The sequence below is a fragment of the Saccharothrix tamanrassetensis genome (assembly GCF_014203665.1).
In the GTDB taxonomy this organism is placed as follows: Bacteria; Actinomycetota; Actinomycetes; order Mycobacteriales; family Pseudonocardiaceae; genus Actinosynnema; species Actinosynnema tamanrassetense.
This window is the reverse complement of sequence record NZ_JACHJN010000004.1, coordinates 1-57,671: the sequence shown is the minus strand read 5'-3', so window position 1 is coordinate 57,671 and position 57,671 is coordinate 1. Positions and strand designations below refer to the sequence as shown.

Genomic DNA, 57,671 nt, shown 5'->3' with positions numbered 1-57,671 from the left:
CGCCGAAGATCACCGAAGAAAACCTGCGGAATCAAATCGACGTGGTGAAGGAGGAAATCCGACTCAACGTGCTCAACCGGCCGTACGGCGGGTTCCCCTGGATCCTGCTGCCGCCGGTCCTGTTCCAGACCTTCCCGAACGCTCACAACGGCTACGGCGACTTCACCGACCTGGAGAACGCGACGGTCGACGACTGCGCGGCGTTCTTCGACACGTACTACGCGCCGGGGAACGCGGTGCTGACCGTCGCGGGCGACTTCCAGCCAGAGGCCGCCAAGGCGTTGGTGGAGAAGCACTTCGGCGACGTGCCCGCGCGACCCGTGCCCGTGCGGCCGTCGTTCGCCGAAGCGGCGCCGAAGGGTGAGCTGCGCGCCGAGCACTCGGACAAGCACGCTCCGATGCCCGCCATCGCGATGGGATACCGCATCCCGGACCCGGTGAACGAGGTGGAGGGCTACCTGTCGTACCTGGTGCTCGCGGGCGTGCTGACCGACGGCGACGGGTCGCGGCTCCAGCAGCGGCTGGTGCACCGGGACGCGATCGTGGTCGACGTCGGTGCCGGGTGCGGGCTCTTCGGTCCGCTGGAGGCGCGCGACCCGGACACGTTCAGCGTCACCGCGATCCACCCGCCGGACATCACGGCCGAGCAGGTGATCGCGGCGGTGGACGAGGAGCTGCTGCGGTTGGCCGAGGAAGGTCCCACGGAGCAGGAACTGGCGAAGGTCACCGCTCGCTGGGTGTCGACCATGCACCGCGAGCACGACCGCCTGACCAGCCGCACGCTCGGCCTGGGTTCGGCGGAGCTGCTGTTCGGGCGTGCCGAGCTGCTGTACGAACTGCCGGACAAGCTGGCTGCGATCACCACCGACTCGGTCGCCGCGGCCGCCAAGGCGCTGCGGCCGGACTCGCGGGCCGTGCTGGTCCTCAAACCCGCCGGCGCGGCCGGCGCCGCTTCTGACAACGGAGGTACCGAGTGAGCGCCCCGACGACGCACCGCAGCGCCGAGGAGATCGGCCGCACGGAGCTGGGGCCCCGTCCGCTCCCGGAGCTGGGCGAGCAGCGGTCCGCCGCGGACCTGTCCACGGTGGACACGGTGCTGGCGAACGGGCTGCGGGTGATCGCGGTGCGCCGGTCGTCGGTGCCGCTGGTGGAGGTGCGGCTGCGGATCCCGTTCGGGGATCCGGCGGCCTCCAGCGTCGGCTCGACGCACGCGGCGCGGGCCGAGGTGCTGGCCAACACCGTGCTCACCGGCACCGCCACGCGCAGCCGGGTGGACGTCGACACCGAGCTCGCGCTGGTCGGTGGCGAGCTGGACGCGGTGGTGGACCCGGAGCGGCTGGCGTTCTCCGGCAACGCGCTGGTGTCCGGCCTGGACACGGTGCTGGACGTGCTGCGGGACGTGCTGACCGGTGCGACCTACCCGGTCGAGGAGGTCGAGCGGGAGCGGGTGCGGCTGGTCGAGCGGATCCGGCTGGCGCGGTCGCAGCCGAACGTGATCGCGCGGGAGGCGTTGCAGAAGCACCTCTACGGCGACCACCCGTTCGCCAAGGAGATGCCGGAGGCCGAAGAGGTCGCGGCGGTCTCCCGGGACGACGTGCTCGCGCTGCACGCTTCGGCGGTGCTGCCGCGCGGCTCGGTGCTGGTCGTCGTCGGTGACGTCGAGCCGGACGCCGCCGTGCGGGCCGTGGAGGGCGCGCTCGGCGGGTGGACCGGTGAGGGCACCGCCGTGTCGCTCTCGCCGCTGCCGGTGGTGCAGGGCGGCGACGTGCTGCTGGTGCACCGTCCGGGCGCGGTCCAGTCGCAGATCCGGCTGGCCGGGCGCGGGCTGGTGCGCACCGATCCGCGCTACCCGGCGCTGCAGATCGCGAACCTGGTGTTCGGCGGGTTCTTCTCCTCCCGGCTGGTGGAGAACATCCGGGAGGACAAGGGCTACACCTACAGCGCGCGGTCGCACCCGGAGTTCACGCCGGGGGGCGCGACGCTGCTGGTGGACGCCGACACCGCCAGCGAGGTCACCGCGGCCGCGCTGCTGGAGACCCGGTACGAGCTGGCGCGGCTCGGCTTGGTGCCGCCGTCGGAGTCCGAGGTGGGCACCGCGCGCCGGTACGCCATCGGGTCGCTGCTGACGGCGACGTCGTCGCAGGGCGGTCTGGCGTCGTTCCTGGTGAACCTCGCCGGCTTGGGGCTGGGCATCGAGTGGTTCACCGGGCACCCCGAGCGGTTGGCGGCGGTCACCGTGGAGCAGGTCGCCGAGGCGGCGCTGGAGTTCTTCGCGCCCAGCGCGTTCACCGGGGTCCTGGTCGGTGACGCGGAGCTGCTCGCGCCGCAGCTGCGGGCGTTGGGCGGGGTCAGCCTGCCGTGAGCTTCGAGTTGCTGGAGCTGCCCGCCCTGTCGCGGTTCACGGTGGACCGGCGGGAGCCGTTGCGCGGTGACGCGGAGCGGGTCGCGCAGCTGTGGCCGAAGGCGCGCGTCATCACGGTCGACGCGCACGGGCGGACGTTGGTGGCCGACCAGGCTTCGCGCCTGGTCGACCGGCCCGCCACCGAGTTCGGCGACGGGCCTCCGGACGACGCGGTGCTGCTCGGCGAGCAGGACGGCGTCGCGTACTGGGCGATGCCGCCGGCGGACGAGACGGACGTGGCCGCGCCGTCCGGCCGGGCGTGGTCCCGGCCGGAGCTGACCGACGAGCCGCAGTGGCTCGACCTGAGGTCGTGCGGCGCGTTGCTGGACGACACCGGTGCGGGTCTGTTCACCTCGGCGGTGGCGTTGTTCCACTGGCACCGGTCGGCGAAGTTCTGCGCGGTGTGCGGTGGTGGCACGGAGTCCGCCAAGTCCGGGTGGGCGCGGGTGTGCTCGCAGTGCGGGCGCGAGGAGTACCCGCGCACCGACGCGGCCGTGATCTGCCTGGTGCACGACGGCGCGGACCGGGTGCTGCTCGCCCGCGGCGAAGGGTGGCCGGCCGGGCGGTACTCGGTGCTGGCCGGGTTCGTCGAAGCGGGCGAGTCGCTGGAGGCGTGCGTCGCCCGGGAGATCTCGGAAGAGGTCGGCGTGGAGGTGGGCGACATCCGCTACCTCGGCAGCCAGCCTTGGCCGTTCCCCCGGTCGTTGATGATCGGCTTCCAGGCGGTCGCCGACCCGGACGAGCCGCTGCGGCTCGCGGATGGGGAGATCGCCCAGGCGAAGTGGGTCAGCCGGGCTGATGTGCGGCAGGCGCTGGAGGTGCCGGGCAGTGTGCCGGACCTGCTGCTCGCGCCGGGCGCGTCGATCGCGTACCGGATGATCCAGTCCTGGGCGGCCGTGAACTAGTCGAACAGGTTGCGGACCGGAGCAGGGCCGTGGACCGGAGCAGGGCCGTGGACTGGCGCGAGCCGCGGGCCGGAGCGGGCCGTGGACTAGAGCGGGCCGCGGGCTTGAACGGGCCGTGAGCCTGAGCGGGCTGCGGACTGGAGCGCGCCGTGAACTAGGGCGGGCCGTGGCCGGAGCGTGCTGCGGGATGGACTGGCGGCGGGCTAGAGCACCTCGTTCCACGGCACGGTGCGCGCGATGTCGGCGTAGCCGTGCCAGGTGATCTCCGGCAGCGCCGCCCGCAGTGCGGGCAGGTCGATGTCGGTGCCCACCTCGGTGAAGTAGCGGAACATCGCGGCCAGGTCGGTTGAGTGCCGTTCCACCACCTCCAGCGGCGTTCGGTGGTGGTGGATCGGCCGTCCGATGGCCGTGGTGAGCGCGTCGGCCATCTGTGCCGGGGTCAGGGCTTCGCCGGCGAGGTCCAGGCGTGTGCGGGCGAAGCGGTCCGGTTGTTCGAGCGCGAGCGCGGCGACGGCGGCGATGTCCGTGACGGCGACCAGGTGCAGTGCGCGGTCCGACGGCACCGGCAGGCCGAGGATGCCCCGGCGCAGGCCGCTGAGGGTCCATTCGCCGAACTTGTCGTCGATGAACGCGGCCGGGCCGAGGACGGTCCAGCGGACGTGGCCGCTGATCAGGTGTTCCTCGATGCGTCGTTTGCTGTCGAAGTGCGGGATGCCGGTGTTCCGGTCGGCGTTGCAGGCCGAGGTGAACACGATGTGGTCGACCTCGTGTGCCGCGTCGACCAGCGCGATCCCTTGACGCACCTCGGTTTCCGGGTCGGTGCCGAACGGCGTGGTGACCGCGAAGACGGAGCGGACGCCGTGCAGGGCTGCCTTCAGCGTCGCCGGGTGGTCGAAGTCGCCTTCGACGACCTCGGCTCCGGCGGCGTGAAGTCGTTGTGCGGCAGGGCTTTCCGGGTTGCGGGTGAGTGCGCGGACGGGGTGGCCCCGGTCCAGCAGGAGTCGGGCGACCGCACCGCCCTGGGCTCCGGTCGCGCCGGTCACCAGTGTGAGTTCCATGCTCAAAGGTTGACACTGAAAATGTTCTGAAGTCAAGCGACTTGCTAGGGTGTGGTCGTGGACCGGTACGAGGCGAGTGATGCGCTGCTGGCGTGGCTCTACGCACAGCAGGGGGTGGATGCGGTGCGTGTCGCGATGAGCGAGCGGGTGGAGGCGGCGGCCGGGTGTTCGCTGTCGGAACACGAGGCGCTGTACCGGATCGACATGAACGGGCGGCTGCCCATGTCCGAGCTGTCCGAACTGCTCGCGGTGAGCCCGAGCGGGGTGACGCGGCTGGTCGAACGGCTGGTGCGGCGGGGCTGGGTGGAGCGGTCGCAACTGCCGGACAACCGGCGGGTGGTGTACGCGGCGCTCACCGACGAGGGGCGTCGGGTGCTCAAGGCGACGACCGGGCCGACGTACCGGGCGGCGGTGGCCGAGGAGTTCGCCGGGGCGTTGAACGACCGGGACGTCGCCGACCTCAAGCGGATCGGGCGGAAGTTGCTGGAGGCGCACGGGAAGTGGGACTCACAGCGGTTCGCGCCGGGCTGAGACCCGTGCGCGTGCCGCTGCGGCTCGCTCGCGTCAAGGGTCGATGCGGTCCAGGGCTGCGCCGTCCCACGTCGTCTGCGTGCACGCGACACCCCGGCCGTTCTTGGGCCGCAGCACGTCGTAGATGTGCATCCGGGGGATCTTGTCGGACACGCCCCAACCGCTCGGCCACGTGATGACCCAGTCCATGTCCAGATCCACCAGCAGCCCGAGCATCCGCGCGATCGTCGGGTCGTCCAGCCGCTCGAACGCCTCGTCCAGCAACACCAGCCGCAACGGCGAGAACTCGCCGCTCACCGCGTCGTAGAACGACGCCGCCGCCGCGAACAGGGTCACGTACGAGATCAACCGCGTCTCACCGGACGACAGCTGCCGCAGCCGCCGCTCGCGCGGGTTGCCGTCGGGGCCGGTGTCGGCGACGGTCACCGTGAACTGGTGCCACGTCCGGTAGTCCAACGCGCGCGACAGGATTTCCGCGTAGCTGCCCGAGTACGAGTCGCGTTCCGCCTCGATGCGCTCGGTGAACACCCGGCGCAGCACGGCGTCCTGCTCCGGATCGCGGTCGGCGTACGGCAGGCGCACCAGCGCCAGCGCGTCGCGGGTCTCCTCCTCCAGCGCGGCCGACGGCTTCCACGCCAGCTTCACGTGCACGCCCTGGCTGGACCGCGCCCGCCCGAGCACCTCGTTCATCCGCTTGCACAGGTCCTCGGCCACCGCGATCTGCCCGCGCAGCCACTCGGCGAGGTCCCGGATCAGGTAGTCGGCGAAGATGTTCTGGTACCGCTCGTCCAGGAATCCGCGCTGCTCGGCCAGCTTCTCCGTCACCTGACGGGCCGCGACCGCCACCGGACGCGCGCCCTCCTCGCCTGTCACGGTCACCGTCAGCAGGCCTTCGTGCTGCTCGGCGGCGATGTCGTGGCTGCCCGCCAACGACGTCTGGAGCGCCTGGAGCTTGGTGATCACCGTCGCCTCGCCCGCGCCGCGCCGGTCGGCCATCGCGAGGGCCGCGCGCACCGACTCCACGTCGTCCGGCACGTCCGGCAGCGCCGCGACCAGCACGCCGGGTGCCCGGATGGTGGCCTTGAACTGCTCGGCGGCCCGGACCCGCGCGTCCTGCGCCGACGCCAGCTGCTCGGCGGCGGTGTCCAGTTGGGCGGACAGCTTCGCGGCCTGCTCCCGGGCCGAGGCGACGCGTTCGCGCACGCCCTTCAGCTCGCCGCGCATCTCCCGCCGGGAACGTTCGGCGGCGGACAGCTGGTCCGCGATCTCCCGCGCCTCGCCGCCGATCGCCTCGGTCAGCTCGGCCAACGTGCCCGCCTGCGTCGCGTAGTCCACGCACCGCGCCTCGGCGTCGGCTTCGGCGGCCACCCGGTCGGCCACCGCCGAGTGGTAGCGGTGGGCGGCGTCGGTCAGGTCGGTGACCGTCGACTGGCACTGGCGGCGCAGCACGTCACCCAGCCGGTCGGCGGTGCGCTGGGCCTCGGCGGCGGCGCCCTGGGCTTGGCGGAGGCCCTCGGTGGTCGCGGGCAGCCCGGCGTCGCCCGCCTGGCGCACCACCTCGGCCTGCGCCGCTGCACCACGGGACTGCGCCGACTCCAGTTCGGCGCGCAGTTCCTCGGCCCGGCGCGCCGCGCGGTCGGCGGACTCCTGCGCGGCTTGCAGACGGCCGTGCCTGGCGACGAGTTCGCGGTCGGCGGGGAACCGGTCGAGGTGGGATTCCCACCGCTCGACCAGGCCGTGGGCGGCGGCGAGTTCGGCTTCGGCCCGGCCGAGTTCGGCGCGCAGGGCGGCGAGCTCGTCTTCGAGTTCGGTGATCCGGCGGCGGCGGGCGGCTTCGCGGGCCCCGGCTCCGATGAACTCGGCCGCGTCCTTGTGCCACGCGCCGGTCAGCACGCCTGCCTGCCAGCGGCCGTCGGGGGAGACGGCGAAGGCGCCCTCGTCCAGCGCGACCGACGCCAGCAGGGCCGCCACGACCTCGGCGGACACGGGGGACGCCGGGTCGACGGCCGGGATCAGCACGGACGCGAGGGACGCGCCGGCGACCGGCTCGCGCGGCACCGCGAGCACATCGTGCCCCGCGCCGCCGGCAGCACCACCCGAACCACTCGCGGGATCGCCGGCCGCGCTGACCGCGCCGGACGCGGTGACCCAGGCGTCGAGCAGGCCGGACGCCTCCAGCGCCGCTTCCAGCCCAGCTCGCCGCGTCTCGTCCACGCCGGCCTGGAAGTCCACCAGCCGGTAGAACGGCGACCCCGCAGCGGGATCCCGCTCGGCCACCCCGAACCGCCCGCGTTCCGGCACCCGGGCAGTACCCGACCGCAACGCCGCGAGTTCCGCGTCCAACGCGTCGATCGCCCCGTGCAGCTCACCTCGCCGCTGGGCAACGCCGTGCGCGGCCTCACGAGCCGAAGCCACCAAAGGCCCGACCCACTCACGCGCCGCCGAAGTCAGCTCCCGCGCCACCGCCGGATCGACCGACGCGGGCAGCGACAGCGCCGCCTCGGGCCGACCCGGACCGGAGTCCTGCCACGACCGCACCTCGTCCAGCCACGTCAGCGCGACCTCGGCCAGCTCCTGCGCCTCCTGGTTGCGCAGCGCCGCCGACTCGGTCGCGGCGTGCTGCGCGTCCCGCGCGGTCTGCCGGAGCGCGTCGACCTTGCGTTGCGCGGTCTCCAGCTCACCCGCCTGCCGGTGCAACGCCAGCGCCAACGCCCCACGTTGACGTGCCAGCGAAGCGATCTCCGACGTCCGGGCCGCAACCGGCGCCAAATCGAGGTCCGCCAACGCGGGCGGCACCCGGCGTTCGATGGGCAGCGGCTCCGCCTCGGGGTCGGGCTTGGCCCGCACGGACTCCGTGCGCACCTCGGCGTCCACCACCGCCACCCGCGGCACCTCGGGCACCTGCGCGGCGTCGAGACCGGCGGTCCGGAGGTGGTGGCGCAGCGGCTCGACCAGTTCCTCCGCCGCGCCCAGGTCCTCGGCCAGCCGGCGCAGCAGCCGCAGCACGCCGTCGACCGCGCCGTCCTCCTGCAACCGCTGCTTGTTCGCCATGTCCAGCGCCGCGATCGCCGACGAGCGCTTCTCCTCCACCAGCTTCTCGCGCGTCTGCAAGTCCTGGAGGTCGCGGAACGCCGGGAGCTCCTTCAACGCGCCGATGGTCTCCTCGGCCTGCTGCTCGCCCGCCTCCAGCGACGCCAGCGTGTGTTCCGCCGACGCTCGTTCGGCCAACGTCTCCGACAGCGCCACGGACAGCTTCGCCGACGAACGCTCCAGCTTCCGCACCGCGTCCTCGGCCGCGCCCAACCGTTCCGACGACGACCGCAGCCCACCGAACGCGTAGTCCGCGTACGTCTTCAGGAACGTCCCCAGAGCGGCGTCCGCCGAGGACAGCCGGATGATGTTCTCCCGGATCGACTCCAGGTCGTCGAACGAGGTCGCCAGCTGCTCCACCATGGCCTGGTCCAGCGGCGGCAGGGCGTCGGACAGGATCTGCTCCAGCTGCCCTTCCAGCACCTTCAGCCCGACGTCCGGGTTGCGCAGGGTCCGTTGCAGGTGCAGCAGGTCGCCGTAGCGCGCCCCCGGCACGCCGTACACGGTCTCCGCGATCTTCGCCCGGAACGCGGCCTCCTCCAGCACGCAGTCCGCGCCGATCAGGTCACGCAGCTGCGCCGGCCCGAGCGGTGTGCGTTCGGCGCCGACCAACGCCAGGTCGTGACCCACCCGCCGGGACGTGACGAAGCGCCACGAGTCGGTGATCGCCTGCGAGGTCTTGGACGCCTTCACGCCCAACCCGCAGGTCAGGTACTCGCCGTCACGGACCAGCTCGACCCACGCGTACCCGATGCGGTTCGGGCCGCCGTCGTAGTCGTCCAGCATCAGGCGGCGCAGGCTGACCGTGTCGAAGCCCTTCGACCCGACTTGGCGCAGGTCGCCGTCCAGGCACAGCGGCAGCAGCAGTTCCAGCGTGCGCGACTTGCCGGACCCGTTGGTGCCCTGGAAGATCGCGCGGCCACCGGAGAAGTCGAACGCCTGCTCGGTGTACTGCCAGATGTTGACGATGCCGCCTCGGTGCAGCCGCCACCTGTTCACGCGTTCTCCTTGTCGTGCGGGACATCCGCACCCGTGCCGTGCGGGACACCCGCATCTGTGCCGTGCGGGACACCCGCACCCGGCCGGCCGTGGCGTGCGGAAGAAGCGTCGGGCGCCCCGTCCAACAGCTCGTCGAACAGCGACCAGCCGGGCACTTCGGGCACCACCACCGGTTGCTCCACTTCACGTTCCGGGTCGCCGTCGGGCTCCGGTACCCAGCGGTGCGCGGCCGCGTTGAGCAGCCGGCCGTCTTCGGACAGCACCGCCAACCCCATGCGCCGCAACAGCTCCAACACCTCGTCGGCCAGTCGTTCCAGGTCGTCGGTGAACTGCTTGGACCAGGCCGTCGGGTAGTCCTCCACCAGCCGCCCGCACACCGAGACCAGAGTCTCGCGCACGACCCGGTGCCGCCCCGCGACCGGCTCGTCCGCCAACAGCTCCGGCAACGCCAGCAGCGCGATCCGCGCCACCGTGGACGTGCCGGGGAAGTACAGGTCGGTCAGGTAGTCCTCGGGGTCGGCCGCCAGCACGCCCTCCGCGCGCGACTCCGTGTACAGCCCGAACGACGTCTCCAGCAGCGCGGACTCCTTGCGCTGGTTGCGCCGCAGCCACTCCGCCTGCTCGGCGGGCAGGTCCGCGTACAGCACCACGGGGTTCTCCACCAGCTTGCGCCGTACCGCGTGCTCCACGCCGCGCGGACCGGGCCGGGCGGCCAGCTCGACCAGCCGTTCCCGGGACGGCGCCTCCGCCACCGGACCGGTCAGCAGCTGGCCCAGCAGATCGGTGTCCACGGTGATCAGCGCCTCGGTCTGCATGTCGACGGTGCCCTCGGTCTCGTGCAGCACGCCCAGCGACACCAGGTGCCGCAGCGCCGCCGTCAACGCCCGTCGGTCAGCCACGTCGTCCACGACCTCGATGCCCGCCTCCACCGCCGCCGCGCGGATGTCGGACACCAGGCGGGACAACAGGGTCTGCCGCCCGATGCCGGTCAGCACCGCCATGGTCAGCGCCACGTACGCGTAGCCGCGCGGCGACATGCCCAGCACGCCCCGCGAGTCGTCCGCGCCGGGACCGGCCTTGTAGAGGCGCGCGAACCGGCGTTCGACCACGAGCCGGTAGCCGAGTTGGCGTGCGAAGAGGTCCTGCAGCGCGAACCGGTGGCGGTAGACCAGGGTCAGCAGCTCACCGTCCGGGCCGTCGGCACGCAGCAACGGTCGCCGCAGCAGGGTCCGGGCGCAGCGCACCACGTTGGCGGCGTCGATCTCGGAGAGGTCGTCGAACATCAGTCGAGCACCAGCGTGGAGTCGTGCAGCGTCAACGTGCCCGCGTGCGAGTGGATCCGGGTGGACTGGCCGGGGGCGTTCGCCACGGTCACCCGCAGGCCGCGCACGGGGTCGGTCGCCGAGCCGGAGTCGGCCGCCGTGTCCCGCTGCGCCATGGCGAGCGTGAGCAGCTCGCACAGCACGCCGAGGGCCTCGCCGGACAGCTCGGTCGTCGCCAGCCGGGGTGCCGCGGCGGCCAGCTCGGCGACCGAGGCGGCCCGGCGTTCGTCCGCCTCGCGGGCCTCGGCCAGCAGGGACTGCTCGGTCATCGGGTCGTCCAGGATCTTGGACGTCCGGCCGCGCGCGCCCCGGTCACCTCGGCTGCGGACGCTGACCGTCACGTCGTGCACCGGGCCGTCGCGCCACGACGTGCGCTCGTTGTCGCTGTCGTGCTCGGGGGCCGGCGAGAGGTGCCGCGCCGAGTACAGGCCGAACGCCGCCGCGTACAGCTCGTGCGCCTCGGACCGGGTGCCGCCGTCGAACCAGGCCGCGAGCTTCAGCAGTTCCGCCCGGCGACTGGGGAGCAGGCCGCCGCCGGACGTGGCGCGCTTCACCGACGCCAGCAGCGAGCCGATGGCCCGCGCGGTGGCGTCGCGCAGCGCGGTGACCTGGCTGGGGCGGCCGGGCCGGTCCACGAACCAGTCGGTCAGCTCCTGCCAGTCCTCGGCCGACCGCCCGCGCGCCCGCTCCACCCGTTCGCCCAGGTCGGCGCGCCCCAGCAGGCGCAGCAGCTCCGACCGGGCGGCGTTGAGCCGGGCCAGGGCGTCGGCGATCGCCGGCGTGTGCCGCAGCACGTCCTCCACGACCATCTGGATGTACTCGACCAGGAGGTTGCGGAAGCCGGAGATCTCCTCGGGCGCCAGGTGGTGCCGGGTGACGACCTGGCCCAGGTAGGCGTAGAAGTCGCGGACCGTGGCGGCCAGCTCGGCGTGCTGGAGGAACAGCGTGGTGACCTGTTCGGCGAGCACCTCGCGCGGTCGGCGCGCCTCGCTGAGCAGCGCCTCGGACAGCGACCGGCCCAGCGCGCCAAGGCCGCGCTCCACGGCGGGCAGCAGCTCCCGGGAGACCTCCCGCGCGCCCTCGGGCACGCGCAGCAGCTCGTCCACGTCGCGCTGCACGCGGACCGCCAGCTTGGACACCTGGTAGCGCACGCTGCCGTGCTGGAACTCGGCGATGCTGGACGCCACCACCTCGCGCCGGCCCTGCACCAGGTTGCCCCACTCGACCAGCTGCCTGAGCCGGTTGATCACGTTCTCGATGCGCGACTCGCCCGGCTCGACCCGGCCCTCCCGCTCGGCCCCGGCCAGCGCGCCCGCCACCTCGCCCGCCGACAGGTCGGCCAGCAGGGTGGACGTGAACAGCCGCATGATCGCCAGGTACGTGCGCTGGTGGTCGCGCGCGTCCAGGTACGCGTAGAGCTTCAAGCGGGCCGGTTCCACGGGAGGCACCCTAATGCGGGCTACCGACGGTCGCGGGATACCGTGCCGGTGTGAGCGTGGGACGCGCGGTCGGGTTGGTGCTGGGCGTGGCCGCGGACGCGGTGTTCGGCGACCCGAGGAAGTATCACCCGGTAGCGGGATTCGGGCGGGTGGCCGCCGCGGTGGAGCGGAAGCTGTACCGGGACCACCGGGCGGCGGGTGCGGTGCACGCCGCGACCCTGGTGGGCGGCACCGTGCTGGCCGGGATCGCCGCGGAACGGCTGGGCAGGCGCGGTCCGGTGCTGCAGGCGCTGACCACGGCCGCCGCGACGTGGGTGGTGCTCGGCGGGTCGTCGCTGGCCGACGAGGGCACCGCCATGGGGCGCGAGCTCAACGGCGGGGACCTGGACGCGGCACGTCGCCGGCTGCCCCACCTGTGCGGGCGCGAACCCACCCGGCTGGACACCATGGGACTGGCCAAGGCGACCGTGGAGTCCGTGGCGGAGAACACCTCCGACGCGGTCGTCGCGCCGCTGTTCTGGGGCGCGGTCGCCGGGGTGCCCGGGCTGCTCGGGTACCGGGCGGCGAACACGCTGGACGCCATGGTCGGGCACCGCAACGAGCGCTACCGCCGGTTCGGCTGGGCCGCCGCACGGCTGGACGACGTGGCGAACCTGCTGCCGGCCCGGTTGGCGGCGCTGCTGACGGCGGCGGGCGCACCGGTCGTCGGCGGGTCGTCCGGTGAGGCCTGGAAGGCCTGGCGGCGGGATGCCGCGGCCCACCCCAGCCCGAACGCCGGGCAGGTGGAGGCGGCCTTCGCGGGCGCGCTGGAGATCCGGCTGGGCGGTCGCACGGTGTACTCGCACGGTGCGGAGGACCGGCCGGTGCTCGGGCACGGGCGCAACCCGGACGCCGGGCACGTGACCAGGGCGGTCGAGTTGTCGCGGGTGGTCGGCGCGTCGGCGGCGGTGGCTACCGCGGTGCTGGCGCTGCTTCGTCCTCGGCGAGCATCTCGGCGACGGACTTCCGCTTGACCTTCGGTTCGCCCAGCGCGCCGCCGGGGCGGGCTTCGCGGACCGTGAAGTACAGCCAGCCGCCCAGGGCCATCGCGCCGAACGCGATCCACTGGAGCGCGTAGGAGAAGAACGGGCCGGCGTCCAGCTTGGGCAGCGGCACCTCCTGCTCCACGCCCGGCTGGCCTTCGACGAGCTGGAAGTAGCCGGGGCGGATGTCCATGCCCGCGGCGCGGCCCACCACGGCGGAGTTGATCGCGTAGACCTCGCGGTGACCGTCGCGTTCGATCGCGTCGCGGTCGTCGGACTCGCCGTTGCGGACCAGGGCGGTGACCGTGACGGTGCCCTCGGGGACCGGTTCGAGGTCGGGGACCTTCAGGCCGTCGACCGGCCGGACGTAACCCCGGTCGACCAGCACGATCGGGCCGCCGTCCAGCGCGAACGGGGTGAGCACCTCGGAGGCCGCCTCGCCCTGCACGGTGCGCAGGCGGGCGATGGCCTGGCCCTCGGGCAGGTAGCGGCCGGTCATCGTGACCCGTCGCCACTCGTTGTCGGCGTTGGGCCGGTCCAGGACCGCGCTCACCGGGACGGGGTCCGTGCGGACCGACGTGGTGACGGCGTTGTTCTGCGCCTCGCGTTCCCGGTCACGGCTGAACTGCCACGGGGCGAGCAGCGTGAAGCACGCGCCCGCGAACACCCAGACCGCCAACGTCAACGCCAGCCAGCCGGGACGCAACAGAAACCTCAACCGCACCCTTCCACGGTAAGCCCTAGGCCGTTGTGACCTGCACCCGGTCGAATCTGGCCGGGAAGCCGGGTCCGGTGGGCGCCGCCGCCATCACGCCCGCCAGCGCGGCGACCTCCGGCGGGAAGTAGCCCAGCCGCAGCATGGTGGTCGGCGCCGCGTCCCCCAGCCCGTACCGGACGGTCACCGTGTCGCCTTCGCGGGCCGCGGAGACGGTGACCCGGGTGATGTGGCCGGCCGGGACCACCGACCAGTCCGAGAAGTCGCGGGTGACGACCGTGCTCACCTGGAACTCGTCGTCCACCAGCTCCACCCCGGCCTTGATCCAGTTCCGGCTGTCCACGCGCAGCGCGATGCCCGCCTGGTCGTACTGGGCGGCGTAGTCCGCGGTGAACGAGGCCACGAGGGTGAAGTCGCCGGTCAGCGGCACGCCCAGGACGTGGCCGGTGTCCCGGTCGAAGCCGTAGTGCGTGGTGCGCCAGAAGTCGGTGTCCGGGTCGGTGGTGAGGCTCAGGCCGCCGCCCTCGTCGGACCAGGAGCGCGGTTCGTTGAGCCACTGCCAGTCGTCGCGGTCGAACGCCTTGATCCCCATCGGCTCATCATGGCAGCGCTCGTGCGGCGGACAAGGCCTGCTGCGCGTAGCCGCGGCCGAACAGCACGGCGTGCACCAGGAGCGGGAAGAGCTGGTGCAGCGGGATCCGGTCCCGCCAGCCGTCCGCCAACGGGGCGGCCTCGTGGTAGGCCGACAGCACGCGGTCCAGGTGCGGGCAGCCGAACAGGGCCAGCATCGCCAGGTCGGACTCGCGGTGGCCGCCGTGCGCGGCCGGGTCGATCAGCCACGCCCGGCCGTCCGCCGCCCAGTGGACGTTGCCGTTCCACAGGTCGCCGTGCAGGCGTGCCGGTGGTTCCCCGGGGGCCTCCACCCGGACGTTCTCGATGGTGCGGGCCTCGGCGGGCGTCAGCACCCCCGCGTCCACGGCCAGGCGGACGTAGCACGCGATCCGGTCCCGGGCGAACCAGTCCGACCAGGTGACCGACGGGGCGTTGCGCAGGGGAGCCGACCCGATGACGGCGTTCTCCGGGCCGCCCGGCGGAGGCGCGCCGAACGCCGGGGCTCCGGTGGCGTGCAGGGCCGCCAGCCGACGACCGAACTCCTCGGCGGCCCGCGGGGTGGGGGAGCCCGGCTCGACCTGGTCCAGCACCAGCCAGTGGTCGTCGTGGCCACGCACCCCCGGGACGGCCGGGCCCTCGGGCTCGGCCAGCCATTCCAGCGAGGCGGCTTCGGCCAGTGCGGCGCCGGGGGCGTCGTGCCTCTTGGCCACGACCAGGTCACCGTCGGCCAGGTCGACCTCGTAGACGGCGTTGCCGATCCGCCGGACGTCGACCGCTGCCACGCCGGTCAGCTCGGCGGCGGCTTCCCCGGGCGTCACAGCTGCTCGCGCACCCAGGACAGCAGGCCGGGCACGGCGGCTTCCACCTGCGAGATGACGAGGTCGAAGCCGGCGCGGTCGCCGTAGTAGGGATCGGGGACGTCGGTGCCGTCGGCGTCCGGGTCGAACGAGCGCAGCAAGCGGATCCGGTCCGGGTCGGCGATGCGCTCCAGCGCTCGCGCGTGGCCCGAGTCCAGGGCCACCAGCAGGTCCGCGCCCAGGTGTTCGGCGCCGACCTGGGCGGCGACGTGGGTGGTCGGGTAGCCGTTGTCCGCCAACGACTTGATCGCGCGGTGGTCGGCCGGGTCGCCGACGTGCCAGCCGCCGGTCCCCGCGCTGGTGACCTCCACGAGGTCACCCAGCCCGGCACGGTCCAGGTGCTCGCGGAATATGATCGCGGCCACGGGGGAACGGCAGATGTTGCCGGTGCAGATGAAGGTCACGTGGAGCGTCACGGCAGGGGAGTCTGCCAGGTCGCGCGCTCCGGGTGAGGGTGCCGGACGTCGCGTCCGGGACGCTCGACCATCGGATCCACCGGCTCGTTGGGGGATCGATGTCAGGCGTTGTCGGCGTGCTGTTGCTGCTCGTCGCGGGGTTCGCGGCGTTCGCGGCCGTCTCGCTGTGGCGGCGCTCGTGGCCGGAGACGCCCGCGTTCGCCCGGCCGCGCCCGTCGGTGCCCAGCGGTGAGCTGCGGGTCGACCCGAACGCCGGGTTCTTCGTCGACCGGGGGTTCCTGTTCCGCGAACGGCATTTCTTCGTGGCCACCGGTTGTCCGCCGGTGCGTATCGCGGATTACCCGTCACTGGACGTGCGCAGACGGGGACAGCCGGTGCGTATTGCGCGCGTCGGACTGCGTTCGTGGTGGTGGTTCGAGGAGTCTTTCTACCGCGAATCGGCGGGCCTGCGGGATGTCGACGTACTGCACCTGGTACGTGACCGGGAACGACGTGACCAGGCGAAACAGGAACGCGCACGATTGCTGTCCGAAGTGGACGCGAACCTCCGCAAGCGCGACCCGGAGTAAGTTGCCGGAGTTTAGTAACGATCCGGCCGTTACCCGCGACGGTATTCCTGTAGTGGAAACCCCTGGGGAGAGAAACATGAGCGACCCCCTGATGCGGGACTTCGCGGCCGATGACTCGCGGCCACCGGTGCGGTGGCACTGGATGCTTTGCGTCGCGCTCGTGCTGATCGCGATCGCGGCGTCCGTGCTCTGATCTCAGCTCGCTCTCAGCCGGCGCGCGCGACCATCGTGGCGTGCCCACCACGACCATGCCGACCATGCCGGCGCTCGCCGACGCGCTGCCCAGGGTCGAAGACGAGATCCGGCAGCTGGCCACGTCCTCGACGCTGCCGATCGTCAACACGTTCTCCGGCCGGATCACCGCCGCGGGCGGCAAGCGCCTGCGGTCCGTGGTGATGCTGGCCGGTTCGCTGGCCCTGTCCGGGGAGGTGACCGGGAAGGCCGTCACGGCGGCGGCGTGCGTCGAGCTGCTGCACGCCGGGTCGCTCGTGCACGACGACCTGATGGACAACGCGGTGGAGCGCCGGGGCGTGCGGACGGTCAACGCCGAGTGGGGCACCGGGCCGGCCGTGCTGGTCGGCGACTTCATGCTGGCCCGCGCCAGCCAGGCCGCGCTGGACTCGATCTCGCCGTTCGCTGCGGGCAAGCTGGCGGCGGCGGTCACGGACCTGGTCGAGGGCCAGGTGCTGGAGGTGCTCGACCTCTACGACGTGCACCGGTCGCCGGACAGCGCGTTGCGGTCGATCGCGCTGAAGACCGGGGCGCTGTTCCGGGTCGGGTGCGTGCTGGCGGCCCACTGCGCGGAGGCCTCCGAGGAGGTGACCACCCGGTTGTCCGAGTACGGGGCGCACTTCGGGCTGCTGTTCCAGATCCTGGACGACCTGCTGGACCTGGCCTCCACCTCGGACCGGTTGGGCAAGCCCGCCGGGAACGACATCCGGCAGGGCGTCTACACGTTCCCGCTGCTCCGGGCGTTGACCGAGCAGCAGCGGGAGCTGTTGGCGGCGCGCGGTCGGGAGCTGGCGGACGCCGAGCTGGAGGGTCTGCTGCGGGAGCTGAGGGGTGGCCGGTTGGTGGCCGAGACGCTGGCCTACTGCCGTGGGCTGGCGGCGCAGACGGTGCGGGCGCTGCCCGAGCTGCCCGAGTCTGAGGCGTTGGGCATCCTGCGGGAGCTGCCGATGGCGTACCTGGAGTGGGCCGGATCCCAGATCGGGTGACGGGTGGCCCGGCGTCCTGGTCGGAGGGCCGGCGCCGGCCCGCGGCTGGTGCCGGCGCGCCGCGGCGGTCGCCTAGACTTCCCGCGATGACCAGCCATGATTCGGGCCGGGCGCTGCTGCGTCACCACGGGGACGTCGATGCCGCTCCCGGCCTCGTCGACTTCGCCGTGAACGTCCGGATGCCCGCGCCGCCCCCGTGGTTGCGGGACCGGTTGGTGGGCGTGGTGGACGGGCTGGGCGGCTACCCGAGCCAGGCCGCCGACCTCCGGGCGCGTTCCGCGGTCGCCGAGCGGCACGGGCGTCGGCCCGACGAGGTGCTGGTCCTGGCCGGTGCGGCCGAGGGGTTCGCGTTGCTGCCCTCGTTGCGCCCTTCGCTGGCCGCGGTGGTGCACCCGTCGTTCACCGAACCCGAGGTCGCCCTGCGCGACGCCGGCGTGCCGGTGGTCCGGGTGCAGCTGTCCGCCGAGGACGGGTACCGCCTCCGGCCCTCGCTGGTGCCGGACGAGGCAGACCTGGTGGTGCTGGGCAACCCGACCAACCCGACGTCGGTGGTGCACCCGGCGGAGGTCGTCGCCTCGTTGAGCCGGCCCGGACGGGTGCTGGTGGTCGACGAGGCGTTCGCCGACACGATCCCCGGCGAGCCCGAGTCGTTGGCCGGGCGGGACGTGCCCGGCCTGCTGGTGTTGCGCAGCCTGACCAAGACGTGGGGGCTGGCGGGGCTGCGCGCCGGGTACGCCCTGGGTGCGCCCGAGCTGTTGGCCGCGTTGTCGCTGCACCGCCCGCAGTGGCCGGTGAGCAGCTTCGTCCTGGAAGCCGTGACGGCGTGCTGCGAGCCGGCGGCGGTGGCCGAGGCGGACGCGTTGGCGGCTACGTGCCGGGAGCACACGCGCCTGGCGGTGCGGGAACTCGGCGACCTGGTGGTGGTGCCGCCGGACGCGCCGTTCATCCTGCTGCGGGTGCCGGACGGCGAACGGGTGCGACAGGCGTTGCGGGACAAGGGGATCGCCGTGCGGCGCGGGGACACGTTCCCCGGTCTGACCACCGATCACCTGCGGGTCGCGGTGCGCGCGCCGGAGGAGTTCTCGTCGTTGGTGGACGCGCTGCGGGTTGTGTTGGAGGAGCGTTGAGCCGCACGGTCGGTGATGTTCTAGCCGTTTTGGAGGCCGCCTACCCGCCTGCCGCGGCCGAGTCGTGGGACGCGGTCGGGCTGGTCTGCGGGGACCGCGCCGAACCGGTCTCCCGGGTGTTGTTCTGCGTCGACCCCGACGAGTCCACTGTGGACGAAGCGGTGGAGCGCGGCGCGCAGCTGCTGGTGGCGCACCACCCGTTGCTGTTGCGCGGTGTGAACGGGGTGCCGGCCGACGACCCCAAGGGTGCGTTGGTGCACCGGCTCATCCGCAACGACGTCGCGCTGTACACCGCGCACACGAACGCCGACGTGGCTCTCCCCGGCGTGTCGGACGCGTTGGCCGAGGCGTTGGGGTTGGTGGTCACCGGGCCGTTGACGCCCGCGCCGGCACGTGAGCTGGACGTGCTCGCCACCTACGTGCCCGTCGACCAGGCCTCGCGGGTGCTCGACGCCCTGCACGCGGCCGGGGCGGGGACCATCGGCGACTACCGGGACGTCGCCTGGAAGGTCGACGGGGTCGGGCAGTTCCGGCCGTTGGAGGGCGCCCGGCCGGCCGTCGGCACGGTCGGGTCGCTGGAGCGGTTGCCGGAGACGCGCCTCGAAGTCGTGCTGGACCGCAGGCGTCGCAGCGATGTCGTCGCCGCTCTGCGATCCGCGCACCCGTACGAAGAGGTCGCGTTCAACCTCAACGAGATCGCCGAGCTGCCGTCCCGGACCGGGATCGGGCGGATCGGCGAACTGGCCGAGGCCGAGCCGCTGGCGGTGTTCGCCCAACGGGTCGCCGACGCCCTGCCCGCGACCGCGTGGGGCGTGCGGGCCGCCGGCGACCCCGGGCGCCCGATCCGACGGGTCGCGGTGTGCGGTGGCGCCGGGGACAGCTACCTCTCCGCGGCCACCCGGGCGGGCGTGGACGCCTACGTGACTTCCGACCTGCGGCACCACCCGGCGGGCGAACACCTCGCCCGCGGTGGGCCCGCGTTGGTCGATGTGGCGCACTGGGCCGGCGAGTGGCCCTGGTGCGGGCAGGCGGCGGGCATCGTGCGGGACGCGTTCGACGGTACGGTCGATGTTCTCGTCTCGACTCGCCGGACCGATCCGTGGACCGTCGGCGCGACGACCCGAACTGGAGGCCGCTGAAGTGAAAGCCGACCCCGCCGTGCAGCGCAGGCTGCTCGACCTGGCGCAGGTGGACGCCGAGCTGGCGCGCGTCACCCACCGCCGCCGCACGCTGCCCGAGATCGCCGAGATCGCCGAGGCGGAGAAGGTGTTGCGGGCCAAGCAGGACGCCCTGACCACGATCGAGACCACGCTGGGCGACCTGACCCGGGACGTCAAGCGCCAGGAGACCGAGATCGACCAGGTCCGGGCCCGCGAGGACCGGGACCGCAAGCTCATGCAGTCCGGTTCGGTGGGCGCCAAGCAGCTCACCGACCTGGAGCACGAGCTGGCCACCCTGGAGCGCCGGCAGGCCGCGCTGGAGGACGACCTGCTGGAGCTGATGGAACGCCGGGAGGCGGTCGAGGCCGACGTGCAGCACGGTCGGGTCGAGCTGGACAAGGCGCAGGAGGCGATGGCGGACGCGGCCCGTCGGCGGGACAGCGCGCTGGCCGACCTGGAGTCGGTCGAGGCGAAGCGCACGGCGGAGCGCAAGCTCGCCGCCACCCAGTTCCCCGCGCCGCTGCTGTCGCTCTACGACCGGATCCGCGCCCACAAGGGCATCGGTGCCGCGCTGCTCCAGTCCCGGCGCTGCGGTGCCTGCCGGATCGAGCTGGACCGCAACGCGTTCTCCAAGATCAGGGAGGCCGCGCCGGACGAGGTCGTGCAGTGCGAGGAGTGCGACGCGATCATGGTGCGGACGGGCGAGTCCGGGCTGTGAAGGTCGTCGTCGAGGCGGACGGCGGGTCGCGGGGCAACCCGGGGCCTGCCGGGTACGGCGCGGTGGTGAAGGACGCCGCCACCGGCTCGGTGCTGGCCGAGCGCTCCGCCGGGATCGGGATCGCCACCAACAACGTCGCCGAGTACCGGGGGCTGATCGCCGGTCTGCGGGCGGCGGCCGAGCTGGGCGCCTCGGTGGTGGACGTGCGGATGGACTCCAAGCTCGTGGTCGAGCAGATGTCCGGGCGTTGGCAGGTCAAGCACCCGTCCATGCAGCCGTTGGCACGGGAGGCGCGCGAAGTGGCGGGCGCCTTCGACCGGGTCGCGTACGAGTGGATCCCGCGCGAGCGCAACAAGGACGCGGACCGGCTGGCGAACCAGGCGATGGACGAACAGGCCGGAGTGCGCAGAGCCGCTCCCGCCGAGAATCCTGCCGCCGATGAATCTGCTGCCGGCGAGCCTGCCGCCGCGAAGTCCGCTGCCGCGAAGTCCGTTGCAGGGAAGTCCGCTGCGGGGAAACCCGGGGTGGCGTCGGCCGAGCACATGACGCCGTCGTCGTGGTCCGGCGCGGTGGGTGAGCCGACCCGGCTGTACCTGCTGCGGCACGGGCAGACCGAGCTGTCGGTGGCCCGGCGCTACTCGGGACGCGGCAACCCGCCGTTGACCGAGGTGGGACGTCGGCAGGCCGAGGCGGCGGCGGCGCGGCTGGCCAAGGTCGACGGCCTGGCGGCGGTGGTGTCCTCGCCGCTGGACCGGGCGTGGCAGACGGCACAGGCCGTGGCGCGCGCGGCCGGCGTGGAGGCGTCCACGCACGACGGGCTGATCGAGACCGACTTCGGCGGGTGGGAGGGCCTGACCTTCACCGAGGCCGCCGAGCGCGACCCGGAGCTGCACCGGCGCTGGCTGGGCGACCCGTCCGTGCCCGCGCCCGGCGGGGAGAGCTTCGACCAGGTGCACCGGCGGGTGCGGAAGGTGCGCGACGAGCTGATCACCCGGTACGGCGGCGCGAACGTGGTGGTGGTCAGCCACGTCACGCCGATCAAGTCGCTGGTGCGGATGGGGCTCGACGTCGGGCCGTCACTGCTGTTCCGGTTGCACCTGGACCTGGCGTCGCTGTCGGTGGTCGAGTTCTACCCGGACGGCCACGGGTCGGTCCGGCTGGTGAACGACACCTCGTACCTGGCCTGACCGGGTAGCCGTCTCTGGGAGACGCCCGCTCACACCGCCGGCCGCAGCAGCGTGCGCTTGCGGCGGAAACGGGCGTCTTCGACGGCCAGGGTGAAGCGCTCGACGGCGGTTCGAATGGCATCCGCCGATGCCGGCGCGATGACGTCGCCGACGATGTCCGGGTCGAGCACGAATTCACCGCGCAGCACGTTGTCCGCACCCTTGCCGATGAGCAGCGGGTTGAGCGCGTAGTCCATCGCGACGAGGAATCCCTGACTGCCACCGGTCGCCAGCGGCAGGACCACTCGGCCGCGCAACGCCTTCTTCGGCAGCAGGTCGAGCAATGCCTTCACCAGGCCGCTGTACGCCGCGCGGTACACCGGGCTCGCGACCACGACGCCGTCCGCGCGCAGCACGGCGCTCACCGCGTCGGCGATCTCCGGGTCGCGCATGTCCTCGGTGAGCAGCGACAACGTGGGCAGTTGCCGCACGTGCAGGGTGCGCACCTCGAAGCCGGCGTCCCGCAGCAGGCCGTCGACGTGCGCCACGACGATCCCGGTGCGGGATGAGGGAGAAGGACTACCGGAAATGACCAGAATGGACGACATGGCTCGCTGACACCTTCCCGAAAAGGCTCGGACTACGAGCGAAAAAGGCTCGGACTACGAGATGAAATGTGTCAGCGACAACAGATGGCGGCGGACGTGCGACCGAAGTCCACGTGTCGACGGCGGGTTAGTCCCCCGATTCCGGGCATGTTCCGAGTAGAGCAGTTCGTTCCACGTCGCGCCAAGCTTTCGGGTGCCTGGTTCCACAGCCTGGGACGTCGCCGGCTATGCTGTCGGCGCGGATGAGTCGGCAGGGCGGCCGCGTCGGCAGAGCGCGTCTCTGCCGCCGAGGAAAGTCCGGACTCCACAGGGCAGGGTGGTTGTCAACGGCAACCAGGGGCGACCCTCGGGACAGTGCCACAGAGAACAGACCGCCCCGGCGCGAGTCGGGGTAAGGGTGAAACGGTGGTGTAAGAGACCACCAGCGCCCCCGGTGACGGGGGCGGCTAGGTAAACCCCACCCGGAGCAAGGCCAAGAGGGCGCTTCGGCGCCTGCGCAGGCGATCGAGGGCTGCCCGCCCGATGCCTGCGGGTAGGCCGCACGAGCCTGTCGGCAACGGCAGGCCGAGATGGATGGTCGCCGGACGGTGTCGCCGCGAGGCGCCCGTGAACAGAATCCGGCTTACGGCCGGCTCATCCGCGCTTCCCCGCACCGACCGGCTCCCCGGCATCGCCCGGTGGTCCGGCAGGTACGGCGTTCGGCAGTGCACGGCGTTCGGCGTCGGCCGGCAGTGCACGGGGTCGTTCCGGCCGCTGCTGCTCCAGACGGCCGCGGTGATCCCGCTTCGTCGTCCCGAAGCGCGCCACGGCAGACCGGCCCGCCTATACATCCCTTGCGCGCCAACGGTGTTACACAAGTGGGGCCGTTCGAGTGGTCCTCGGTATCACGGCGTCCGCGGCCGAGTCCTCCTGCCGAACCGCAGGTCCTGCCCTGCGGTCACGACGAGGAGGAGACCCCATGTCCACCACCAAGCGGGCCGCGACCTGGCTCGCCCTGACCGGGCTGGTCGGCGCGGCAGCCGTCACCAGCACGGTCACCGCCGCGGCGGCGACCGCCGAGTTCCCGCTCTACGAGGTCAAGAGCGCCGGTCTCAGCGCCGACCAGGCCGCGGCGTTACAGCGGGCGTTCGGCCTCAAGGACGTGCACAGAGCCGAGGACGGCTCGGTCACCTTCGCCGACGAGGCCACCTACCTGAAGGTGCCCGGCCTGGACCGGGGCGCGGGCAAGGTCGACGAGGACGGGCTGGCGACCACGCAGACCCAGCTCGACGTCGAAGCCCTGAAGCAGTTGCGCGCCATCCCGCTCGACACCGCCGCGAAGCGCGCCCAGGAGACCCTGCGCGGCGTCGGGCTGCTGCCCGCCAACGCGACCGCGAACGCCAAGCACACCACTTTCGAGATCGTCGACACCAACGACAAGGCGGTGGTGTCCGTCCCGCTGGACACCGCCGTGTCGTTCACGTTCAACCTGGACGGCGTGCCGCTGGAGGGCGCGGGCGCCAAGATCCGGATCGCGTTCGACGGCCAGGGTGCGGTCGCGGGCCTGACCTACAGCACGCGTGAGGTGGCCAAGGCCGGCACCGTGCGGGTGCTCGACCTGACCGAGGGCCGCAACCGCTGCGCCAAGGTGATGACCAGCAGCGTCCGGCTGACCGACGTCACCTACGTGTACGACGCGCCCGCGCTGTCCGAGCGGGTCGGCAGGCTGGAGCCCGGCTTCCGGTGCGCGGGTGTCAACCCGGACGGTGCCGCCGCCCAGTCGGTCACCGTGCCCGCCGCCGTGGACGCCGCGCTGCCGCAGCCCGATCCCGACCAGCCGCCGCGCACCGAGGACGGCGTCTCGCCGCAGTGGACCAACCGGATCGACGTCGGCAGCGAGGGCACCGGCCCGTGCTCCGGCCTGCCGTGGACGGCGAACAACGTCAACGGGTTCAACAACCAGTTCACCGGTCGGGGCATCCCGGTGCAGTTCAGCTGGCTCAACGGCAACGCGTGGGAGCGCGACTTCAAGGACCCGGTGTTCCCCGGCGGCCAGGACCACCGGTACGCCGACGACGTGGACATGACCTACTGGCAGGGCCACGGCTCGCCGACCGGGTTCTCGTTCGCCGGGTGCAGCAGCAACACCGACACGTTCCTGGCCAACACCGAGGCCCGCTGGGGCAACCGGGACGTCGAGTGGATGAGCCTGTTCACCTGCTCGATCCTCCAGGGCACGGCCGGTGGCCAGAGCTGGGCGCAGCGCTGGGGCCGGGCGTTCCGGGGCCTGCACCAGATCAACAGCTTCGACACCGTGTCCATGCACAGCAAGGTGCACGGCAGCCGGTTCGGCAACTACCTGCTGCGCACCCCGTTCCTGTGGTGGAACCGCCCGATGAAGGTCCGCGACGCGTGGGCGCAGGCCTCCATCGACACGCAGCCGGCGTGGGTGGTGTGGGCGACCATGGGTCCGATCGGCAACTCGTGGATCGCGAACTTCAACGACTACTTCTGGACCAAGGGCCCGGTCGGGCCCGACACCCTGCCGACCGTCGGCTACTGGCGGATCTCCGGCACCAGCTGATCACGTGACCGTGGGGGCCCTTCCGCTGCACTGGGGGTGGAAGGGCCCCTTCACGTCGTCCGGAACCGGAAGCGGGTCTGGCTGTAGGGGGCCTTGCCGAACCCGAACACGGTCGACGGCTCGACCCGGAACACGTAGGCGACCCCGTGCGGGTCGGCGAACCCGCCGTCGACCACGTCGAAGTGCCAGTCGCTGCCGTACTTGGCCTCCCACGCGCCGGCCAGCGCCCGCAGCTCGGCCCGGTCCACCACCCGGACGGCCTCGCCCTCGACCACCACGTCCAGGCCGCCGTGCAGCGCGTTGTCCCCGGTGGTCAACACGACCTGCGGGTTCCCGGCGAGGTTGCGGGCCTTGCGCTCGTCCTGGCCGGTGCAGACGTGCAGCGCCCCGCCGTGCCAGACCGCGAGCAGCGGCGTGACGTGCGGGCGGCCGTCCGGGCGGACCGTGGACAGCCAGAACACCTCGGCGCTCGCCAGCCGCTGCTCGGCGGTGGCCCACGGGGTGGGCGTCGCGTCCGGGTCGCCGTAGCGCCGGTCGATGTCGGTCGCGGGCATGGGTGCTCCTCCGGTCTGCTCCGGGGTTCCCCGGAGCCACGAGTGTCCAGACCGGGTCAGGGCGTGGAAGTCATCGGCGCGCCGGGCGACCCGGCGGCATCCGGTACACCGGTCGGAACGCCTCGCCGCCGTTGTAATCGCGTTCCAGCTCCGCCACGTAGGCCTCCACCGCCGGGTTCACGATGTCCGCCAGGCTGCGCACGCCCGCCGCCGGCTCGTAGGCCGCCAGGAAGGTGGCCGCCGCTCTGGCTCGATCCAGCACGTCCTGGTCGAAGTTCACCGTCCGCTGCACCCGCCGCCCCGGACGCCCGTCCGTGCCGGTAACCTGATCACTGCCCGAGACGCCCACGGAGACGGTGATTTCGTTCACTCCGGAGGCTGGTTCGGGTACGGCTTCGGGCGGCTGGGCCATCTGCGAGCCTCCTCGGCGACGTCACTCCGGGATGCGGACCGTTCGGGTGAGTCTTTCGGCCGAACGGTCTACTGGCGCGATGCGGTTGGACAGGGGGTCCGAGGTCGTGCACACAGTGCGTGACCAACGAGTTGGCAGTTGGGTGAACTGTCACGGCAATGGGGAGAATCCAGCGTCTCCGGTTCTCCACCGGCTCCCCCCGACCCATGATGTCTGTGGTCAGATTAGACGTAATCGAGCTACAGGGGAACGGTTCTTGATCTACTCAGTGCCAGCCGACCGATACACCTCGTGACGAAGACGTGTTCTACTCGATAGCGCACCAACCGGACGGGCACCCCTCGGCCCGCCCGGCGAAGTCCTGCGTACTCAGGAGTACGAGATGACCGCCATGACCCTGGTAACACTCGCGCAGCAGACAGAGCCCGCCCTTGGCACAGGCGGCGTGCGCCGGTGGATCCTCGACAACCTGGTACCCCTGCTGCTGCTCACCGTCGCGGTCCTGCTGCTGTGGCTGGGCGGTGGCAAGGGCGACAACGCCGGGGTCATGCGCCGCCTGGGCGGCGTCATCATCGCGTTGGCGATCATCGGACTTGCCGTCACCACGAACGCCGGCGCGAACATCGGCCAGTGGATCGCCGGCCTGTTCACCGGCGGGTGACCCTTGCGGGTACGCACTGACGACGAGGTCTACCGGGTCGACGCCGTCTGGCTCGGCCCGCCCAAGGCGACCTTCCCGTGGCGTGCGCGCTACGTGGCATGGGGCGTCGGCATCGTGGTGTTCCTGCTGGTCACCGCCCTCCAGCGGCAGATCGGCTTCGGGTTCGACTTCATCAACACCGGCTGGGGCTTCGTGATCACGGTCGCGCTGACCCGGTACATCTGCACCCGCATCAGCCACGAGCGCCCGCTGTCGTCGGTCATGACGATGTGGGTGCGCGAGCTGAACTCCCCGCGCGAGAAGACCTCGGGCACCGGCGGCGCGGCCAGCGCCGCCCGGATCCGGGTCAGCCGGCAGCGACCTCGCAAACGTCCCAAGGGCAAGGCGGCGAAGCGCTCGGCGCGCGCCGCCCGGTCCCAGCACCGCAGGCAGGCAGACCGCCGTAAGAAGGAGGATCGCGGTGTTCGGACGCCGGCGTGACCGGTCCCGACGTTCCGCAGCGCAGCACGTGGCCCAGCACGCGGCTGCCGCGCGGGACGACCGGAAGGTCTACAGCAAGCGGGGGCGCCGCCTGCCGGGTGAGCAGGCGGTACCCAGCTATACCCCGTCCATCGCCGCCCGAACCATCGACGGCCACCTGCTGCGCACCGGCCAGGAGGTCTACGCCTGGTACAAGCTCGCGCCGCAGCGCTGGTCGTTCCGCTCGGACTCGCAGCGCCAGGACCTGATCGCGGCCATCGCGGGCCAGTACGCCGAGCTCCAGGGCCGCTGGATGCACCTGCGGGTGACCACCCGGCCGTACCCGATCCGGATGTGGGCCGAGGCGCACGTGCACAACGCGGTGCGCCGGCTGCCGGACACGCCGGGGACGCTGTCGTTCGACGACTACATGGTCGGCGAGCAGCAGCAGCTGATGGGCCGCTCGATGGCGGAGAAAGAGGTCTACCTGGGCGTCCAGGTGCAGACCCGGAACATGATGGACCGCGCGGTGGAACGGGCCGCGCCCGTGCTGCGCAGGGTGTTCCCGGACGCGGTGGACGCCGAGCTGGTGGCGATCGAGTCCGAGGTCGACCACCTGGACCAGGTGATCGGCTCGGCCGGCCTGGAAGGGCGCCCGGTCACCGCCGAGGAGATGTCCTGGCTGATGCACCGGTCGTGCTCGCTGGGCCTGCCCGCGCCGCGCAACCTGCCCGCGGTGCCGGGTGCGCCGTGGGAGCCGGAGGACCTGGCCTCGTTCACCGACGCGGCGGACTTCCACCAGGAGCCGTACGCGCCGACGGTGACCGTGCGCGGGCGCACCGGGTCGAACGCGGGCATCAAGCGGCACGTCGCGGTGCTGACCGTGGGCCTGATGCACGGGCTCCAGATCCCCGAGATGGACGACCCGTGGGTGCAGCGCTCGGACCGGCTCCCGGCGGCGGTCGAGTGGTCGGCGCGGATCTACGTGCGGCGGCCGGAGGAGGTCGCCGGCGAACTCCAGCGGCAGATGAACAAGGTCCGCTCGCAGGTCCGGCACTACACCGACGAGCACGAGCTGGAGCCGCCGCAGTCGCTGGCCCGGCAGGCGTCCCGGGTGCTGGAGATCGACGACGAGATGACGTCGGGCTTCACCGCGCTGGGCACCAGGGTGCGTTCGTGGTGGCGGCTGGCGGTGTCCGGTCCGACCGAGCGCGAGGCGCTGCGGCTGGCCCAGTCGCTGCTCGACCTCTACAAGCCGAAGGTCGCCATCGAGCACCCCGAGGCGCAGTACGCGATCGCCCGCGAGTTCATCCCCGGCGAGTCGCTGTCGTCGTCGGCCTACCTGCGGCGCGGCTCGGTGCTGTGGGCGGCCTCGGCCGTGCCCACGGCGACCGCCGAGGTCGGCGACCGGCGCGGCATCCTGCTCGGCGAGACCGTGACGGCCACCCGTCGCCCGGTGGCCTGGGATCCGTGGATGGCGCAGGAGCTCCGGGACGCCTCGGGCCTGACCGCGATGGTCGCGGGCCTGGGCGCGGGCAAGTCGTTCCTCGGCGGCGGCATCGTCTACAAGACCCTGCGCGCCGGGGCGCACTGGACGCTGCTCGACCCGTCCGGCCCGCTGGCGGCGCTGTGCGAGCTGCCCGAGCTGCGGCCGTACGCGCGGCCGATCAACCTGCTCAACGCCCAGCCCGGCATCCTCAACCCGTACCGGGTGGTGGCCGAGCCGCAGCTCGACCACTTCATGGACGAAGAGGACCCGGAACGCGCGTGGCGCCGCGAACGCGCCCTGGCCGCGGCCACCCGCCGGCGGCTGGTGCTGGACGTGCTCAGCGGCCTGCTGCCGTTCGAGGTGGCGCGCCTGCCGCAGACCCGGATCGTGCTGCTGCGCGCGGTCCGCACGGTCGGCGGCCGGCCCGACGCCCACCCCGGCCAGGTCTTCGAGGCGTTGCGCCGGGACGCGTCCGAGCACCACGAGCACGCCGTCGTGGTGGCGGACTTCCTGGACGAGATGCGCGAGCGGATGTCGCTGCTCATCCCGGAACAGGACGCCGACCCGTACAACGAGCAGCGCGACGACCGCCTCACCGTGCTGACCATGGCGGGCCTCAACCTGCCCAAGGACGGCGTGGGCCGCGAGCACTGGACCGACGCCGAGGCCCTGGGCGTCGAGATGCTCAACCTCGCGGCGTGGCTGACCCAGCGCTCGATCTACGAACGCCCCAAGGACCTTCGCAAGGGCGTGTGGATCGACGAGGCGTTCTTCCTGTCCGAAGTCCCGACCGGCCGGGTCCTGATGAACCGCTTCGCCCGCGACTCGCGCAAGTGGAACGTCCGCGTCCTGCTGTCGTCCCAGATCCCGGCCGACTTCCTGAAGATCCAGGGCTTCGTCACCCTGCTCGACTCGGTCTTCGTCGGCCGCCTCGACGACGACCAGGCCCAGGCCGACGCCCTGCGCCTGCTGAAGGTGCCGGTCGGCGCCGGCTACGAACAGGTGGTGGCGTCCCTGGGTCGCCGCCCCGGAGGCGTGCGCAACAACACCGAACGCGACCTCGCGCCGAGGCAGTTCATCTTCGGCGACGGCGCGGGCGGCGTGGAACGCATCCGCATCGACTTCTCCGGTCCCCACCTGGAGCACCTGCGCAACGCCCTGGACACCACCCCCGACGCCCTGCGCGACGGCCCGGAACCGGCCGAGGTGGAACTCTCCTCGCCACCCCAGGACCCGTTCGCCTACGCGGAGGGCTACGCGGACGAGTACGACGACGAGCTCGCGGCCGACCTGGAAGTGGGCCTGGCCGACGAGCTGGTCGAGTCGACCCACGGTGAGGGAGGAAACCGCCGCCCGGGTCGGGAAGGTGCGGCATGAGCACCCTCCTGCTGGTGGCGGCGATCGCCGCCGCGCTCTACGCGCGACGGCGGTTCAGACGGCGCGCCGAGGCGGAACCCGGCGTCCGCCGCGGGTCGCGGTGGCGCGCGATGGTGGTCGTGGTCGCCATCCTCGGGTTGCAGGCCGTCATCGGCGCGGCGCCCGCGCACGCGGCGCCCTGTGGCGAGGCCCCCTCCCCGGAACGGCCGGGTGCCGGCATGGTCGGCGCGATCGACCCGCCGATCGGCAACGGCGTGAAGGACTCGCCCTACCTGACCTACGGGTACGCGGGCATGGTCTGGCACACCTACCAGGAGAAGTGCCTGGTCCCCAACGCTTCCCCGGTGCTGGACACCTGGGCGGGCAACCAGCTGTTCAACATCGGCAAGAACATCGTCGGCGCGACCAACGCCCTGCACTACACCGTCGTCGGCCAGGGGCTGCTCCAGCCGCTGGACAAGGCGGTGAAGGACGGTGTGCAGAAGGTCTACGACAACGTCTACCTGCGCTGGTTCGGCCTGGTGGCGCTGATCCTCGCGGTGCTGATGTTCCGGCAGATCTGGCAGGGGGACCTCGCCTCGATCAGCAAGCGCGGGCTGTGGGCGCTGGCCGCGATGTGGCTGGCGACGTCCACCCTGGCGCTGCCGCAGTTCTACGACCTGCTGGACAACACCCTGGTCACCACGACGGCCGAGATCCAGGCGGGTTTCGTGGACGTGGAGGAGGGCAAGGACAGCCTGGACGTGCTGCCGTCCCGGCTGCACGACTCGGTGGTCTACCAGAGCTGGCTGCGCGGCGAGTTCGGCTCGCCGGAAGCGCCGCAGTCCACCGAGTTCGGCCCCAGGCTGCTGGGCGTGCAGGCGTGGACCGTGCAGGAGATCGGCGAGCACAAGGACGGCGACCAGAACGCGCTCAACGCGAAGCGCAACGAGTACAAGAACATCTACGCGCAGCTCGGCCCCGCCCAGGGCAGCTTCAGCGGCGAGGCGGGCGGGCGCACCGGCGCCGGGTTCCTGTCCCTGCTCCAGGCGGTGGCGTTCTCGCTGTTCCAGCTGTTCGCGAAGGCCGCCGTGCTGCTGGCGCAGCTGCTGCTGCGGGTGCTCACGCTGGCCGGGCCGCTGATCGGCCTGGCCGCGCTGCTGCACCACGACCTGCTGCGCAAGGTCGGCCGCGCGGTCGCGGTGACGGTGTTCAACGTGCTGGTGCTCGCGGTGCTGGCCGGCACGCACGCGCTGCTGTTGCAGGCGATCTTCAACGCCACCGGGCTGTCGCTGCTGACCAGAACGCTGCTTGGGCTGATGCTGACGCTGGTGTGCTTCATGATCGGCAAGCCGATGCGCCGGATGTGGCAGATGGTCGAGATGTCGGTGGGCTCGGCGAGCAACGCGCTGCCCATGCGCGGCGGGCTCATGTCGATGCTGCGCAGGAAGAAGGACACCGGGCCGTCGCCGCAGGAGGAGTTTTGGGACACCGTGCGCGACACGGACCCGGACGGCACCGAGGTGCCGCAGCGCGGGCGTGGTCGGGTGCGGCCGGAGGCGGCCAACCCGGTGGTGGCCACGGCTCACCGGCTCGACCGGGTCGGTTCGGCGGCGCAGTTGGCGGGTAGCGGGGTCGGCGGTGGCGGGGTGGCCGCGCTGCCCGCCGGCGGGCACAGCGGGCCGGCGGCGCTGCCGTCCGGGCGGTCGCGGGTGGTGGACACGCCGCCGGTGGCCGATCGGAACTGGGACCGGCTGGACGACGCCGTGCTGGTGCCCTCACGGGTGACGAACGGGTTCTCGCGGGTCGCCGACGGTCCGGTGGTGCCGGGGCCTCGGCGGGCGGAGACCGAGGTGGTCGCGGGGCGGCAGGTGCACGTGATCTACCGGCCTTCGCGCGGGCTTGAGGTCAGGGACAGCTGATGCCGATCAGGACGAACCGTGGGCGTGCGGCGGTGTACCGCCGGTTGTGGGGCTGGCCGTTGCGGTCGCCCCGGCATCTCGTGGCGACGATCGTCGGGCTGATCGCGCTGGTCGCGACGGTCGGCGTCGTCGCGGACAACGTGGTCGGGTCGCGGTCGAGCGCCACGCCGGGGACGACGGCCTCGTCGTCGGACAGGCCGGGCGCGTCGAGCGGCAACCAGGTCGGTGTGCTGCCGTCGACGGGCACGACGACGCCGCTGCCGACCAAGGCGCCCAGTCCCACGGCCGCCGCCACGTCGGCGGCGGTCAGCGCGGACGCCCAGCTGGTCGCCGAGTCCTGGATCGACGCGTGGCTCGACCACCCGGCGGGCGTCACGAACGCCAAGTGGTTGGCCGGGTTGAAGCCGTGGACGTCGGACGAGCTGCTGCCGACGTTGCAGTCGGTGGACCCGGCGAACGTGCCGAAGGAGATCAAGAGCCCGGTCAAGGCGAGTAGGTCCACCACCGATTCGGTCGATTTCGAAGCCGACCTGGAAACCGGCAAGCTCGTGCTGACCGTGGCCAAGCTGCCCGAGGGCTGGCGCGTGCACAAGTACAGCAGGGTGGGCTGAGATGCTGAAGATCGCGCTGGTGGTCGCCGCGGTGGTCGCCGTGGTCGCCGTTGCCGTGACCAACGGGGTCTCGACCGTGGTCAACGGCACCACTCCCGCCGACGGCAGCGGCGGGGTCGGCATCCGCAACGTCGGCTGCAACGCGTCCATCGGCCCGTGGGAGGGCGGTGGCGAGGAGAAGGGCCGCAACGACGCGAGCCGGCTCAACGAGGAGCAGCGCGGCACCGTCGCCAAGATCATCTCCATCGGCCAGGAGCGCAGGCTGCCGCCGCTGGCCTGGCAGATCGCCATCCAGGCGGGCATGACCGAGTCCGGGCTGCGCAGCCTGGACTACGGCGACCGGGACTCGCTGGGCATCTTCCAGATGCGCCCGTCGATGGGCTGGGGGTCGCCCGCCGAGGTGACCGACCCGGTGTACGCGATCAACAAGTTCTACGACGTGCTGGTCAACGTGCCGAACTGGGAGGAGCGCCGGCCCGGCGACTCGGCCCAGGCCGTGGAGCGCTCGGCGTTTCCCGACCGGTACCACAACTGGGAGGCCATGGCGGCGTTCCTGATCGGCGAACTGGGCAACGTGGTCGACCCGGCGGGGTGCGGGGAGAGCGCCGGCGAGTTCCTGCTGGCGTCCTCGGCGGCCGGGACGGCGATCGAGTTCACCAAGCAGCAGTTGGGCGAGCCGTACCTGTGGGGCGGCAACGGCCCGGACCAGTGGGACTGCTCCGGCATCCTGGTCAAGGCGTTCGCCGCGTCCGGCGTGAAGATCCCCCGGGTGGCGAACGACCAGTACGTGTCGGGCGGTGCGCACCTCCCCGTGCGGGAGGCCAAGGCGGGTGACCTGATCTTCTGGGCGACCAACCCGGCCGAGCCGGTCACGGTGCACCACGTGGCCATGTACCTGGGCAACGACGAGTACATCCACGCCCCGCAGACCGGGGACGTGGTGAAGATCAGCAAGATCAACTGGGACTACCACGAGTTGATGCCCCTGGCCGTGCGGCCGGGCGTGTGACCGGGTGGGCGACCGTTGATCGTGCCAGGTTGATCACCTGCGGGTTGATCGCGTGAGGGAGGCACCACCGATGTTCACCCCCGACCCCATCCAGCGCCACGCCGGACCGCCCGCGTCCAGCACGCCGCTGCGGGACTACCTGTCCTCGCTGCCGCCCGGCGTGAGCACGGGGTACGCGGTGCTGCCCCGTTCCCTGGTGGAGGCCATGCCGCTGCCGTGGCAGCAGCAGATGACCCACCTGCTGGCCGAGTTCCACCGGTCGTTCGCCCACCTGGGGTGGCCGGTGTACCGGGTCGTGCCGTCGCGGCGGGAGCGGTTGGTGGACCTGGACGAGGAGCAGTTGGCGGAGGTCGGGGCGATCATGGAGATCGACTCCGACGGGGAGCTGGTGTACCGGGACCGGTCCGGGACCAGGATCGACGACCCCGAGCAGCGGATGGTGCTGGTGTCGGTGCTGGACCCGATCCCGGGCGAATACGCGAACGCGAACCAGAGCACGCCGGCTCGCGGGTTTCCGGTGCCGCAGCAGCCCTATCCGCAATCGGGGCCGCTGCCGGTGCAGGCGCCGCCCCAGCAGCGGTGAACGCGGCGGGAAGAGCGTGAAAGCGTTCTTGCCGGACGGAGCCTCGCTTGAAGGTGTCCTCGCTTGAACGGCGTCCTCGCCGGACGGGCCGGCCGCCGAGGATCTCCACAAGAGCCCTGCAAAGCAGAGGTGTGCGCAGGGCGCGCGTGTTGAGCGGGCGCGTGTGCCGTGGCGTGGGTGTGTGGGTGTCGGACATGACATGCGGGGCTGTGCATGTCAGCCTTGGGGTATGGGTGATCCGAATGCCTGGTACTACTGCCTGACTCACCAGACGGCCGAGAAGGGGGTCGGGTGTCGTGGTGGGGACCGGATGGGGCCTTATCCCGACGAGGCGACTGCCCGGCGCGCGTTGGAGCTGGCTCGTCGGCGGACCGAGGACGAGGACGAGGCTGATCGCAAGTGGAAGGAGAGTTAGGCCCGGGTCCGGGTTGAGGGCGGGTTAAGGTGCAGTCGTGGCCTCGATGGTGATCCGTACCGGGCGGGTGGACCTGGACTTCGGTGGGATTCGGTCCGAGTTCGGGTTGCCCGTGGAGTTTCCGCCTGCCGCGTTGGCGGAGGCGCAGCAGGCGGTCGGTCGGGATGTCGCGGCAGGCGGGCGCGAGGACGCGACGTCGTTGCCGTTGGTGACGATCGATCCCCCGGGTGCCAAGGACCTGGACCAGGCCCTGTTCGTGGAACGGGTGGGGCGCGGGTTCCGGGTGCACTACGCGATCGCCGACGTCGGTGTGTTCGTCGTGCCCGGTGGGGCGTTGGACACCGAGGTGCGCAAGCGGGGGCAGACGCTCTACCTGCCCGATGGGAACGTGCCGTTGCACCCGACCGTGTTGTCGGAAGGTGCGGCGAGCCTGTTGCCCGACCAGACGCGGCCCGCTGTGTTGTGGACGTTCGACTGCGGGGCGGATGGTGAGCCGCGCGACGTCCGCGTCAGGCGGGCCGTGGTCCGGTCCACGGCGCAGTTCGACTACGAGAGTGTTCAGGCCTCCTTCGACGCCGGCAACCCGCATCCGTCCGTGGAGGCCCTGTCCGAGTTCGGCCGGCTTCGTCGGGAACGGGCCACCGAACGCGGTGCGGTCGAGTTGAGGCTGCCGGAGCAGGAGATCGTCCCGAACGGTGACGGCGACTGGAAGCTGGTCGTCCGGCCACGGGTGGACGTCGACTCGTGGAACGCCGAGATCTCGCTGCTGACGGGTATGGCGGCGGCTCGGATCATGCTGGACGCCGAGGTCGGTGTCCTCCGCACGTTGCCGGACGCGGACGACGGGGCGGTGGACGTCTTGAAGCGGTCGGCGCACGCCCTCGGTGTGCCGTGGCCGGACGGGGTCACGCCTGCTCGGCTGCTGGCGGGGCTCGACCCGGCGCGGCCTGAGTCGTTGGCGCTGTTCGTGGACGCGACGCGGCTGCTCCGCGGCGCGGGGTACACGGCGTTCGACGGCACGATTCCGCCGGTCACGACGCACGCGGGGCTTGCCGCGCCGTACACGCACGTGACGGCTCCGCTGCGGCGGCTGGTGGACCGGTTCGCCACGGAGGTGTGCCTGGCGGTCACGGCCGGGCGGGACGTGCCGGACTGGCTGCGACAGGCGTTGCCGCTGCTGCCCGGTCTGATGGGCGGCTCGGACACGTTGGCGAGCAAGGTGGACCGGGCCTGCCTGGACCAGGTGGAGGCCTGGGTGCTGGCCGACCGGGTCGGGCAGGAGTTCGGGGCCGTGGTGCTGCGGGCCGAGGGCAACGGGGCCGACGTGTTCGTCGCGCAGCCACCGGTCATGGGGCGGTGCTCGGGTGCCGACCTGCCGGAAGGCGAACGGGTCCGGGTCCGGTTGACGGAGGCCGATCCGGAGCGCCGCAAGGTCGCGTTCGTCAAGGTCGACGGCTGATGCTGCCGGTCGACGACCTGGGTGAGCCGGTCGCGCTGCCCGGTCCGCCCCGGCGGGTGGTGAGCCTGGTTCCCTCGCTGACGGAGGCGGTGGACCCGGCCGTGCTGGTGGGCGCCACGGACTACTGCACGCACCCGGCCGACCTGGACGTGACGCGGGTCGGTGGGTCGAAGTACCCCAAGGTCGACCGGGTGTTGGAGCTCGCGCCGGACCTGGTGCTCGCGAACAGCGAGGAGAACCGGCCGGAGGACGTGGAACGCTTGCGGGCCAACGGTATCCCGGTGTGGGTGACGGCCGCCCCGGCGACCGTGCCCGCCGCCCTCGGTTCGTTGCGCCGGTTGTTGGGCACGGCGTGGGACGTCGAGCCGGGCTGGTTGGTCGAGGCCGAACGGGTGTGGCGGGAGGTCCGGCCCGCTCGGTTCCGGGCGGTGATCCCGGTGTGGCGCAAGCCCTGGGTGGTGATCGGGCGGGACACGTTCGCCGGTGACGTGCTGCACCGGCTCGGCGTGGTCAACGTCTACGTGGACCACGCCGAGCGGTACCCGCGTCCCGACCACGACGAGTTGCAGTCGGTGGACGCCGATGTGGTGGTGCTGCCGGACGAGCCGTACCTGTTCACGCCGGACGACGGTCCGCAGTTCTTCCCCCGGCTGCGCCCCGTGTACGTCTCCGGTCGCTACCTGACCTGGTACGGGCCGTCGTTGGTGGCGGCACGGGGGGCGTTGGAGCAGGCGTTCGGCGACGTCGGGCGCTAGACGCGGAAGCGGTCGGTGGCGTCCACCAGGGCGCGCAGGATCCCCGGCTCGTCGAACGAGTGCCCCGCGTCGGGCACCATGACCAGTTCCGACCCCGGCCACGCCCGGTGCAGCTCCCACGCGGTGGTGGCGGGGGTGGCCACGTCGTAGCGGCCCTGCACGATGACGGCCGGGATGCCGGCGAGCTTGCCCACGTCCCGCAGCAACTGCCCTTCGTCCAGCCAGCCCCGGTTGACGAAGTAGTGGTTCTCGATCCGGGCGAACGCCAGCGCGTACCGGGGCTCGGCGAACGCCGCCACCAGATCGGGGCGTTCCCGCAACGTCACCGTCGAGCCCTCCCACACGCTCCACGCCACGGCCGCGGCCTCGTGCACCGCCGGGTCGGGGTGGTTGAGCAGCCGCGCGTAGGTGTTGACCACGTCGCCGGCCGGTGCGAGCGCGGTGACCCGCTCCCACAGCTCCGGGAACAGCGACCCGGCCCCGCCCTCGTAGTACCAGTCCAGTTCACGTTCGCGCAGGGTGAAGATCCCGCGCAGCACCATCTCGGTGACCCGCGCCGGGTGCGTCTGGGCGTAGGCCAGGGCCAGGGTGCTGCCCCACGACCCGCCGAACAGCTGCCACCGCTCGATCCCCAGGTGCTCGCGCAGCTGCTCCAGATCGGCGACCAGGTGCCACGTGGTGTTGGTCGACAGGTCCGCGCCCGGTTCGCTCGCGTGCGGACCGGAACGGCCGCATCCGCGCTGGTCGAGCAGCACGATCCGGTAGACGGCGGGGTCGAACAGCCTGCGGTGGACGGGGGCGCTGCCGCCGCCCGGACCGCCGTGCAGGAACACCACGGGTTTGCCGTAGGGGTTCCCGCAGACTTCCCAGTAGACGCGATTGCCGTCGCCCACGTCGAGCAGGCCCTGGTCGTAGGGCTCGATCTCGGGATACATGACCCCTACTCTGCCCCACGCCGGACGGCCGATGATCACCCCGCCGGGGCTGCCGGACGAGCCCGACAGCCCCAACGGGACGTCGACCGATCAGTGGAACGTGTGCTCCGGGCCGGGGAACTGGTGCCCGCGGACCTCGGCGGCGAACTCCTGCGCCGCGCCCAGCATGACGTCGGCGATGTTCGCGTACCGCTTGACGAACTTCGGCGCCTTGCCGCGCCGCAGACCCATCAGGTCCTGCCACACCAGCACCTGGGCGTCGGTGTCCGGGCCCGCGCCGATGCCGACGGTCGGGATGCTCAGGTCGTGCGTGATCTGCTTGGCGACCTCGGCGGTCACCATCTCCAGCACCACGGCGAACGCCCCGGCCTCCTGCACGGCGTGCGCGTCGGCCACCACGGCGTCGAACGCGTCGTTGCGCCCCTGCACCCGGTAGCCGCCGAGTTGGTGCTCGCTCTGCGGGGTGAAGCCGATGTGCGCCATGACCGGGATGCCCGCGTTCACGATGGCCCTGATGTGCGGCGCGAAGTGCCGGCCGCCTTCGAGCTTCACGGCGTGCGCGCGGCCTTCCTTCATGAACCGCACGGCCGTCGCCACGGCCTGCTCGACCGACACCTGGTACGAGCCGAACGGCAGGTCGGCCACCACGAGGGACCGCTTCACCGACCGGGTCACGCCCCGGACCAGCGGGATCAGCTCGTCCACGGTGACCGGCAGCGAGGTGTCGTAGCCGTAGACGTTGTTCGACGCGGAGTCGCCGACCAGCAGGACGGGGATGCCCGCCTCGTCGAACAGCTCGGCGGTGTACATGTCGTAGGCGGTGAGCATGGGCCACGGCTCGCCGCGTTCCTTCAGCTCGCGCAGGTGGTGGGTGCGCACCTTCTTGACGGGAGCGGAGGCACTGGCCCCGCTGCCGTAGGGCGCCGCTACCTCGGGTGCAGAAGTCATCGTCGACCGTCCTCCCTCGAAGCCCGCTTCGTTGCGGGTCTCCGGGCCTTGTTGCACGGTTACCCGCCAAGCGTGACACCGGAGGACCCGGTTGTGCGCGGTGTGCGAGTAGCCTCACAGCCGTGGCTTGCCGGTTGACCGAGCTCGTCCTGGACTGCGCCGACCCGGAGGGGCTCGCCCGGTTCTGGTGCGCGGTGCTCGACTACCAGGAGCTGGGCCGCGAGGACGACGGCAGTGTCGAGATCGGCCGTCCGGGGGAGTACCCGACGATCGTGCTCGGGCCGGTGGACGAGCCCAAGCGGCAGAAGCTGCGGCTGCACATCGACGTGAACCCGACCGACCGGGACCAGGACGCCGAGCTGGAACGGCTGCTGTCGCTGGGTGCGACGCTGGTCGACATCGGTCAGGGCGACGTGTCGTGGCACGTGCTGACCGACCCCGAGGGCAACGAGTTCTGCCTGCTCAGGAGCCGCGTAGCGCCTTGACGGCGGCCGGCGCGACGGCGTCCGGCCGGTCGACGGGCATCAGACGGCCCGCACCAGCTCGGGCGGAGCGGGGTCGCGCCGGCCGTGAGCGTCGACCCGGTGACCGCCCACGCCGCAGCCGCGCCCACGCCCCCACGTGCATGGTCGCCACCGCTCTCCCCGGCTCCCCGCCTGTCGTACGTGATCACCCGCGCGTGCCGGGCCGTCAGCGTTACGGTGGCGTCCCAGTCGAACCACGCACCGCCCAGCCCGGGACCGAGCACCACCACGGGCGCGTCGGCACCTCCGACGGCGCGGACGTGCACCCTCCCCGCGAGGGAGTCGACCATGGTTCGCACAGCGAGATCTCCTGGGAGTGTGACGTGGCGGTGCCCCGGTGGAAGTGGCGGGCGGCGGGGGTCGTCGCGACGGTCGTGCAGCTCGCCGCGCTGGCCTGCCTCGTCCTGCTGGTCGTGGACGAGGAGTCCGACGTCGCCGAGGCCATTTTCGCGCTCTCGTACTGGTTGGGCCTGCCGGTCGACGGGAACCTGTTCATCGCCCTGGTGCTGGTGGTGCTCGGCGCGGCCCTGCGGCGGCGCAAACGGGCCGCGCTGTGGGCGTTGCTGCTGTTCGAGGGCTTGGGCCTGGCGCTGGCGCTGGTCGTGCTGCTCGTCTACTCGGTGGACCCCGGGCGGTTCCTCGGCCCGGACGAGCAGCTGGACTGGCCCGCGGTCCTGACGACGCTCGGCAGCGGCGCCGCCGTCACCTCGTCGATCATCCTCTTCCTGTGGGTGTTGCGGCCGGCGTTCCCGGCCCGCCTCGCGCCCGGTGCGTGGCGGCAGGGCCTGGCCGCCTTCCTCACCGGCATGGTGGTGCTGTGCCTGGTCGGCTGGGGTCTGGCGGAGGTGTTCCCGGGCACGCTGGACGACGTCGGGGAGAAGCTCGTCTGGGCGGCCAACCAGGTCATCGGCGAGGTGCTGCCGTTGCGCCGGGCCGGCGTCGGCGAAGGTCCGCAGTGGCTGAGCGTCGTGCTCGGGCTGGGCGGCACGCTGGTCGCGATCGGCTCGCTGTACGTGTTCTTCCGGGGTGAGCGGTCGAGTCGGCTGCTGGACTACTCCGACGAACTGGGCGTGCGGCGGCTGCTGGTCGGGCACGGCGAGCCGGACTCGCTGGGCTACTTCGCCACCCGCCGGGACAAGAGCGCGGTGTTCGCCGAGGACGGGCGGGCCGCGCTGACCTACCGGGTGCTCGCGGGCACCTCGCTGGCCAGTGGCGACCCGGTCGGCGACGAGGACGCCTGGCCGTTGGCCGTGCAGGCGTGGCTGGCCGAGGCACGGCGGTACGGCTGGATCCCGGGTGTGCTGGGCGCGAGCGAGCGCGGTGCGCACGTGTACGCGGCGGCGGGACTGAAGGCGTTGGAGATCGGCGACGAGGCCGTGCTGGACGTGCGCGAGTTCAGCCTCGCCGGGCCGGAACGGCGGGCCGTGCGGCAGGCGGTGAGCCGGGTGGAACGCGCCGGGTACACCGTGCGGGTGCGGCGGCACGCGGACATCCCGCCGGAGGAGATGGCGTCGATCCTGAGCCTGGCGCAGCAGTGGCGGGGCGCGGAGACCGAGCGCGGGTTCTCCATGGCGTTGGGGCGGCTGGGCGATCCGACCGACGGCCGGTGCGTGATGGTGGAGGCCTACGACGCCGACGGGAAGCTGCGCGGGCTGTTGTCGTTCGTGCCGTGGGGACGGCGGGGCGTGTCGCTGGACCTGATGCGGCGCGACCGGATGGCGGAGAACGGGCTCAACGAGTACATGGTCGCGTCGCTGGCCGACGCGGGCCGACGCCTTGGCGTGCAACGGATCTCGCTGAACTTCGCGATGTTCCGTGCGGTGTTCGAGGAGGGCGGGAAGATCGGCGCGGGGCCGGTGCTGCGGGCGTGGCGGGCGGTGCTGAGCCTGGCGTCGCGGTTCTTCCAGCTCGAATCGCTGTACCGGTCGAACGCCAAGTACAACCCCGACTGGGTGCCCCGATTCCTGTGCTACGCCCGCACCCGGCACCTGCCCTGGGTGAGCATGGCGGCCGGTGTCGCCGAGGGGTTCGTGCCGAGTCTGCGGTCGCTGTTCAAGCGCGGTTCGGGACGGGCTCTGCGGCACGAGACGACCGGCACGGAGTTCGCGGCGGCGGTGGCCGACATCGAGGCGTCGAAACCCGAGCCGAAGACCGTGCGGCGGCCCGAGCAGGTGCGGGTGCGGATCGCCAAGCTGGACCGGCTGCGCGAGGCGGGCATCGACCCGTACCCGGCGGGCTTTCCCCGTGACTGCGCGCTGACCGACGCGGTGGACCGCTTCGGCGACACGGTCTCCGTGACCGGGCGGGTGGTGGCGCTGCGGGAACTGGGTGGTCTCTGCTTCGCCCGGATCCGTGACCTGACCGGTGAGATCCAGCTCATGCTCGACGCGGAACACCTGGGGCACAACGGCCTGGCGTCCTGGAAGTCCGGGGTCGACCTCGGCGACCACGTGGGCGTGCGGGGCGAGGTGATCCGGTCGAGGCGCGGTGAGCCGTCCGTGCTGGCGGACGAGTGGACGGTCACCGCGAAGTGCCTGCACCCGTTGCCGGACAAGCGGAAGGGCCTCGCCGACCCGGAGGCGCGGGTGCGTCGGCGGTACCTGGACCTGGTGGTGAACCCCGATTCGGCGCGGATGCTGCGGGTGCGCAGCGACGTGGTGCGCGGCATCCGGGAGTTCCTGCACGACCGCGGGTACCTCGAAGTCGAGACGCCGATGCTGCAGTCCGTGCACGGCGGCGCGAACGCCCGGCCGTTCGTCACCCACATCAACGCCTACGACATGCGCATGTACCTGCGCATCGCGCCCGAGCTGTACCTGAAGCGGCTGTGCGTGGCGGGTGTGGACCGGGTGTTCGAGCTGAACCGGAACTTCCGCAACGAGGGCGCGGACGCCACCCACAACCCCGAGTTCACCATGTTGGAGGCGTACCAGGCGTACGCCGACTACACGGACATGCTGCACCTGATGCGGGAGCTGGTGCAGCACGCAGCCGTTGCCGCACATGGGAAACAGGTCGCTCTGCGGGACGGCGAAGAGGTCGACGTCTCCGGGGAGTGGCCGATCGTCACCGTGCACGAGGCCGTGTCGCACGCGCTGGGGAAGACCGTCACGCCCGACACACCGCTGCCGGTCCTGCGTTCTCTGGTGGGGAAGTTCGGGATCACGGCGGACGACGACGCCGACCACGGGCACATCGTGCTCGAGGCGTACGACAAGTTGGTCGAACCGCGGACCGTCGGGCCGACCTTCTACACGGACTTCCCGATCTCGGTGTCGCCGTTGACCCGGCAGCACCGCGCCGACCCCCGCCTGGCCGAACGCTGGGACCTGGTGGCGTTCGGGGCGGAGATCGGCACGGCCTACTCGGAGCTGACCGACCCGCTGGAGCAGCGGCGGCGGCTGGAGGCGCAGTCGTCGAAGGCGGCCAGCGGGGACGTCGAGGCGATGGAGCTGGACGAGGACTTCCTGGCGGCGTTGGAACACGGGATGCCGCCCACCGGGGGACTCGGCGTGGGCGTCGACCGGGTGCTGATGATGCTCACCGGCGCGTCCATCCGGCAGACGGTGCTGTTCCCGTTCGTCAGACCTGCCGAGTAGGCAGCACCATGATCTGCCGCAGGTTGACGTGCTTGGCGCGGCTCGTGGCGTAGCCGACCACGTCGGCCACCTCGGCGGAGGTCAGCCGGCCGACACCGTCGAACCAGCCGTCCACGGCGTCGCGGATGGCGGCGTTGCCGATGTGCTCGGCCAGCTCGCTCTCCGTGAAGCCGGGTTCGACGTTGGTCACCCGCACGTCCAGCGGGCCGAGTTCGGCGCGCAGGTTCGCGGACAGGTGGGTGACGGCTGCCTTCGTCGCGGTGTAGACGGCGAAGTTCGGGAACGTCAGGTGCGCGCCCACGGACGAGATGTTGACCAGGTCCGAGGGCCCGCTCCCGGCGGCCTCGATCAGGTCGCCGGAGAACGCGTCGATCACGTTGAGCACGCCGCTGATGTTCGTGTCGATCATCCGCGACCACTCGTCGGTGCGGCCGGCGGCGATGGGGTTCGCGAGCATGACGCCCGCGTTGTTCACCACCAGGTCGACCCGGCCGTAGGTGTCGTGGACGGCTCGGACGGCGTCGGAGAGGTCCTTCGTCACGTCCGCCGTGACCGCGAACCCTTGTCCACCTTCGGCGACGATCCTGTCGGCCAGTGCGGTGAGCCGTTCGGTCCGCCGGGCCAGCAGGGCGACCCGGGCACCCGAGCGGGCGAGCACCAGGGCGATTTCCGCACCGATGCCGCTGGCGGCGCCGGTGACCACGGCAGTGCGGTTGGTGAGGTCGTATGTCATGGCACCAAGCGTGTGGGGTCGCGGCGGCGGAACCGGAGGCCCCGCTTTTCCCTAGGTCTGTCAGGGCCAGGTTGCGGTGCGCTTCCGGGGCCATACTGGGTGGCGTGAACCACGACTTGGGGGAGTTCCTGCGGACCCGGAGGGCCCGCGTCCGACCGGACGACGTGGGCCTGCCCGGCGGTGGCCGGCGTCGCGTCCCGGGTCTGCGTCGTGAGGAACTGGCGCTGCTGGCCGGCGTGAGCGTGGACTACTACATGCGCCTGGAGCAGGGCCGGACCCCGGCGGTGTCGGACGCGGTGCTGGACGCGGTGGCGAGGGTCCTGAAGCTGGACGAGACCGAACGCACCCACCTGCGCAACCTCGTCCGGCCGACCACGGCCCGCAAGGTGGCGCCACAACGAGCGCGACCGGGCTTGCGCAGGCTCCTGGACAGCATGGGCGCGGTCCCGGCGTTCGTGATGGGGCGTCGTGCGGAGGTGCTGGCGTGGAACGCGCTGGCCGAGGCCCTCTACGGCTTCGCCGACCTGGAACCCGAGATGCGCAACTCCGCGCGGTACTCCTTCCTGCACCCGGAAGCCCGGACGTTCTACCGCGACTGGCCCGCCATCGCGGCCGACACCGTGGCGGTGTTGCGGCTCGACGCGGGCCGCTACCCGGACGACGCCCGGCTGGCGGCGCTGGTGGGGGAGCTGTCGGTGAAGGACGAGACGTTCCGGAAGCTGTGGGCGCAGCACGCGGTGCTGGAGAAGACCCACGGCACCAAGCTCATCCACCACCCCGTGGTCGGTGACCTGGACTTGGACTACGAGATGATGCGCCTTCCCGGCGATCCGGGGCTGCACTTGGCGGTGTACACGGCCAAGGAGAACTCGCCGACCGAGGAACGCCTGCGCCTGCTGGCCAGCTGGTCCGCGTCGGTGGACGTCTAGCCGCGCTTCACGGCGTTGAGGAACGCCACCAACCGTGCCGATGGCACTTCAAGGACCACCCGGGCGTTCTTGGAGTCCCGAACCGCCCCGAGCCCGACCCGCAGTTCGACACAGTCGCCACCGCTGTTGCCGCTGTAGCTGCTCTTGCGCCATGAGACTGTCACACGGCGAGCTTATCCATCAGACGAGCTGCCTCCTTCCCTCCGACCGAGACAGCGAGCAATTCCCTGAACACCTGCTCGTAGTGCATGATCCGGCTTTCCTCATCCACCAGCAGACCATCGGTCAAGGTCTCGACGTACACAGTCTTGGCACGGTCCCCGGCCGGCGTGAGGATCATGAAGGGGAAGTAGAGCGCACTGGTGAGCCCGGCGCTGTCCGGGATGATCCGGATCGAGATGTGCGGCAGCTTGACCAGCCGTCGCAGTCGATCGAGCTGCTCTCGCCGCGTTTCCTCCGTGCCCACAGGTGCCCGCAGCACGGCTTCCCTGATGATCAAGCTGTAGGTCGGCGGATTCGGGCCGGTCAGCCGAGCTTGTCGAGCCATCCGCGCCTGCACCAACCGCTCGATCTCGTCGGGCCGCAGGGTCGGATTGGTCTCGATCACCGCTCGTGCGTAGCTCTCGGTCTGCACCAACCCGTGCAGCAGGTCCGGCCGGTACAGCTCGATGCGCTGTGCGGTCTCCTCGGTGTTGAAGAACTTCTTCAACCGGTCCGGGATGGCCGAGCCCCACGGTGTCTTCGGTCGGCGGCGGCGACCTTCCTCGCCCAGGTGCAGCAGATCGGCCCGCTCCGGATCCTCGACGCCCAGCCGGTCGAGCAGAGCCGCGAGTTCAAGCGGCGCAACGGAATGGTCGCCGCGCAGGATCTTGGCGACCTTCGAGTCGGAGCAGCCGCCCAACGTCTCCTGGAGGTCGGCCTTCGTCACACCGCTGTGCCGCATCAGTTCCCGCAGCCGCTCCCCGAGGCGCGCGCGGTAGTCGGTCGGGCTCTGGCCGCTGGTCATGTCGGCCAGTCTGCCCGAGTCCTCCCGCCCGGCCAGTCGCTCGATCGGGCGACTAGGCAAGGCGACATGTCGGGTTTACGGTCGGCCAATGAGCGATTCCGCTATTCAGAACATGGTCAAAGACTCCGCACCCCGACTCTTCGCCTTGGTGGAAGAAGAGGACGGCGAAGCCTGGGTGGAGGCGTGGGGCATGGTGCTCGACGACCACACCGAAGTGGTCTCCGTGGAGGGCGACTACCGGATGTCCCTCGAAGAACCCGAAAACGCCCTGTGGATCTTCAACGCGGGAGGCGGCAACGCCCAGCTCGTCTGGGCCTAGGAGCAGACCTTGCCCGGATCCGGCAGCTTCAGGTCGATCAGGTACGCGTCCGCAGCCGGGTCCACGCACTCGTTGCCCTGCAGGTAAACGGTGTGCTGGTTCCCCTCGTACGTCAGCAACCCGCCACCCAACTCCTTCGCCAGGTTCACCCCGGCCTGGTACGGCGTGGCCGGATCACCGGTCGTGGAGATCACCAGCACCGGCGGCAGCCCCGCCACCGGCTTCGTCTCCTGCACGCTCGGCGGCACGGGCCAGAAAGCGCACGAGTCCAACGCCCCGACCGCCGGGTTCCCGTCGTCCAGGAACGGCGCCGCGGCCTTGTACCGCCGAGCCACGTCGTCGATCACCGCACGATCCGTCACCCGGGGCTCGTCCACGCACTTGATCGCGGTGAACGCATCCGTGATCGAGGAGTACTTCCCCTCCGCGTCACGGTCGTAGTACGCGTCCGCCAACTGCAGCAGCACCTGGCCGCTGTTGTTCTTCAGCTCGGTCAACCCGGCGTTCAGCGGCCCCCACAGCTCCTCCGAGTACATCGCCTGGATGGCCCCGGTGATGGCGTCGTTGTACGACAGCTTCCGCGACCCCACGTCCACCGGCCGTTGCGCCAACGGCAGCGTCAGGTCCCGGAACGCCTTGCTCGCCCCCGCCGGGTCCTTCCCCAACGAGCAGTCCTGCCGCTGGGCGCACCACGCGGCGAACGCGTCGAACGCCTTCTGGAAGCCGGCGCCCTGCGCGATCAGCGACTCGACCTGGTTCTGCGTCGGGTCGACCGCGCCGTCGAGCACCAGCGCCCGCACGTTCCCCGGGAACGCCGCCGCGTAGCCGGCCCCGATGTGCGTCCCGTACGAGTACCCGAGGTAGGTCAGCTTCTCGTCGCCCAGCGCCGACCGCATCACGTCCAGGTCCCGCACGACGTCCCGCGTGCCCACGTTCGCCAGCAGCTCCGCCCCGGTCGTCGCGGCGCACTTCTCGGCGAACGCCTTGTTCTCCGCCTCGGTCTGCGCCACCCCGGCGGGCGAGGTGTCGAGGTCGACGTCGAGGCGGTCGGCGTCCCGTTCGGTGTCGGTCAGGCACCGCACCTGCGGCTGGCTGGCCCCCACCCCGCGCGGGTCGAAGCCCACCAGGTCGAACCGCTCGCCCAGCGCCGTCTTCCCCACCTGCACGCCCAGGCTCGCCGCCGCCGACATGCCCGACCCGCCCGGTCCGCCCGGGTTGAGGAGCAGCGAGCCGATCCGGTCGCCGGTCGCCTTCTGCCGCAGCAGGCCGAGCTTGATCGTCCGGTCGTCGGGCTTGGCGTAGTCCAGCGGCACTTCCAGCCGGGCGCATTCGATGCTCTTCTTGTTCTTGTACTGCGATCGGGTGGTCCCGGTGGTGGCGTAGTCGGCGCAGTCGCCCCACCCGAGCTGCTGGCCGTAGAAGCGCTCCAGCCCGGCGGGCACGGTCCCGGCGGGTCCGCGCTGCTCGAGCACCGTTCCCGGGGTCGGTGAGCCGGTGAGGACCGACGTGCAGGACGCCAGTACGGGCAGGACGAGGAACAGTGTGAGGGAACGGCGCACACGTCGATCGTAGGTGTGACACGTCGGCCACATCGTCCACCAAGCCCGCCCCACGTGAGCGAGAATGCCCCCATGCCACAGCTCCGACTCGCCCTCGCCCAGGTCAACGCCTGTGTCGGCGACCTGGCCGGCAACACCGAACTCGTGCTCGACTGGTCCCGCAAGGCCGTCGAGGCCGGCGCCCACCTGGCCGTCTTCCCGGAGATGGCGCTCACCGGCTACCCGGTGGAGGACCTGGCGCTGCGCGAGTCGTTCGCGGAAGCGTCCAAGCAGGCGCTGGTGGACCTCGCGACGCGGCTGGACGAGGCGGGCTGCGGCGACCTGCCGGTGTTCGTGGGCTACCTGGACCGCGACGTGCGCGGCATGCGCAACGCGGCGGCCGTGCTGCACGGGGGCGAGGTCGTGGCGCGGCAGTACAAGCACCACCTGCCGAACTACGGCGTGTTCGACGAACGCCGCTACTTCACGTCCGGTGACACGCTGGACGTCATCCGGCTGCACGGCGTCGAGATCGGCATGGTGATCTGCGAAGACCTGTGGCAGGACGGCGGCCCGATCGCGGCCCTCGGCGAGGCGGGCGTGGACCTGGTCGTCTCGCCGAACGCCTCGCCGTACGAGCGGAAGAAGGACGACGCCCGGCTGCCCCTGGTGGCCCGGCGCGCGGCCGAGGCGAAGGCCCCGCTGGCGTACGTGAACCTGATCGGCGGGCAGGACGAGCTGGTGTTCGACGGCGACACGATGGTCGTCACGGCGGACGGCACGCTGGTCACCCGCGCCCCGCAGTTCATGGAGCACCTGGTGGTGCTCGACCTGGACCTGCCCGGCGGCGCGGCGCGCACCGAAGGCCTGGTCAACGGCTTCACCGTGCACCGCAGGACGCTGTCGGAGAACCCCCTCCCGGCCTACCGGCCGGTGGCCACCCCCGAGCCCGCCGAACCGCTGTCCGACGAGGCCGAGGTGTGGCACGCGCTGGTCACCGGCCTGCGCGACTACGTGCACAAGAACGGCTTCCGCTCGGTGGTGTTCGGCCTGTCCGGCGGCATCGACTCGGCGGTCGTCGCGGCGCTGTCCGTGGACGCCCTGGGCGCCGACTCGGTCTACGCCGTCTCCATGCCGTCGGAGTACTCCTCGGACCACTCCAGGTCCGACGCCCACGACCTGGCCCAGCGCACCGGCCTGCACTACGAGGTGCGGCCCATCGCCGACATGGTCCGGGTGTTCGTCGACCAGCTCGGGCTGACCGGCCTGGCCGAGGAGAACGTGCAGGCCAGGTGCCGCGGCGTGACGTTGATGGGGCTGTCGAACCAGCACGGCCACCTGGTGCTGGCGCCCGGCAACAAGTCCGAGCTCGCGGTCGGCTACTCGACCATCTACGGCGACGCGGTGGGCGGGTTCGCGCCGATCAAGGACGTGCTGAAGACGCTGGTGTGGGACCTGGCGCGGTGGCGCAACGCGCAGGCCGAGAAGCTCGGCGAGCTGCCGCCCATCCCGGAGAACTCGATCAGCAAGCCCCCGTCGGCCGAACTGCGGCCGGGCCAGGTGGACACCGACTCGCTGCCGGACTACGAGCTGCTCGACTCGGTGCTGGACGACTACGTCGAAGGCGACAAGGGCTACCACGACCTGATCGCGATGGGCTTCGACCACGAACTGGTCGACAAGGTCCTGCGCATGGTCGACCGCGCGGAGTACAAGCGCCGGCAGTACCCGCCGGGCCCCAAGATCACGTTCAAGGCGTTCGGCCGCGACCGCCGCCTGCCCATCACCAACGGCTGGCGCGAGGGCTAACCGGGGACCCGCACACCGGACCAGTAGACCGGGGTCGTGCCGCGCACCCGGTCAGCGTCGCGGTCGACCGCGAAATCGCTGGTGAACGCACTGCCATCGGCTCGCGTGCCGCGCAGGTGCAGGATCAGCGTGCGGCGGGAGGCGAGGGTCGTGCCGACGACCTCGGGCCGGTCCGCTCCGGGTGCCCAGCCGGCGTCGCGTGCGCCGTCGACCAGCCACCGACAGGTACCGGGGAACACCACGTCCGACTCGCACAGCCGGGTGAGATCACCGTGCCCGGCGAGCCGGACCACCTCGTCCAGGACGGCTTCGGCCTCGGCGCGGCCGGGTGGCGGCGGCTCAGCCGGTTCGGCCAGTGCCGATGCCCCGATCAGCAGTGGCAGACCCACGATCGCCGCCCACGTCCACCGTGCGAGTCGCTGCACGCGAATATTTGCCACGTCGACTTCCCCCTTGCCGGTCACGCTAGCGCGCGCGGCGACCCGGTGGGTGTGCCGAAAGGACGAGCCGCGCTCAGGCGTGGGCGGCCCGCCCGGTGGCTTCCGGGTTCCGGCCGGTCGCCGGCGCGCGGCCGTCCGTGACCGCCGCCGCGATGCTCAACACGCCCAGCACCAGCAGCGTGATGCCCAGCAGCCAGGCCAGCGCGACCATGCTGGACAGCGGCATGACCAGCACGACGATCCCGGCGACGAGCGTCACGAACCCGGAGAACACCGTCCACCCGCTGTTGCCGAACCCGTGGAAGATCTCGGCCACCCCGCCGACCACCCAGGTCGCGCCCAGCAGCAGCGCGAGCACCGCGATGGTCTGGAACGGCGCCCGCAGGCTCAGGATGCCCGCCAGCAGCGCCAGCACCCCGGCGACCGCGAACAGCACCCGGTACCCGCTCTTGGCCCGGCTCTCGGTGAACGAGCTGATCAGCCAGAACACTCCGGTGACCAGCAGTTGGACGCCGAACAGCACCGCCGCCGTGAGGATCGTGATCCCCGGCCAGAGCAGCACCAGCAGCCCGACCAGCACGGTCACCACGCCGAACGTGATCCGCAACGCCTTCGACTGGCCGAGGGCCGCGAGCGGCTCCGCCGTACCAGCCGTGCCACCCGCATTGCCCTCGAAGTGCGCCATGACGGCCAGGGTGCGCCTCAACCCCGAACCGCGCAGTCCCCGAAACCTGGTATCACCCGTTCCGGGAATCCCGGACCTCCACCGACGCCTGACCGGACCGGCGCTCGGACCTGGCGGTTCCGCCTGGCAGCAGCAGCGCCACCACCGCGCCGACGCCGCAGATCACGGCCGTGATCAGGAAGATCTCGTGGTACTCGGTCAGCAACGCGTCGGACAACGCCCGCTGGTACGCCTCGGCCTGCCGCTTGAACTCCTCCGGCGACACCCCGAACGGCAGCGGCGTGTCCAGGTCCGCCGTCAGCTCCCGGAACCGGTGCAGGCCCCACGCCGACAGCGCCGCCACCCCGACCAGCATCCCGGTCATCCGCGCCACCACGACCGCCGCCGACGCGACCCCGTGCTGCACGTCCGGCACGACCCGCAGCACCGCCGCCGACACCGGCGCGATCACCAGTCCCAGCCCGAACCCGGCGATCACCAGGTCGCGGTCCAGCACGAACGCCGACACGTCCGCCGGCCACCGCGAGATCAGCGCGTACGCCACACCCGCCACGGCCATCCCGGCGAACGACACCCACCGGTCGCCGACCCGTCCCGCCAGCCAACCGCCGACCAGGGCACCGACCGGCAACGCGACCAGGAACCGCGCCAGCAAGGTCACCGCCGCCGCCGAGTCCCGCCGCAGCACGGTCTGCGCGAACAACTCGACGTCCACCAACGTCACCATCAGCGCCGCACCGGCCGCCAGCGACACCGCGAGCGCCGCCAGGAACGGCCGCATCGCCACCCCGGTCGGATCGAGCAGCCGAACGCGGGAACGCTTCTCCCACAACACGAAAGCCACGAACACGACCAGCGCGCCACCGAGCACCGGCCATCCCCACGGCGGCAGCACGGCGTGCTCCGGATCAGGGTTGTAGAGCCCCACCACGAGCAGCGACAGCGCCAACGCCAACAGCCCGCCACCCACGAAGTCGATCCGCACCGACCTCCCGGCCCCGGCGCCCTCCGAGACCGGGTCCGCCTCAGTCGGACCCGCTGCGGCACCACTCGCGGCACCACCCGCAGTACCAACCGAGGCTCGACCCGCCACCACGCCGCCTGGCACGGTCCGCTGCACGATCACCATCGCGACCAGCGCCAACGGCAGGTTCACCCAGAACACCCACCGCCAGCTCTGCGGCTCCAGCGACTCGGACACCGACCACGCGTTGAACAGCGAAGCCACCCCGACGCCGTACAGCGTGCCCAGCACACTGCCCAGCTCCTGCGCCGCACCGACCACCCCGAGCGCCCCGGCCCGCCGCCGCGCGTCCCACAGGTCGCCGACCAGCGCCATCGTCACCGGCAGCAACGCGCCACCGGCCAACCCCTGCACCACCCGCCCGGCGACCAGCAGCGGCAGGTCACCGGCCAACGCGGTCACCGCCGACCCGACCCCGAACCCGATCAGGCACAGCTGGAGGACCAGCCGCCGCCCGAACCGGTCGGACAACTGCCCGAGCAACGGCATCCCGGCCACGTACCCGAGCAGGTACCCGGTCACCACGGGCGTCGCGCGCTCCAGGTGGTTCACCGGGATGCCGAGGTCGCGCACCATGTCCACGAGCACGCCGACCACCACGTACGCGTCCAGCGCGCCGAGCAGGACAGCCAGCGCACCCGCGCCTATCGCCAGCCGACGGGACCTCACGTCGGCGGCGCGACCGTGAACGACTTGTTGAAGTCGGACAGCCCGATCGTCACCTTGGCCCCGCCGGGCAACTCGAAGACCGCGTTGGTGAGCTTGTCGTCCTTCAACGAGAACGTCGACTTCACGTCGGCGTCGATGCCCGGCACCAGGCCCGCCACGACGTCCTTCGGCACGGTCGCCTCGACCACGTTGACACCGCCGTCGGAGCTGGTGGTCCGGGCGTCCCTGGCGCTGCCCAGCACCTTGGCGACGCCCTTGTCCGGGTTCAGGATCGCCGTCGGGTCGTACAACTGGCCCGCCAGCGCGGCGGGCAGCCTGGTGAACCCGCCGGTCGGGCCCTTGAAGTACAGGTCCTTGCCGACCAGCACGTACTCGACCTCCAGGAGCTGGCCGAACTGCTCGACCTTGGCCCGCCCCGCGGACTCGCCCTCGGCGTTCAGATCGCCCTCGGCGTCCTTCACGGACACGTTCGGCAGCTCGCCGTCGACCTTGATGGTGAAGTGGGTGCTGGTCACCGAGCGCATGGCGGCGGCCGACCTGCCCACCAGGTCGGACCCGGCGGGCAGGTCACCGGTGGACGAGGTGCAGCCGGCCAGGAGCAGTGCGAACGCGCCTACCAGGACGCGACGACGGGACATACGGGGGATCGTAGATCCACCGCCCTGAGAAGACGCACCGATCGCCACAGCCACCCGCCGACCCGGCGCGGCACCGCGCGGGCACGTGCTCCCCGAGCGGGCCACCGGAGTTCCGTGAGACCGGATGACCTGGCGTTATTCCGGACAGAAGGTGCGCGAGCCGGTTTTCCCGCGAGTCGGCAACACACCGGCAACAGCCTTTACCTAGGCTTCGTGCCATGAACCGCCAGCAGGAGTTCGTGCTCCGCACCCTTGAGGAACGGGACATCCGGTTCGTCCGGCTCTGGTTCACCGACGTGCTGGGCTTCCTCAAGTCCGTCGCCGTGGCCCCGGCGGAGCTCGAAGGCGCCTTCAGCGAGGGGATCGGCTTCGACGGCTCGGCGATCGAGGGCTTCGCGCGGGTCTACGAGTCGGACATGGTGGCCAAGCCGGACCCGTCCACCTTCCAGGTCCTGCCCTGGCAGACGCCGGACAAGAACAACTACTCGGCGCGGATGTTCTGCGACATCGCGATGCCCGACGGCTCCCCGTCGTGGGCCGACCCGAGGCACGTGCTGCGCCGCACGCTCGCCAAGGCCAGCGAGGCCGGCTTCACCTGCTACGTGCACCCGGAGATGGAGTTCTTCCTCCTCAAGAACCTCCCGGACGACGGCAGCGAGCCCATCCCGGCCGACAACGGCGGGTTCTTCGACCAGACCAGCCACGAGACCGCCACCCACTTCCGCCGGCACGCCATCGAGGCGCTGGAGGCGATGGGCATCTCGGTGGAGTTCAGCCACCACGAGGGCGCGCCCGGCCAGCAGGAGATCGACCTGCGCTACGCCGACGCGCTGACCATGGCGGACAACGTGATGACGTTCCGCTACGTGGTGCGGGAGGTCGCGATCACCCAGGGGGTGCGGGCGAGCTTCATGCCCAAGCCGTTCTCCGACCAGCCCGGCTCCGGGATGCACACGCACGTCAGCCTGTTCGAGGGCGACCGGAACGCGTTCTACGACGCCGAGGACCCGTACCAGCTCTCCGACACGGGCAAGGCGTTCGTCGCGGGGCTGCTCAAGCACGCGCGCGAGATCTCCGGCGTCACCAACCAGTGGGTCAACTCGTACAAGCGGCTGATCGTCGGCGGCGAGGCGCCCACCGCGGTCTGCTGGGGTCACGCCAACCGCTCCGCGCTGGTGCGGGTGCCGATGTACTCGCCGGGCAAGTCCTCGTCACGCCGGGTCGAGATCCGCAGCCTGGACTCGGCGTGCAACCCGTACCTGGCGTACGCCGTGATACTCGCCGCCGGCCTCAAGGGCGTGGAGAAGGGGTACGAGCTGCCGCCGGCCGCGGAGGACGACGTGTGGTCGCTGACCGACCGCGAACGCCGGGCCGCCGGGTACGACAACCTGCCGCAGAACCTGGGTGAGGCGCTGGTCGAGATGGAGAACTCCGAACTGCTGGCCGAGGCGTTGGGCGAACACGTGTACGACTTCTTCCTGCGCAACAAGCGCACGGAGTGGGACGCGTACCGGCGCAGCGTCACGCCTTACGAGCTCCGCACGCTGCTGCCGGTCCTGTGAGGGAACAACCCGTGCGGGTGGTCCACACCGGGCACTCGGAGAAGCTAGGTTTGCAGACCGTGACCGAGGTGCCCGCGGGTTCGGAAGCCCGTCCCACCCTGATCGCGTGCACGGTGGCCACCGCCGCCGAACTGCCCGCGGTGAAGGTGCTGTCGAGCTCGTTCCTGGCCAACCACCCCGAGGCGCGGTTCGTCGCGCTGGTGGTGGACGCCCTGCCGGAGAACTCGGGTCCGGGGCTGGTCACACCCGCCGACCTGGGCGTCCGGCCGGAGGAGCTGGCCGAGCTGGCGACCGGCTGCACGGCCGCCCAGCTGTGCGGCCTGCTCCGCCCCCGGCTGCTGGAGCAGCTGCTCGGTCAGGGCATCCCGGTGCTCTACCTGGATCCGTGGGTGCAGGTGCTGGCCTCGCTGTCGGACCGCGTGCTGGACGCCGTGCGCCGCGGCCCGCTGGTACTGCTGCCCAGGGCACTGCGCCCGCTGCCGGACGACGGCCTGCGCCCGACCCCCACGGAACTGCTGGAGACCGGTGTCTTCGACCCGGGGTTCCTGGTCGTCGCACCCGGCGCGGAACCGTTCCTGCGGTCGCTGGAAGAGCAGCTTCGCCGCACGCCGGACGCCGCGAAGGCCGTGCTCGACATGGCTCCCGCGCTGGTCCCGCTGGACGTGCTGCGGGACGCCACGATCGGCCTGTCGGTCTGGAACGCCAACCAGCGCGACCTGCACCGCCTCGACGACGGCACGCTGACCGTCCTCGGCGAACCGCTGCGCACCGTGCACTTCCAGGGCTTCGACCCCGGCCGCCCGTGGCTGCTGTCGACCGTGTTCGCCGACCGGCCCCGCGTGCTGCTGTCCGAACACCCGCAGCTCGCCGAGCTCTGCACCGCGTACCGGGCCGAACTGGTCCGGCGCGGCTACACGCCGCTGCCCGTGCGCTACGGCTTCGGGCAGCTCGCCGACGGCACCCCGATCCCGGACGAGCTGCGCGCCGACTACCGCGAAGCCGCCCGCACCACCGCGGGCTCGGTGTTCGACCCCGCCCACTTCGTCCGCGACCAGTCCACTGAGGACGGCCAGACCGACGGCACCCCGGTCGGCGGGCCGAACCCGCCGGCCGCGTTCGGCCCGGACGGCGGTGCCGGCTTCCTCGCGTGGGCCTGCGAACCCGCGCCCGGACTGCCCGGCAGCACCCGCTGGTCGGTCGCGCTCTGGCGCGGCGACCAGGCACTGCGCACCCAGTTCCCGGACCCGTTCGGCGCCGATGGCGAGGCGTTCCGCGACTGGTGCGCGGGCGCGGGCGTCGCGACCGGCCGCCTGCCCGTCCCGGCCGTGCCCAGCTCACGCGCGGACGCCCCGGTGCTGCACGACCAGCTCGGCGTGTCCGTGGTCGGCGTCGGCCCCGCCGCCGAACTGCTCCAAGCCGCCGCGCGCGCGTCCGGCCTGCCCACGTCCACGACCGTCGGCTACCCGGTCGTGGTGCGCGTCGGCGGCGACGCCCCGGTGCCCGGAGGCCGGTTCGTGGTCGACTACCGGCTCGACGAAGGCCCCGCCCAGGACGCCGACGAGCTGTGGGTGCCCTCCGAGACCACCCGGACCGCCGTCGAACGCCCCGGCGGACCCGCCGTCCGAGTCCTCCCGCTGCCCGTCCCGGAACAGGAAGCCTACGAGCCGGAAGACCACGAAGGGGTGATCTTCGGAGCGCTCGCCGACCACGCCGTCGACCGCGAGGGCAACGTCATCGGCGCGGTGTCGGCGTTCCTCGGCGCGTTCACCGACCGCGCGGACGTGACGCTGCGGATCGCGGTGACCGGCGCGGCCGAACACCCGGAGGCCGCCGAACGGCTGCGCCTGGCCACCGCCGCCGACCCGCGCATCGAACTGGTCGCCGAACTCGGACCGGTGGACTGCCTGATCTCGCTGCACCGGGGCCGGGGCGACCGGATCACCGCCGACCTCGCCGCCCACGCCGCGCGCGGCGTCCCCGTCCTCACGTCCGACCAGGGCGCGGTCGCGGAGCTGTTCGACAAGCAGTCGGTGATCTTCGTGCCGTGCCGCCAAGGCGCCGAGCCGGACGTCCAGGCCGCCGTGAAGCTGCTCCGCGCCCTGGCCGACGACCTGCCCGCCGGACGCGCGATCGGCGCGAAGGGCCGTGAACGGCTCGACTCGCGGACCGTCGCCAAGGTCGGCGACCTGATGCGGGAACGCGTCGAACACGCCTACCGGGCTTGGCGGGCACGCCGTGCGGCGGCCAACCCGAGCCCCGCCGTCGACCCGTTGAACGCGCTGCACTCGGCGAAGCACGCCCTGCTGCGGCAGCCGGACGTCGGCGTCGCCAGCCGCACACCGATGGCCCCGCAGCTGCGCAAGATGGTCCTGCGCGTGCTCGACCACTACGACAACCACATGCGCGACGTCCTCAACTCCCTGGTGGACGGCGTCGAGCGCACGGTGTCGGAGCTGGTGCGCCGGCAGGACGACCTGTCCACCGGCATCGGCCACGTCGAGCTGGAGGCGCTGCGCTCGGAGGTCGAGCAGCACCTCGAACGCCAAGGCCAGCTGGCCGACCAGGTCCTCGGCCTGGACGACGGCGTGGTGCGGGTGCGCGCCGACATGGCCGGCCAGGGCAGGCGGCTGCGCGAGATCGAGGACGCCGTCGTCGCCGAAGCCGGCAAGCGGACCAAGCAGGGCGACGCCCTGGCGCAGCGGATCGACAAGCTCGCGGTCGCGCTGGAGCGGACCCTGGACCGGATCGACTCGCTGGAGTCCAAGGTCGTGCAGGTGCTGCGGGACCGCGACACCAGGCTCGACACCGGGATGCGCGCCGCCAACCAGGCCCAGCAGACCGCCGACGCGCTGCGCCGGGTCGTGGTGCGCGAGCACGAGCGGCGCAGCGAGAACGTGCCGGACGTGCGCAGCTCGCTGGTGCTGACCGAGGTGGGGCTGCTGCGGCTGCCGTCGGACGACGCGTTCATGCTGCCGATGCTGTCCAGCCACGGGGTGTGGGAGCCGGAGCTGTCCGAGCTGATCGACTCCGTGGTGGAGCCGGACGGGATCTTCCTCGACGTCGGCGCGTACGTGGGCTACCAGACCGTGCGGGTGCTCAGCCGGTTCGGCACCGCGGGTGCGGTGGTCGCCGTGGAGCCGTGCCCGTCGGCACGGGAACTGCTGCGCCACAACGTGCTGGTCAACCTGCCCGAGCGGGTCGCGGACCGGCTCGTCGTGGTGGACGCGGCGGCGTGGGAGAGCGTCGGCGAGTTGGCGATCCAGCCGGCGTTGACCGGAGGGGTGTCGGTTGCGCCGCTGCCCGTCGACGCGCCGGAGGGCACGGCCAAGGTCCGCGCCGCCCGGCTGGACAAGGAGCTGGAGGCCGTGCCCGCGTTGCACGGCATGAAGCTGTCCGTCGTGCGGGTGGACGCGCCGGGCCGGGGCCACCGCGCGCTGGCCGGACTGGTGCGCCTGCTGCGCCGGGACCGCCCCCACGTCTTCCTGGAGTTCTCGGCCACCGCCACGGAGGGCTTCGGCGACGATCCGGTCACGGTCCTCAAGGAATTCCGGATCTGGGGCTACGACCTGGTGCCGGTGGCGACCCGCGAACCGGCGTCGCCGGAGCAGATCGTGACCGCCATGGAGGGGATGCGGACCGTCTCGCTGTGGCTGCGCCCGCGCCCGATCCAGGCCAAGTCGGCCGGTCCGCAGGTCGTCGTACCCCTGCGGCAGCCCGCTGACCAGGCGATTTGACTTCCGATCAGCGCGTGGGTAACTTTTGCCGGGTCGCCAGGCAGGACCTCGGAACGAGCGGTTGACACCGCGAATCGGGCCGGGTAGAGTACTGCGACGTCGAACTCCCAGAAGCGAATAAGCAGTCTAAGCGGCTGCCTCGGGTCTGGAAGCAATACAAGTAAACTGAATGCGAAGCGAGTTTGTCGCGGAGCCGAGAAGCCGAAACCGGCCGATTTGACACCGTGAAAACGAACGAGCTAAGCTTCCAGCAACAAAGTGAAACACAAAGCCCCGGAATGAACCGCGGTAAGACGCGGCTCAGGATGGTGAGCGCGTGTTCTTTGAGAACTCAACAGCGTGCCGAATAGCCAGTAAATTTATGAACCTCGTCAAGAGGTTTCCTTTGAGATTGACTGG

At 71.8% G+C, this 57,671-nt stretch carries 50 protein-coding genes and 1 other RNA gene (1 of these 51 running past the window's edge); 30 read left to right on the top strand and 21 right to left on the bottom strand.

Annotated elements, in window-relative coordinates; translation table 11 throughout:
- The 3 genes in view from FHS29_RS13285 to nudC are tightly spaced (each overlapping or abutting the next) and all read left to right on the top strand, a layout consistent with a single transcriptional unit that may run on beyond the window.
- On the top strand, window positions 1-977 hold the 3' portion of the coding sequence (locus tag FHS29_RS13285; protein ID WP_184690936.1) for a M16 family metallopeptidase. Its footprint begins 334 nt before the window's first position; the window shows 977 of its 1,311 coding nt (coding positions 335-1,311); its start codon lies beyond the left edge, outside the window; its stop codon occupies window positions 975-977.
- Complete coding sequence (locus FHS29_RS13280; RefSeq protein ID WP_184690935.1) at window positions 974-2,362, top strand: M16 family metallopeptidase; 1,389 nt, start codon at window positions 974-976, stop codon at window positions 2,360-2,362. Before FHS29_RS13285 ends, FHS29_RS13280 begins: the two co-directional genes overlap by 4 nt.
- Window positions 2,359-3,306: an NAD(+) diphosphatase gene (gene nudC / locus FHS29_RS13275; protein WP_184690934.1), complete on the top strand. Its 948-nt coding sequence runs from the start codon at window positions 2,359-2,361 to the stop codon at window positions 3,304-3,306. The genes FHS29_RS13280 and nudC overlap by 4 nt, the downstream gene beginning before the upstream one ends.
- Before the next feature lie 203 nt (window positions 3,307-3,509).
- Here nudC and FHS29_RS13270 read toward each other — a convergent pair whose 3' ends face one another.
- Window positions 3,510-4,364: an NmrA/HSCARG family protein gene (locus FHS29_RS13270; RefSeq protein ID WP_184690933.1), complete on the bottom strand. Its 855-nt coding sequence runs from the start codon at window positions 4,362-4,364 to the stop codon at window positions 3,510-3,512.
- Between the two features lie 57 nt (window positions 4,365-4,421).
- Between FHS29_RS13270 and FHS29_RS13265 the strand changes: the two genes are divergently transcribed.
- Window positions 4,422-4,895 carry a MarR family winged helix-turn-helix transcriptional regulator gene (locus FHS29_RS13265; RefSeq protein ID WP_184690932.1) on the top strand — a complete coding sequence of 158 codons (474 nt, stop codon included), beginning with the start codon at window positions 4,422-4,424 and terminating at the stop codon, window positions 4,893-4,895.
- 33 nt (window positions 4,896-4,928) lie between these two features.
- Here the strand turns inward: FHS29_RS13265 and FHS29_RS13260 are convergent, their stop codons facing one another.
- The 3 genes from FHS29_RS13260 to FHS29_RS13250 are packed head-to-tail and all read right to left on the bottom strand — an operon-like array spanning window position 4,929 to window position 11,745.
- Complete coding sequence (locus tag FHS29_RS13260; RefSeq protein WP_184690931.1) at window positions 4,929-8,984, bottom strand: TIGR02680 family protein; 4,056 nt, start codon at window positions 8,982-8,984, stop codon at window positions 4,929-4,931.
- Window positions 8,981-10,267, bottom strand: coding sequence for a TIGR02678 family protein (locus FHS29_RS13255; RefSeq protein ID WP_246440291.1), 1,287 nt, complete (start codon window positions 10,265-10,267; stop codon window positions 8,981-8,983). Before FHS29_RS13255 ends, FHS29_RS13260 begins: the two co-directional genes overlap by 4 nt.
- Complete coding sequence (locus FHS29_RS13250) at window positions 10,267-11,745, bottom strand: DUF2397 domain-containing protein (protein ID WP_184690930.1); 1,479 nt, start codon at window positions 11,743-11,745, stop codon at window positions 10,267-10,269. Before FHS29_RS13250 ends, FHS29_RS13255 begins: the two co-directional genes overlap by 1 nt.
- 50 nt (window positions 11,746-11,795) lie before the next feature.
- Between FHS29_RS13250 and FHS29_RS13245 the strand changes: the two genes are divergently transcribed.
- Window positions 11,796-12,758, top strand: a complete 963-nt coding sequence (locus FHS29_RS13245; RefSeq protein WP_184690929.1) for a cobalamin biosynthesis protein — start codon at window positions 11,796-11,798, stop codon at window positions 12,756-12,758.
- Here the strand turns inward: FHS29_RS13245 and FHS29_RS13240 are convergent.
- From FHS29_RS13240 to FHS29_RS36765, 4 genes are read right to left on the bottom strand one after another with little or no spacing between them, the layout of a single operon-like run.
- Window positions 12,697-13,491, bottom strand: coding sequence for an SURF1 family cytochrome oxidase biogenesis protein (locus FHS29_RS13240; RefSeq protein ID WP_184690928.1), 795 nt, complete (start codon window positions 13,489-13,491; stop codon window positions 12,697-12,699). The two genes, FHS29_RS13245 and FHS29_RS13240, sit on opposite strands and share 62 nt — an antisense overlap.
- Before the next feature lie 16 nt (window positions 13,492-13,507).
- Complete coding sequence (locus tag FHS29_RS13235) at window positions 13,508-14,074, bottom strand: DUF1349 domain-containing protein (RefSeq protein WP_184690927.1); 567 nt, start codon at window positions 14,072-14,074, stop codon at window positions 13,508-13,510.
- A 7-nt stretch (window positions 14,075-14,081) separates the two neighbouring features.
- Window positions 14,082-14,912 (bottom strand): fructosamine kinase family protein, encoded by an 831-nt coding sequence (locus FHS29_RS13230; protein WP_376774426.1) that lies wholly within the window; start codon window positions 14,910-14,912, stop codon window positions 14,082-14,084.
- Window positions 14,909-15,367 carry a low molecular weight protein-tyrosine-phosphatase gene (locus tag FHS29_RS36765; RefSeq protein ID WP_312864903.1) on the bottom strand — a complete coding sequence of 153 codons (459 nt, stop codon included), beginning with the start codon at window positions 15,365-15,367 and terminating at the stop codon, window positions 14,909-14,911. The genes FHS29_RS13230 and FHS29_RS36765 overlap by 4 nt, the downstream gene beginning before the upstream one ends.
- Before the next feature lie 98 nt (window positions 15,368-15,465).
- Here FHS29_RS36765 and FHS29_RS36760 point away from each other — a divergent pair, with 98 nt between their 5' ends.
- From FHS29_RS36760 to FHS29_RS13200, 6 genes are all read left to right on the top strand, one after another.
- Window positions 15,466-15,936 carry a hypothetical protein gene (locus FHS29_RS36760; RefSeq protein ID WP_246440421.1) on the top strand — a complete coding sequence of 157 codons (471 nt, stop codon included), beginning with the start codon at window positions 15,466-15,468 and terminating at the stop codon, window positions 15,934-15,936.
- A gap of 233 nt (window positions 15,937-16,169) precedes the next feature.
- Window positions 16,170-17,153 carry a polyprenyl synthetase family protein gene (locus tag FHS29_RS13220; protein WP_184690926.1) on the top strand — a complete coding sequence of 328 codons (984 nt, stop codon included), beginning with the start codon at window positions 16,170-16,172 and terminating at the stop codon, window positions 17,151-17,153.
- 86 nt (window positions 17,154-17,239) lie between these two features.
- Entirely contained in the window at window positions 17,240-18,280 is a 1,041-nt protein-coding gene (cobC, locus tag FHS29_RS13215; protein WP_184690925.1) for an Rv2231c family histidinol phosphate aminotransferase CobC, read from the top strand.
- Window positions 18,277-19,419: a Nif3-like dinuclear metal center hexameric protein gene (locus FHS29_RS13210; RefSeq protein ID WP_184690924.1), complete on the top strand. Its 1,143-nt coding sequence runs from the start codon at window positions 18,277-18,279 to the stop codon at window positions 19,417-19,419. The genes cobC and FHS29_RS13210 overlap by 4 nt, the downstream gene beginning before the upstream one ends.
- A gap of 1 nt (window position 19,420) precedes the next feature.
- Entirely contained in the window at window positions 19,421-20,158 is a 738-nt protein-coding gene (locus FHS29_RS13205) for a zinc ribbon domain-containing protein (protein ID WP_184690923.1), read from the top strand.
- Window positions 20,155-21,345 (top strand): bifunctional RNase H/acid phosphatase, encoded by a 1,191-nt coding sequence (locus FHS29_RS13200; protein WP_184690922.1) that lies wholly within the window; start codon window positions 20,155-20,157, stop codon window positions 21,343-21,345. The genes FHS29_RS13205 and FHS29_RS13200 overlap by 4 nt, the downstream gene beginning before the upstream one ends.
- A gap of 29 nt (window positions 21,346-21,374) precedes the next feature.
- Here FHS29_RS13200 and ssuE read toward each other — a convergent pair whose 3' ends face one another.
- The gene (gene ssuE, locus FHS29_RS13195; RefSeq protein WP_184690921.1) at window positions 21,375-21,932 is read right to left on the bottom strand and encodes an NADPH-dependent FMN reductase; all 558 of its coding nucleotides are present in this window, start codon (window positions 21,930-21,932) and stop codon (window positions 21,375-21,377) included.
- A 243-nt stretch (window positions 21,933-22,175) separates the two neighbouring features.
- On the opposite strand from ssuE, the gene rnpB reads away from it, so the two are divergent.
- Window positions 22,176-22,572, top strand: an RNA gene (rnpB, locus tag FHS29_RS13190) — RNase P RNA component class A.
- Window positions 22,573-22,890: 318 nt separating this feature from the next.
- Window positions 22,891-24,495: a DUF6345 domain-containing protein gene (locus FHS29_RS13185; protein WP_184690920.1), complete on the top strand. Its 1,605-nt coding sequence runs from the start codon at window positions 22,891-22,893 to the stop codon at window positions 24,493-24,495.
- Between the two features lie 50 nt (window positions 24,496-24,545).
- Here FHS29_RS13185 and FHS29_RS13180 read toward each other — a convergent pair whose 3' ends face one another.
- Together FHS29_RS13180 and FHS29_RS13175 are read right to left on the bottom strand one after the other, a co-directional pair.
- A complete protein-coding gene (locus FHS29_RS13180; protein ID WP_184690919.1) occupies window positions 24,546-25,049 on the bottom strand; it encodes a pyridoxamine 5'-phosphate oxidase family protein in 504 nt (167 codons plus the stop codon).
- Between the two features lie 70 nt (window positions 25,050-25,119).
- Entirely contained in the window at window positions 25,120-25,419 is a 300-nt protein-coding gene (locus FHS29_RS13175) for a ParB family protein (RefSeq protein WP_312864902.1), read from the bottom strand.
- 424 nt (window positions 25,420-25,843) lie between these two features.
- Here FHS29_RS13175 and FHS29_RS13170 point away from each other — a divergent pair, with 424 nt between their 5' ends.
- The 10 genes from FHS29_RS13170 to FHS29_RS13125 all read left to right on the top strand — a co-directional run bounded on the left by FHS29_RS13170 (window position 25,844) and on the right by FHS29_RS13125 (window position 36,180).
- Complete coding sequence (locus FHS29_RS13170) at window positions 25,844-26,122, top strand: hypothetical protein (protein ID WP_184690917.1); 279 nt, start codon at window positions 25,844-25,846, stop codon at window positions 26,120-26,122.
- A 3-nt stretch (window positions 26,123-26,125) separates the two neighbouring features.
- A complete protein-coding gene (locus tag FHS29_RS13165) occupies window positions 26,126-26,602 on the top strand; it encodes a hypothetical protein (RefSeq protein ID WP_184690916.1) in 477 nt (158 codons plus the stop codon).
- Entirely contained in the window at window positions 26,583-29,447 is a 2,865-nt protein-coding gene (locus FHS29_RS13160; protein ID WP_184690915.1) for an ATP-binding protein, read from the top strand. Before FHS29_RS13165 ends, FHS29_RS13160 begins: the two co-directional genes overlap by 20 nt.
- Window positions 29,444-31,348: a hypothetical protein gene (locus FHS29_RS13155; RefSeq protein WP_184690914.1), complete on the top strand. Its 1,905-nt coding sequence runs from the start codon at window positions 29,444-29,446 to the stop codon at window positions 31,346-31,348. The genes FHS29_RS13160 and FHS29_RS13155 overlap by 4 nt, the downstream gene beginning before the upstream one ends.
- Entirely contained in the window at window positions 31,348-31,959 is a 612-nt protein-coding gene (locus FHS29_RS13150) for a hypothetical protein (RefSeq protein ID WP_184690913.1), read from the top strand. The genes FHS29_RS13155 and FHS29_RS13150 overlap by 1 nt, the downstream gene beginning before the upstream one ends.
- A gap of 1 nt (window position 31,960) precedes the next feature.
- Window positions 31,961-32,968 carry a C40 family peptidase gene (locus FHS29_RS13145; protein WP_184690912.1) on the top strand — a complete coding sequence of 336 codons (1,008 nt, stop codon included), beginning with the start codon at window positions 31,961-31,963 and terminating at the stop codon, window positions 32,966-32,968.
- A gap of 70 nt (window positions 32,969-33,038) precedes the next feature.
- Window positions 33,039-33,551 carry a hypothetical protein gene (locus tag FHS29_RS13140; RefSeq protein WP_184690911.1) on the top strand — a complete coding sequence of 171 codons (513 nt, stop codon included), beginning with the start codon at window positions 33,039-33,041 and terminating at the stop codon, window positions 33,549-33,551.
- Between the two features lie 229 nt (window positions 33,552-33,780).
- The gene (locus FHS29_RS13135; protein ID WP_184690910.1) at window positions 33,781-33,966 is read left to right on the top strand and encodes a hypothetical protein; all 186 of its coding nucleotides are present in this window, start codon (window positions 33,781-33,783) and stop codon (window positions 33,964-33,966) included.
- Between the two features lie 46 nt (window positions 33,967-34,012).
- The gene (locus FHS29_RS13130; protein WP_184691504.1) at window positions 34,013-35,425 is read left to right on the top strand and encodes an RNB domain-containing ribonuclease; all 1,413 of its coding nucleotides are present in this window, start codon (window positions 34,013-34,015) and stop codon (window positions 35,423-35,425) included.
- Window positions 35,425-36,180: a helical backbone metal receptor gene (locus FHS29_RS13125; RefSeq protein WP_184690909.1), complete on the top strand. Its 756-nt coding sequence runs from the start codon at window positions 35,425-35,427 to the stop codon at window positions 36,178-36,180. The genes FHS29_RS13130 and FHS29_RS13125 overlap by 1 nt, the downstream gene beginning before the upstream one ends.
- Here FHS29_RS13125 and pip read toward each other — a convergent pair.
- Both pip and panB read right to left on the bottom strand, forming a co-directional pair.
- Window positions 36,177-37,115, bottom strand: coding sequence for a prolyl aminopeptidase (gene pip, locus FHS29_RS13120; RefSeq protein WP_184690908.1), 939 nt, complete (start codon window positions 37,113-37,115; stop codon window positions 36,177-36,179). The two genes, FHS29_RS13125 and pip, sit on opposite strands and share 4 nt — an antisense overlap.
- A 90-nt stretch (window positions 37,116-37,205) precedes the next feature.
- Entirely contained in the window at window positions 37,206-38,063 is an 858-nt protein-coding gene (gene panB, locus FHS29_RS13115; RefSeq protein WP_184690907.1) for a 3-methyl-2-oxobutanoate hydroxymethyltransferase, read from the bottom strand.
- Window positions 38,064-38,185: 122 nt separating this feature from the next.
- Here panB and FHS29_RS13110 point away from each other — a divergent pair, with 122 nt between their 5' ends.
- Together FHS29_RS13110 and lysX are read left to right on the top strand one after the other, a co-directional pair.
- A complete protein-coding gene (locus FHS29_RS13110) occupies window positions 38,186-38,548 on the top strand; it encodes a VOC family protein (protein ID WP_184690906.1) in 363 nt (120 codons plus the stop codon).
- Between the two features lie 362 nt (window positions 38,549-38,910).
- Complete coding sequence (gene lysX / locus FHS29_RS13105; protein ID WP_312864901.1) at window positions 38,911-42,186, top strand: bifunctional lysylphosphatidylglycerol synthetase/lysine--tRNA ligase LysX; 3,276 nt, start codon at window positions 38,911-38,913, stop codon at window positions 42,184-42,186.
- Here the strand turns inward: lysX and FHS29_RS13100 are convergent.
- The gene (locus FHS29_RS13100) at window positions 42,170-42,919 is read right to left on the bottom strand and encodes an SDR family oxidoreductase (RefSeq protein ID WP_184690904.1); all 750 of its coding nucleotides are present in this window, start codon (window positions 42,917-42,919) and stop codon (window positions 42,170-42,172) included. The two genes, lysX and FHS29_RS13100, sit on opposite strands and share 17 nt — an antisense overlap.
- Before the next feature lie 104 nt (window positions 42,920-43,023).
- Here FHS29_RS13100 and FHS29_RS13095 point away from each other — a divergent pair, with 104 nt between their 5' ends.
- Window positions 43,024-43,848, top strand: a complete 825-nt coding sequence (locus tag FHS29_RS13095; protein ID WP_184690903.1) for a helix-turn-helix transcriptional regulator — start codon at window positions 43,024-43,026, stop codon at window positions 43,846-43,848.
- Here FHS29_RS13095 and FHS29_RS13090 read toward each other — a convergent pair.
- Both FHS29_RS13090 and FHS29_RS13085 read right to left on the bottom strand, forming a co-directional pair.
- Window positions 43,845-44,012: a DUF397 domain-containing protein gene (locus FHS29_RS13090; RefSeq protein WP_184690902.1), complete on the bottom strand. Its 168-nt coding sequence runs from the start codon at window positions 44,010-44,012 to the stop codon at window positions 43,845-43,847. The genes FHS29_RS13095 and FHS29_RS13090 overlap by 4 nt on opposite strands.
- Complete coding sequence (locus FHS29_RS13085; RefSeq protein WP_184690901.1) at window positions 44,009-44,854, bottom strand: helix-turn-helix domain-containing protein; 846 nt, start codon at window positions 44,852-44,854, stop codon at window positions 44,009-44,011. Before FHS29_RS13085 ends, FHS29_RS13090 begins: the two co-directional genes overlap by 4 nt.
- A gap of 88 nt (window positions 44,855-44,942) precedes the next feature.
- On the opposite strand from FHS29_RS13085, the gene FHS29_RS13080 reads away from it, so the two are divergent.
- Window positions 44,943-45,173, top strand: coding sequence for a hypothetical protein (locus FHS29_RS13080; RefSeq protein WP_184690900.1), 231 nt, complete (start codon window positions 44,943-44,945; stop codon window positions 45,171-45,173).
- Here the strand turns inward: FHS29_RS13080 and FHS29_RS13075 are convergent.
- A complete protein-coding gene (locus tag FHS29_RS13075; protein ID WP_312864900.1) occupies window positions 45,170-46,732 on the bottom strand; it encodes an alpha/beta hydrolase in 1,563 nt (520 codons plus the stop codon). The two genes, FHS29_RS13080 and FHS29_RS13075, sit on opposite strands and share 4 nt — an antisense overlap.
- Before the next feature lie 72 nt (window positions 46,733-46,804).
- On the opposite strand from FHS29_RS13075, the gene FHS29_RS13070 reads away from it, so the two are divergent.
- A complete protein-coding gene (locus tag FHS29_RS13070; RefSeq protein ID WP_184690899.1) occupies window positions 46,805-48,520 on the top strand; it encodes an NAD+ synthase in 1,716 nt (571 codons plus the stop codon).
- Here FHS29_RS13070 and FHS29_RS13065 read toward each other — a convergent pair.
- The 4 genes from FHS29_RS13065 to FHS29_RS13050 form a co-directional block, all read right to left on the bottom strand.
- Window positions 48,517-48,945 (bottom strand): hypothetical protein, encoded by a 429-nt coding sequence (locus tag FHS29_RS13065; RefSeq protein ID WP_184690898.1) that lies wholly within the window; start codon window positions 48,943-48,945, stop codon window positions 48,517-48,519. The two genes, FHS29_RS13070 and FHS29_RS13065, sit on opposite strands and share 4 nt — an antisense overlap.
- 88 nt (window positions 48,946-49,033) lie before the next feature.
- On the bottom strand, window positions 49,034-49,645 hold the full coding sequence (locus tag FHS29_RS13060) for an HdeD family acid-resistance protein (RefSeq protein WP_184690897.1): 612 nt from the start codon (window positions 49,643-49,645) through the stop codon (window positions 49,034-49,036).
- 52 nt (window positions 49,646-49,697) lie between these two features.
- Window positions 49,698-51,338, bottom strand: coding sequence for an MFS transporter (locus FHS29_RS13055; RefSeq protein ID WP_184690896.1), 1,641 nt, complete (start codon window positions 51,336-51,338; stop codon window positions 49,698-49,700).
- A complete protein-coding gene (locus FHS29_RS13050) occupies window positions 51,335-51,976 on the bottom strand; it encodes an LppX_LprAFG lipoprotein (protein WP_184690895.1) in 642 nt (213 codons plus the stop codon). The genes FHS29_RS13055 and FHS29_RS13050 overlap by 4 nt, the downstream gene beginning before the upstream one ends.
- A gap of 218 nt (window positions 51,977-52,194) precedes the next feature.
- Between FHS29_RS13050 and glnA the strand changes: the two genes are divergently transcribed.
- Window positions 52,195-53,538 (top strand): type I glutamate--ammonia ligase, encoded by a 1,344-nt coding sequence (gene glnA / locus FHS29_RS13045; RefSeq protein ID WP_184690894.1) that lies wholly within the window; start codon window positions 52,195-52,197, stop codon window positions 53,536-53,538.
- A 59-nt stretch (window positions 53,539-53,597) separates the two neighbouring features.
- Window positions 53,598-57,272, top strand: a complete 3,675-nt coding sequence (locus FHS29_RS38110; protein ID WP_184690893.1) for an FkbM family methyltransferase — start codon at window positions 53,598-53,600, stop codon at window positions 57,270-57,272.
- The last annotated feature ends 399 nt before the right edge of the window (window positions 57,273-57,671 follow it).

Bases quoted from the DNA above. Each gene is read 5' to 3' on its own strand.
- FHS29_RS13100 (WP_184690904.1), bottom strand. From the start codon at position 42,919: ATGACATACGACCTCACCAACCGCACTGCCGTGGTCACCGGCGCCGCC.
- ssuE (WP_184690921.1), bottom strand. From the start codon at position 21,932: ATGTCGTCCATTCTGGTCATTTCCGGTAGTCCTTCTCCCTCATCCCGC.
- panB (WP_184690907.1), bottom strand. From the start codon at position 38,063: ATGACTTCTGCACCCGAGGTAGCGGCGCCCTACGGCAGCGGGGCCAGT.
- FHS29_RS13125 (WP_184690909.1), top strand. From the start codon at position 35,425: ATGCTGCCGGTCGACGACCTGGGTGAGCCGGTCGCGCTGCCCGGTCCG.
- FHS29_RS13085 (WP_184690901.1), bottom strand. From the start codon at position 44,854: ATGACCAGCGGCCAGAGCCCGACCGACTACCGCGCGCGCCTCGGGGAG.
- FHS29_RS13170 (WP_184690917.1), top strand. From the start codon at position 25,844: ATGACCGCCATGACCCTGGTAACACTCGCGCAGCAGACAGAGCCCGCC.
- FHS29_RS36760 (WP_246440421.1), top strand. From the start codon at position 15,466: ATGTCAGGCGTTGTCGGCGTGCTGTTGCTGCTCGTCGCGGGGTTCGCG.
- glnA (WP_184690894.1), top strand. From the start codon at position 52,195: ATGAACCGCCAGCAGGAGTTCGTGCTCCGCACCCTTGAGGAACGGGAC.
- cobC (WP_184690925.1), top strand. From the start codon at position 17,240: ATGACCAGCCATGATTCGGGCCGGGCGCTGCTGCGTCACCACGGGGAC.
- FHS29_RS13155 (WP_184690914.1), top strand. From the start codon at position 29,444: ATGAGCACCCTCCTGCTGGTGGCGGCGATCGCCGCCGCGCTCTACGCG.
- FHS29_RS13185 (WP_184690920.1), top strand. From the start codon at position 22,891: ATGTCCACCACCAAGCGGGCCGCGACCTGGCTCGCCCTGACCGGGCTG.
- FHS29_RS13140 (WP_184690911.1), top strand. From the start codon at position 33,039: ATGTTCACCCCCGACCCCATCCAGCGCCACGCCGGACCGCCCGCGTCC.
- FHS29_RS13255 (WP_246440291.1), bottom strand. From the start codon at position 10,267: ATGTTCGACGACCTCTCCGAGATCGACGCCGCCAACGTGGTGCGCTGC.
- FHS29_RS13070 (WP_184690899.1), top strand. From the start codon at position 46,805: ATGCCACAGCTCCGACTCGCCCTCGCCCAGGTCAACGCCTGTGTCGGC.
- FHS29_RS13130 (WP_184691504.1), top strand. From the start codon at position 34,013: ATGGTGATCCGTACCGGGCGGGTGGACCTGGACTTCGGTGGGATTCGG.
- FHS29_RS13145 (WP_184690912.1), top strand. From the start codon at position 31,961: ATGCTGAAGATCGCGCTGGTGGTCGCCGCGGTGGTCGCCGTGGTCGCC.
- FHS29_RS13060 (WP_184690897.1), bottom strand. From the start codon at position 49,645: ATGGCGCACTTCGAGGGCAATGCGGGTGGCACGGCTGGTACGGCGGAG.
- FHS29_RS13050 (WP_184690895.1), bottom strand. From the start codon at position 51,976: ATGTCCCGTCGTCGCGTCCTGGTAGGCGCGTTCGCACTGCTCCTGGCC.
- FHS29_RS13235 (WP_184690927.1), bottom strand. From the start codon at position 14,074: ATGGGGATCAAGGCGTTCGACCGCGACGACTGGCAGTGGCTCAACGAA.
- FHS29_RS13080 (WP_184690900.1), top strand. From the start codon at position 44,943: ATGAGCGATTCCGCTATTCAGAACATGGTCAAAGACTCCGCACCCCGA.
- FHS29_RS13135 (WP_184690910.1), top strand. From the start codon at position 33,781: ATGGGTGATCCGAATGCCTGGTACTACTGCCTGACTCACCAGACGGCC.
- pip (WP_184690908.1), bottom strand. From the start codon at position 37,115: ATGTATCCCGAGATCGAGCCCTACGACCAGGGCCTGCTCGACGTGGGC.
- FHS29_RS13150 (WP_184690913.1), top strand. From the start codon at position 31,348: ATGCCGATCAGGACGAACCGTGGGCGTGCGGCGGTGTACCGCCGGTTG.
- FHS29_RS13270 (WP_184690933.1), bottom strand. From the start codon at position 4,364: ATGGAACTCACACTGGTGACCGGCGCGACCGGAGCCCAGGGCGGTGCG.
- FHS29_RS13180 (WP_184690919.1), bottom strand. From the start codon at position 25,049: ATGCCCGCGACCGACATCGACCGGCGCTACGGCGACCCGGACGCGACG.